The organism is Balneolaceae bacterium (assembly GCA_034521445.1).
Taxonomy (GTDB): Bacteria; Bacteroidota; Rhodothermia; order Balneolales; family Balneolaceae; genus JAXHMM01.
This window is the reverse complement of record JAXHMM010000001.1, coordinates 1-46,148: the sequence shown is the minus strand read 5'-3', so window position 1 is coordinate 46,148 and position 46,148 is coordinate 1. Positions and strand designations below refer to the sequence as shown.

Annotated in this window: 43 protein-coding genes, 2 tRNA genes and 1 other RNA gene; 27 read left to right on the top strand and 19 right to left on the bottom strand. The window is 60.3% G+C overall.

All coding sequences use genetic code 11. The features are described from left to right. Positions 1-32: 32 nt before the first annotated feature. Together U5K31_00230 and U5K31_00225 are read right to left on the bottom strand one after the other, a co-directional pair. Positions 33-1,682, bottom strand: coding sequence for a Ppx/GppA phosphatase family protein (locus U5K31_00230; GenBank protein ID MDZ7771169.1), 1,650 nt, complete (start codon positions 1,680-1,682; stop codon positions 33-35). Next, the gene (locus tag U5K31_00225) at positions 1,679-2,227 is read right to left on the bottom strand and encodes an acyl-CoA thioesterase (protein ID MDZ7771168.1); all 549 of its coding nucleotides are present in this window, start codon (positions 2,225-2,227) and stop codon (positions 1,679-1,681) included. Before U5K31_00225 ends, U5K31_00230 begins: the two co-directional genes overlap by 4 nt. Before the next feature lie 145 nt (positions 2,228-2,372). Here U5K31_00225 and U5K31_00220 point away from each other — a divergent pair, with 145 nt between their 5' ends. Continuing rightward, a complete protein-coding gene (locus tag U5K31_00220; GenBank protein ID MDZ7771167.1) occupies positions 2,373-3,323 on the top strand; it encodes an alpha/beta fold hydrolase in 951 nt (316 codons plus the stop codon). Positions 3,324-3,408: 85 nt separating this feature from the next. Continuing rightward, positions 3,409-4,365, top strand: coding sequence for a YpdA family putative bacillithiol disulfide reductase (locus U5K31_00215; protein MDZ7771166.1), 957 nt, complete (start codon positions 3,409-3,411; stop codon positions 4,363-4,365). A gap of 57 nt (positions 4,366-4,422) precedes the next feature. Here the strand turns inward: U5K31_00215 and ffs are convergent. Next, an RNA gene (gene ffs, locus U5K31_00210) (signal recognition particle sRNA small type) lies at positions 4,423-4,522 on the bottom strand. A gap of 235 nt (positions 4,523-4,757) precedes the next feature. Then, a tRNA-Ala gene (locus tag U5K31_00205) sits at positions 4,758-4,831 on the bottom strand. A gap of 271 nt (positions 4,832-5,102) precedes the next feature. On the opposite strand from U5K31_00205, the gene U5K31_00200 reads away from it, so the two are divergent. Beyond that, on the top strand, positions 5,103-5,915 hold the full coding sequence (locus U5K31_00200; GenBank protein MDZ7771165.1) for an OmpA family protein: 813 nt from the start codon (positions 5,103-5,105) through the stop codon (positions 5,913-5,915). A gap of 137 nt (positions 5,916-6,052) precedes the next feature. Here the strand turns inward: U5K31_00200 and U5K31_00195 are convergent, their stop codons facing one another. After that, entirely contained in the window at positions 6,053-8,509 is a 2,457-nt protein-coding gene (locus tag U5K31_00195) for a DUF5686 family protein (protein ID MDZ7771164.1), read from the bottom strand. A gap of 172 nt (positions 8,510-8,681) precedes the next feature. On the opposite strand from U5K31_00195, the gene U5K31_00190 reads away from it, so the two are divergent. After that, a tRNA-Arg gene (locus U5K31_00190) sits at positions 8,682-8,757 on the top strand. A gap of 79 nt (positions 8,758-8,836) precedes the next feature. On the opposite strand, the gene U5K31_00185 is transcribed toward U5K31_00190, so the two are convergent. After that, positions 8,837-9,301: an Rrf2 family transcriptional regulator gene (locus U5K31_00185; protein ID MDZ7771163.1), complete on the bottom strand. Its 465-nt coding sequence runs from the start codon at positions 9,299-9,301 to the stop codon at positions 8,837-8,839. A 51-nt stretch (positions 9,302-9,352) separates the two neighbouring features. Here U5K31_00185 and U5K31_00180 point away from each other — a divergent pair, with 51 nt between their 5' ends. The 5 genes from U5K31_00180 to U5K31_00160 all read left to right on the top strand — a co-directional run bounded on the left by U5K31_00180 (position 9,353) and on the right by U5K31_00160 (position 13,111). Next, positions 9,353-9,634 carry a hypothetical protein gene (locus U5K31_00180; protein ID MDZ7771162.1) on the top strand — a complete coding sequence of 94 codons (282 nt, stop codon included), beginning with the start codon at positions 9,353-9,355 and terminating at the stop codon, positions 9,632-9,634. Between the two features lie 36 nt (positions 9,635-9,670). Continuing rightward, entirely contained in the window at positions 9,671-10,486 is an 816-nt protein-coding gene (locus U5K31_00175; protein MDZ7771161.1) for an SDR family oxidoreductase, read from the top strand. Beyond that, positions 10,483-11,895, top strand: coding sequence for a coniferyl aldehyde dehydrogenase (locus tag U5K31_00170; protein MDZ7771160.1), 1,413 nt, complete (start codon positions 10,483-10,485; stop codon positions 11,893-11,895). Before U5K31_00175 ends, U5K31_00170 begins: the two co-directional genes overlap by 4 nt. A 111-nt stretch (positions 11,896-12,006) precedes the next feature. Continuing rightward, positions 12,007-12,519: a sigma-70 family RNA polymerase sigma factor gene (locus U5K31_00165; protein ID MDZ7771159.1), complete on the top strand. Its 513-nt coding sequence runs from the start codon at positions 12,007-12,009 to the stop codon at positions 12,517-12,519. Beyond that, a complete protein-coding gene (locus tag U5K31_00160; GenBank protein ID MDZ7771158.1) occupies positions 12,509-13,111 on the top strand; it encodes a hypothetical protein in 603 nt (200 codons plus the stop codon). Before U5K31_00165 ends, U5K31_00160 begins: the two co-directional genes overlap by 11 nt. A gap of 87 nt (positions 13,112-13,198) precedes the next feature. On the opposite strand, the gene U5K31_00155 is transcribed toward U5K31_00160, so the two are convergent. After that, positions 13,199-13,480, bottom strand: coding sequence for a hypothetical protein (locus U5K31_00155; GenBank protein ID MDZ7771157.1), 282 nt, complete (start codon positions 13,478-13,480; stop codon positions 13,199-13,201). Positions 13,481-13,608: 128 nt separating this feature from the next. Between U5K31_00155 and U5K31_00150 the strand changes: the two genes are divergently transcribed. From U5K31_00150 to U5K31_00130, 5 genes are all read left to right on the top strand, one after another. Next, positions 13,609-14,085: an SPOR domain-containing protein gene (locus tag U5K31_00150; GenBank protein MDZ7771156.1), complete on the top strand. Its 477-nt coding sequence runs from the start codon at positions 13,609-13,611 to the stop codon at positions 14,083-14,085. Between the two features lie 52 nt (positions 14,086-14,137). Then, positions 14,138-15,046, top strand: coding sequence for an alpha/beta hydrolase (locus tag U5K31_00145; protein ID MDZ7771155.1), 909 nt, complete (start codon positions 14,138-14,140; stop codon positions 15,044-15,046). Positions 15,047-15,438: 392 nt separating this feature from the next. Then, on the top strand, positions 15,439-15,795 hold the full coding sequence (locus U5K31_00140) for an STAS domain-containing protein (protein ID MDZ7771154.1): 357 nt from the start codon (positions 15,439-15,441) through the stop codon (positions 15,793-15,795). A 12-nt stretch (positions 15,796-15,807) separates the two neighbouring features. Then, entirely contained in the window at positions 15,808-16,230 is a 423-nt protein-coding gene (locus U5K31_00135; GenBank protein ID MDZ7771153.1) for an ATP-binding protein, read from the top strand. Between the two features lie 4 nt (positions 16,231-16,234). Then, positions 16,235-17,968, top strand: coding sequence for a PP2C family protein-serine/threonine phosphatase (locus U5K31_00130; GenBank protein MDZ7771152.1), 1,734 nt, complete (start codon positions 16,235-16,237; stop codon positions 17,966-17,968). Here U5K31_00130 and U5K31_00125 read toward each other — a convergent pair. The 6 genes from U5K31_00125 to U5K31_00100 all read right to left on the bottom strand — a co-directional run bounded on the left by U5K31_00125 (position 17,955) and on the right by U5K31_00100 (position 27,274). Further along, positions 17,955-19,481 carry a transporter substrate-binding domain-containing protein gene (locus U5K31_00125; GenBank protein ID MDZ7771151.1) on the bottom strand — a complete coding sequence of 509 codons (1,527 nt, stop codon included), beginning with the start codon at positions 19,479-19,481 and terminating at the stop codon, positions 17,955-17,957. The genes U5K31_00130 and U5K31_00125 overlap by 14 nt on opposite strands. 268 nt (positions 19,482-19,749) lie before the next feature. Further along, complete coding sequence (locus U5K31_00120) at positions 19,750-20,667, bottom strand: DMT family transporter (GenBank protein ID MDZ7771150.1); 918 nt, start codon at positions 20,665-20,667, stop codon at positions 19,750-19,752. Then, the gene (locus U5K31_00115; protein MDZ7771149.1) at positions 20,667-21,074 is read right to left on the bottom strand and encodes a DUF4293 family protein; all 408 of its coding nucleotides are present in this window, start codon (positions 21,072-21,074) and stop codon (positions 20,667-20,669) included. Before U5K31_00115 ends, U5K31_00120 begins: the two co-directional genes overlap by 1 nt. Positions 21,075-21,161: 87 nt before the next feature. After that, a complete protein-coding gene (locus U5K31_00110) occupies positions 21,162-24,680 on the bottom strand; it encodes an efflux RND transporter permease subunit (protein ID MDZ7771148.1) in 3,519 nt (1,172 codons plus the stop codon). Between the two features lie 20 nt (positions 24,681-24,700). Then, entirely contained in the window at positions 24,701-25,786 is a 1,086-nt protein-coding gene (locus tag U5K31_00105; GenBank protein MDZ7771147.1) for an efflux RND transporter periplasmic adaptor subunit, read from the bottom strand. 21 nt (positions 25,787-25,807) lie between these two features. Then, positions 25,808-27,274, bottom strand: coding sequence for a TolC family protein (locus U5K31_00100; GenBank protein ID MDZ7771146.1), 1,467 nt, complete (start codon positions 27,272-27,274; stop codon positions 25,808-25,810). A gap of 379 nt (positions 27,275-27,653) precedes the next feature. Here U5K31_00100 and U5K31_00095 point away from each other — a divergent pair, with 379 nt between their 5' ends. Further along, positions 27,654-28,580 (top strand): DMT family transporter, encoded by a 927-nt coding sequence (locus tag U5K31_00095; protein MDZ7771145.1) that lies wholly within the window; start codon positions 27,654-27,656, stop codon positions 28,578-28,580. On the opposite strand, the gene U5K31_00090 is transcribed toward U5K31_00095, so the two are convergent. Then, entirely contained in the window at positions 28,577-29,536 is a 960-nt protein-coding gene (locus U5K31_00090; protein ID MDZ7771144.1) for an aspartate carbamoyltransferase catalytic subunit, read from the bottom strand. The two genes, U5K31_00095 and U5K31_00090, sit on opposite strands and share 4 nt — an antisense overlap. Then, positions 29,529-30,083 (bottom strand): bifunctional pyr operon transcriptional regulator/uracil phosphoribosyltransferase PyrR, encoded by a 555-nt coding sequence (gene pyrR, locus U5K31_00085; protein MDZ7771143.1) that lies wholly within the window; start codon positions 30,081-30,083, stop codon positions 29,529-29,531. Before pyrR ends, U5K31_00090 begins: the two co-directional genes overlap by 8 nt. Before the next feature lie 133 nt (positions 30,084-30,216). Here pyrR and U5K31_00080 point away from each other — a divergent pair, with 133 nt between their 5' ends. After that, a complete protein-coding gene (locus tag U5K31_00080) occupies positions 30,217-30,672 on the top strand; it encodes a hypothetical protein (protein ID MDZ7771142.1) in 456 nt (151 codons plus the stop codon). A gap of 7 nt (positions 30,673-30,679) precedes the next feature. Here the strand turns inward: U5K31_00080 and U5K31_00075 are convergent, their stop codons facing one another. Further along, positions 30,680-31,834, bottom strand: a complete 1,155-nt coding sequence (locus U5K31_00075) for a HAMP domain-containing sensor histidine kinase (GenBank protein MDZ7771141.1) — start codon at positions 31,832-31,834, stop codon at positions 30,680-30,682. Positions 31,835-32,370: 536 nt separating this feature from the next. Between U5K31_00075 and U5K31_00070 the strand changes: the two genes are divergently transcribed. The 11 genes from U5K31_00070 (at position 32,371) to U5K31_00020 (ending at position 42,514) form a co-directional block, all read left to right on the top strand. Then, entirely contained in the window at positions 32,371-33,243 is an 873-nt protein-coding gene (locus U5K31_00070) for a flagellin (GenBank protein MDZ7771140.1), read from the top strand. 36 nt (positions 33,244-33,279) lie between these two features. Beyond that, positions 33,280-34,149 carry a flagellin gene (locus U5K31_00065; GenBank protein ID MDZ7771139.1) on the top strand — a complete coding sequence of 290 codons (870 nt, stop codon included), beginning with the start codon at positions 33,280-33,282 and terminating at the stop codon, positions 34,147-34,149. 30 nt (positions 34,150-34,179) lie between these two features. Continuing rightward, complete coding sequence (locus U5K31_00060) at positions 34,180-35,154, top strand: flagellin (GenBank protein ID MDZ7771138.1); 975 nt, start codon at positions 34,180-34,182, stop codon at positions 35,152-35,154. Positions 35,155-35,190: 36 nt separating this feature from the next. Continuing rightward, a complete protein-coding gene (locus U5K31_00055) occupies positions 35,191-36,117 on the top strand; it encodes a flagellin (GenBank protein ID MDZ7771137.1) in 927 nt (308 codons plus the stop codon). Between the two features lie 29 nt (positions 36,118-36,146). Then, positions 36,147-37,070, top strand: coding sequence for a flagellin (locus U5K31_00050; protein ID MDZ7771136.1), 924 nt, complete (start codon positions 36,147-36,149; stop codon positions 37,068-37,070). Positions 37,071-37,336: 266 nt separating this feature from the next. Then, positions 37,337-38,203 (top strand): flagellin, encoded by an 867-nt coding sequence (locus U5K31_00045; protein MDZ7771135.1) that lies wholly within the window; start codon positions 37,337-37,339, stop codon positions 38,201-38,203. A 105-nt stretch (positions 38,204-38,308) separates the two neighbouring features. Further along, on the top strand, positions 38,309-38,650 hold the full coding sequence (locus U5K31_00040) for a flagellar export chaperone FliS (protein ID MDZ7771134.1): 342 nt from the start codon (positions 38,309-38,311) through the stop codon (positions 38,648-38,650). Further along, positions 38,647-40,032 (top strand): flagellar filament capping protein FliD, encoded by a 1,386-nt coding sequence (fliD, locus tag U5K31_00035; protein MDZ7771133.1) that lies wholly within the window; start codon positions 38,647-38,649, stop codon positions 40,030-40,032. Before U5K31_00040 ends, fliD begins: the two co-directional genes overlap by 4 nt. Before the next feature lie 39 nt (positions 40,033-40,071). Continuing rightward, positions 40,072-40,455 carry a hypothetical protein gene (locus U5K31_00030; protein MDZ7771132.1) on the top strand — a complete coding sequence of 128 codons (384 nt, stop codon included), beginning with the start codon at positions 40,072-40,074 and terminating at the stop codon, positions 40,453-40,455. Positions 40,456-40,457: 2 nt separating this feature from the next. Further along, positions 40,458-40,925: a hypothetical protein gene (locus U5K31_00025; protein ID MDZ7771131.1), complete on the top strand. Its 468-nt coding sequence runs from the start codon at positions 40,458-40,460 to the stop codon at positions 40,923-40,925. Positions 40,926-41,095: 170 nt separating this feature from the next. After that, positions 41,096-42,514, top strand: coding sequence for a sigma-54 dependent transcriptional regulator (locus U5K31_00020; GenBank protein ID MDZ7771130.1), 1,419 nt, complete (start codon positions 41,096-41,098; stop codon positions 42,512-42,514). 22 nt (positions 42,515-42,536) lie between these two features. Here U5K31_00020 and U5K31_00015 read toward each other — a convergent pair whose 3' ends face one another. The 3 genes from U5K31_00015 to flgK are packed head-to-tail and all read right to left on the bottom strand — an operon-like array spanning position 42,537 to position 46,136. Beyond that, a complete protein-coding gene (locus U5K31_00015) occupies positions 42,537-43,871 on the bottom strand; it encodes a hypothetical protein (protein MDZ7771129.1) in 1,335 nt (444 codons plus the stop codon). An 18-nt stretch (positions 43,872-43,889) separates the two neighbouring features. Next, positions 43,890-44,783: a flagellin gene (locus U5K31_00010; GenBank protein MDZ7771128.1), complete on the bottom strand. Its 894-nt coding sequence runs from the start codon at positions 44,781-44,783 to the stop codon at positions 43,890-43,892. Positions 44,784-44,798: 15 nt separating this feature from the next. Then, positions 44,799-46,136, bottom strand: coding sequence for a flagellar hook-associated protein FlgK (gene flgK / locus U5K31_00005; protein MDZ7771127.1), 1,338 nt, complete (start codon positions 46,134-46,136; stop codon positions 44,799-44,801). Positions 46,137-46,148 lie beyond the last annotated feature (12 nt).

Here is a 46,148-nt window from a genome sequence, read left to right as displayed (position 1 = left end):
GAACGGGAAATGCCGCCATCGGCCGGAGACATCTAGGACTTGTACTCGGGGAAAGGGTCGGGCTGCTCGGTTTCAACCACCTCGCCCCCGCGCAGCCGGTGAATCTCCAGGCGGCAACCGGTGACCTCCTCAAAGAGGTGGCGCTTGCGCATGGCGCCCCAGATTTCCAGCTCCGGGTCGCCTTCGGTGGTGATGAGCAGACGAAGACGCTCCTCGTCCCTTTCAATTTCCAGCCTACGCACGTTCTGATAGTGGCTGCGGTCCAGCCCGTCGGCCACCCGCAGCAGGGCCGAGAGCCTGCGCACTCTTGATTTTAGCGGCTTGTCCAGCTTCCGGAAACGCTTGTGCCGCTTTTTGGGCGTGGAGCGGCGGTGGTAGCGGGCCACGTTGGCCATGAGATTGATCTCGTCTTCGCGGAAGCCCTTCAGGTCGGCGTTACGGATCAGGTAGAGGGCGTGTTTGTGGTGCTTGCGGTGGGAAATGTAATAGCCGATGTCGTGCATGAGGGAAGCGTATTCCAGCAGCTCGCGGTCGCCTTCCGGCAGCTTCAGCTCCTGCTGCAGGGCGTCGAAGAGCTGCAGCGCAAGGTCGGTCACGTGCCGTGAGTGGCTTTCGTGCCAGTCGCATTTGCGCAGCAGCTCGTGCACGCTGCGCCGGCGCGGATCGGGGCCGATCTCCCTGCTGATCTTCAGTTCCATGTCGAGCTGTTCCTTCTGCTTGTCGATGTAGTGGAGAATCATCCCCTCACGCAGGGCAAACTCGGAAATCTTGATCCTGTCGATGCCGAACGAACGGATCAGGTGGTCCAGCAACACCACGCCGGGCGCGATGATGTCCACCCTCTTCTCCTCCAGTCCCTTCTGCGTGAGACGCTCCCTGCGGTCCATGTTAATAAACTCGCGATAGAAGTCGCGGTAATCCTTTTGTCTGAACTCCAGTTCGTTGAGGGTGAGGGAGGCGTTGAGGTCTTTTCGTGCAGCGATCATCAGGGCGATGTTTTCCATGGTGCCCGAGGTACCAATAAGCGTGCGGACGGGGTGCTTCTCCATTACCTCGGCCATGGGCTCCAGCTCCCTTCGGTAGCGCGCCCGCAGCTTTTTGATCTCCCCCTTGGAAAGGGGGTCTGACGCCACATATTCCGCCGCCATGCGCGCCACCCCGATCTTGAGGCTGCAGGCATGATGGAAGCGGTCGCGTCCGGCCACCGTCAGCTCCACGCTGCCTCCCCCGATATCGGCCATCAGCACGGGCTCCTCATCCAGGGTGACCGCGTGCATCACCGCCCTTGCGATCAGGCGCGCCTCCATCATGCCGGAGATGGCGTGGGCCTTGATACCGATCTCGTCGATCATCCGCTGGATGAACTCCCCGCCGTCCTCCGCCTCCCGGATGGCGCTGGTGGCGTAGGCCAGAATGTCTTCAACGCCCAGGCTGTCGCAGAGCATCCTGATCTTGCGCAGGGCCGAAAGGCCCCGCTCCATGGCCTCCGCGCCCAGGCGGCGCTGCATGCCCTTCCCGGCCAGGTTTACCATCTCCTTGAGCTTGTCCACCGTCCGGAAACTCCGGTCGGGATAGATATCTACGATGACCGTGTGGAAGGAGTTGGTGCCCAGGTCGATGGCCGCGATACGCTTGGCGGGCACCCCATTGCTGGGGGAGGCCTTTGGGGGCACAGAACTCATGATTCGCGGTTTTTATTCCTGCGGTGGGCCTCGAGATTCTGCCGGGAGATCTTCAGTCGCATCTCGCGGCGTTCGGCGGCCTGCTCATGCCGCTCCTTTTCGAAGTCGCTTTCGGGGATGATACCGGGTACGGGCACCGGCTTGCCGTCGGCGTCCACCGATACAAAGGTATAAAACGAAGTGGTGCAGAGTTCCCTGTCGCCGGTTCGCAGGTTCTCCGACCAGACCTGCATGGCCACCTCCATGGAGGTGGTGAAGGCGCGGGTCACCTCGGCCTCGATCACCACCACCTCGCCCAGTTTGATGGCGTTCTTGAACTCCACGTTGTCCACCGACACCGTCACCACGTTGCGGTTGCAGTGGCGCTGGGCGGATATGGCCGAACAGATGTCCATCCACTGCAGCAGACGTCCCCCCATCAGGTTGCCCAGGGGATTGGTGTCGTTGGGCATGACCAGTTCATTCATGCGTACGCGCGAAGCCGATACGGTTTTCTTGTTGGAATCGGTCTGTACGGGCTCGGTGTCGTCGAATCGGTGGGTCATCGTCAGGTCTGCAGCTCTTCTCTGTTGGGATTTCGTCCAAAGATACAGACTTATGTCCAGATAGTTTATTTTTTACCGCATTCGTAACAGCAATTTAATCTGGCGCCCCGGCGTCGCACGACCGTCCACAGCCTCAACCTGACGCATGCAGAGCTCCCTCCGAGACCCCGTCCCCTTCCGTCCTGCGGCATGGTGCCGCGGGGGACACGCCCAGACCATCGCCTCCTCCCTGCTGGGCGACACCAGCAAGCCTCCCCATCGGCGTGTGGAGATCCCCACGCCCGACGACGATTTTCTGGAACTGGACCTGGCGGGGGAGGAGAACGAGGGGCCCTGCGTGGTGCTCTTCCACGGGCTGGAGGGCTCCTCCGACCGCTACTACATGGCCTCCATGATGCGGGCGCTCGCGACGGAAGGGTTTGCGGCGTGTGCGGTAAACTTCCGGAGCTGCGGCAGCCGGATGAACCGCCGCCCGCGCTTTTACCACTCCGGGGAGACCGACGACTACCGCACCGTTTTCGAATGGGCGGATCGGCACTTCCCGGGGCGCCGCCTGACCGCCGTGGGCTTTTCCCTGGGCGCCAACGCCCTGCTGAAATACCTGGGAGAGGAAGGCGGGGAGACGCCCCTTTACGCCGCCGCGGCGGTCTCAGCTCCCTACGACCTGAAGCTGGGGTCACTGGCCCTCTCGCGCGGATTCAACCGCCTCTACGAACAACTCTTCCTCCGCACGCTCCGTCAGAAACTGGCGCGCAAGCGGGAACATCATCCCGAGCTGCCCTCCTTTGAGGGCACCACTCTCTACGGCTTCGACCACAAGGTCACCGCCCCCGTGCACGGTTTTAACGGGGCCGAGGATTACTACTATACCTGCTCGGCGCGCCGTTTTTTGGAGGACATCCGCACGCCCAGCCTGCTGGTACACTCCCGCGAGGACCCCATCTGTCCCGTAGAGGCCCTGCCCATGCAGAAGATCCTGGCCAACCCCGATCTGGATTACCTGCTGACGGACAGCGGGGGCCACGTGGGCTTTCGCGGGAAGTACGGGAACTGGCTCAGCCATACGCTCCTGCGCTTCCTGGCCGGGCGGCTGTAACGGGTCTCCCCGCACAGGCTGCCGACTTGCCGGCCTTTTTGTATCTTTGCCCTCCCGTAACATTCTCACCTCAATCTGAGCCTCCATGGTCATCATCATCGGCGCCGGTCCCATAGGCCTGGCCACCGGCATCGCCCTCAAACAGCGGGGCATCCCCCTGCGTATCATCGAACGCGGCTGCCTGGTCAACAGCATCTTCAACTACCCCAAAGACATGACCTTTTTCTCCACCTCCGACCGGCTGGAGATCGGCGGGGTGCCCTTCATCTCCCACGGCCCGAAGCCCACGCGCCGCGAGGCCCTGGAATACTACCGCCGGGCGGCCGAACACCACGAACTGCCGGTCAACCTCTACGAGGAAGTTCAATCCATTGAGGGCACGGACGGCGCCTTTACGGTGCAGACCGACAAGGACCGCTACAAAGCCGACAAGGTGGTGGCCGCCACCGGTTTCTACGACGTGCCGCGCATGATGGGCGTGCCGGGCGAGGAGCTGCCCAAAGTTAAGCACTACTACGACGAAGCCCACGCCTACGCCTGGCAGAAGGTGCTGGTCATCGGCGGAGGGAATTCCGCGGTGGACGCCGCCCTGGAAACCTGGCACGCCAACGCCCAGGTAAGCATGGCCGTACGAAGCGATGCCCTCAAGGAGTCGGTCAAGTACTGGGTGAAGCCGGCCATCGAAAACCGCATTGCCGAGGGAGAAATCACCGGCTATTTCAATACGGAAGTGCGCGAAATTCGTCCCGGCGAGGTGGTACTGGAAACACCGGACGGCGAAAAAGTCATACCCAACGACTTCGTACTGGCCATGACGGGCTACAAACCCAACTACGAGCTCATGCACCGCTTGGGTATCGAGTTGACGGAGGACCAAAAGCGCATGCCGCGATTCGATGACGCCAGCCTGGAGACCACGCGCCACGGCGTCTATGTGGCGGGGGTGGTCTGCGGCGGCATGGACACCAGCAGCCTGTTTATCGAAAACTCGCGGGTGCACGCCGAACACATTGCAGAGGATATAGCCTCGAAGATCAGCTGAGCGTATATAACGGCTAAAAATGGAGACAGGCCGTGTGGGGGAATACCTAAAAAAAAGAGAGGGTAAGCTACCTACATCACGCCGCTGCGACCTCTTACCGCTGCTACCTTCCGGTCCTGACGGAGTTCAGAGGGAGCTGGCTGCGTAGGGCTTACCCTCAAAGACTGTAAATATACATTCGGCGGACGGAACATCGCAAACCTGATAGGCCGCAATATGCCGGTTTCATCCCGGCCCGGCCGCCCCTATTATGCCCTGTTCGGCCCGCCGATTGATTTATCACCAATTAAATGGTAAATAGTAGGGTCTAACAAGATCAACAGGGATCAACGGCTGCAACGGGATGCCAGGGATCATTCCCGGCTTGTCAACGGCCGCAACTCAGGCGGGTGTGGAGCTACGGGGATTCGAACCCCGGACCTCTTGCATGCCATGCAAGCGCTCTAGCCAGCTGAGCTATAGCCCCTTTTGGAAGGCTCCCAATATAGGGTGAATTTCATCTTTATGCTAACTCTCGAGCAGATTTTTTGTTTGAGATGGCAAGGTTCATTATTTTGGGCTTTCCTTTTTAACACTGCGGGCGGAAAGGATCTCAACCAACATCAGTCCCAATATTTCAATCAAACCAACAGAGGAGTAACACCACGATGAAAAGAGCTCTCAACCTACTACTCGTTTTATTCCTGATGGGCGGCGTCGTTGCGGTCCAATACGGTTGTAAGTCTCAAGAGGATACCATGCAGCAGACCGAGCCCGTTGACACCGACGGGGACGGCCTGACCGATGCCGAAGAGATGGACCTGGGAACCGATCCCAACAACCCGGACACCGACGGCGACGGATTGACCGACGGAGACGAAGTCAACCAGTACAACACCGACCCCCTCAACGAAGACACCGACGGGGACGGCCTGACCGACGGGGCTGAAGTGAACTCCCACAACACCGACCCGAACAACCCCGACAGCGACGGGGACGGCCTCAACGACGGGGATGAGATCAACCAGTATCGCACCGATCCCAACAACCCGGACAGCGACGGGGACGGCCTCAACGACTACGACGAGGTTATGACCCACAACACCGATCCCAACAACAGCGACAGCGACGGCGACGGATTCTCCGACGCCCAGGAGATCGAGATGGGCACCAACCCCACCGACGCCTCCGACCCAGCCTGGCTGGAAGAGGGTGACCTGGCCACCGTCAACTTTGACTTCGACATGTCAAACATCGATGCCGAAGCCGCGCGCCTGCTGAAGGAAAACATCCAGCAGCTGATGAACGCACCCAGCTTCAACATCCGCATCGACGCCTACACCGACCACGTGGGCGGCGACCAGTACAACCAGCGCCTCAGCCAGCGCCGCGCCGCCTCGGTGACCGACTTCTACATCGAGAACGGCATCTCCGCCGACCGCATCAATTCGCGCGGTCTTGGCAAAGCCCCCGTGCCCTGCATGGACCAGGATCCGGGTCAGGGTTGCCGTAAAAACCGCCGGGCCGAGTCGCATCCCATCAGCACCCTTCAGTTCTCTCCCAACAACTAGGGCAAGAACAGGGCGCACAAGCTCTTGACCATCAAAAGCGGGTTCCGAGACGATCGGGACCCGTTTTTTTTGGACGAAACATGCCGCCAGCCGCTATGCCGATGCGGAGGGAATGGGCCGGCACCGGCCGTGCCCGTTCAGAAGTAGCGGGAGACGCTCAGGCTCACCATGAAGGAGGGATCATCAAGACGCTGGGCGAAATCAACGCGGAAAATGCCGAGTATGCCGTTGAGGGAAACCCCTGCCTCGTAGTGAACCGGCGAAGTGGCGGCCGGCATGAACCCGAATTCGTTTTCCAGGGCGGCAAACCGGCTGTCGGAAATCCACGTGCGGGCGATGCCCCCAAAAACGATCAGGCTCCAGTGGCGCTGGACCAGCGGACGGAGCCCGAGCAGTTCAAAGGGCACGGTGCGGAAGTTGTGTTCGGCGGTGAGTGCCAGCCAGTGCTCGCCCTCGTAGGGACGATTCCGCAGGGTCTTCAGGCTGCCGAAAGGCGAGAATAAGCCGAGGGACCCGTCCACCGTACCCATGCGCTGCATGGGCAGCTCGCCGGCGCTTGTTCCTCCTGTCAGCGACAGGTCGAGGGTGTTGGGGAAAAGGCGGCGATTCAAAAAGGTGGGAAAATTCCAGTCGATGCGGGCATGGAGGCGGGTGAAACTGAAGTCGCCGCCCAGGTCGGGGTGGGCATATTCCAGGCCCGCCTCGATGCGGTTCATGCCCGTAATACCGAAGTTGTAGCCCGTGTCCCGGTTGTAGCCCGCCTCCACGAACACCGAGGCCAGCCTGCCCTCGTCCACCGGCGGATTAAACCGGGGCGTGTTGCTCCTTCCCAGCAGGTCCCACGCGCTGTTGGCCTCCAGGGAACGGTGCTCCCCGCTCCGCCACCCGGCCTGCAGGGAAAAATCGTGACGGTTGATGAAAAGGGTGGAGGAGAGCTCCACTCCCTCGCTTCGGTAATAGTCGTAGTAATTCCGATAGCCCAGCAGGTTGGGCAGCAGGGTCATATAGGGATGGTAAATAAAGGAGTCGAAACGGGTGGCTGTACCGGCGCGCCCGGAGAGGGAGAGACGCTGGGAGATGCCGCCGCCCCAGGAAAAGGCGTAATCCAGTCCCCCGCCGTAACTCCACTCGCCGTATCCGGTGCTGTAGCCGCCACCCAGATCCAGGTCCAGTCCGTCCAGAAGTTCCATCTCATAGCGCGCCCCCGCATAGAGCTCGTCCACCCGGTTGAAACGCGGGTCGGGCGTCAGGCTTCCGGGCAAGTTGAATCCATCGCCGGAGCTCCCGCCGTTTCCGCCCGAACCGGAATCGCCCCCACCTCCCCCGCCGGAACCCTCGCCGGCATCGACTGAGAGGTCCAGGTCAAGCAAGGTAACCAGGAATCCCTTGGGCTGGAAAGCCTTCTCGAGGGTGGCCGTGGAGTCCAGGTTTGCGTAGGCTTCCTGCTCGCTTTGGGAGAGGGGAATGGGCTCAAGGCGTCGGACAGTTATGGAGTCGCTGCGCACGGAATCGGCATCCGCCGAAATGGTGCCCTCCTGCTCGTAGAGAGAGTCCGGTACGCCCTCATTCACACGATAATCGGTGATGCGGGCCACCTGCCGGAAGGCGATGCGCGGGAACTCCAACCCGATCATGGAGATTTTCACACTCCCCTCGATACGCATGTCCACCGGCAGCCAGAAATCACCGCCGTAATTGTCGAACTGCTGCTCGAAGTAGGTGTCGAACTCGCGTACGGGCGGGGGGAAATTGACCACGTCGGTGGGACGCAGGCGCACCTCCAGCAGGGCATACTCCTCGTCCAGCACCCAGATGGTGCCCTCGAATAGGGGCTGCAACTTGCGTTTGGGGCTGACTTTCATCTCGTAGACCGTCTTCCCGTCAAGGGTGGTGCGGTCGGCGATCTCGAAGTGGTAGTAGTCCAGGGCGTCCGGGTGGGTGACCCCCATCACGTCGTAACTGGACACATCGATGTTGTCGTCGTAGAAATTCGGTACATAGCTCACCCCCGTAAAATTCTCGCTCTCCTGGATGTTGGCCGTCTGCCGCCTCGAGTGGACCACCTCCCGGTGCCCCCGATCCTGGTCCCAGTACGCCGTAGAGGCGGTCTCGCTGATCATGACAATGGAGGTGTCGTTGGAAAGCACCTGGCGGGTATAGGCCTCCGACTGGTAGGTCTCCAGCTCAGCGCGCCAGATCTGCTTGCGCCGGATGACCTCCCGCATGATGCGGATGGCGGGGTCCTCTCCTGAAACCACAAGCTGGCCCAGCTCATGGATAGAGCGTGGGAGCCGGAAATCCTGCAGGGTGTCCGATTCGGCGGTGATGGTACGGTGCTGGGTCTTGTAGCCGATAAAGCGCACGCGCAGCCGGGCCGGCAGCAGGGAGTCGGCGATGGTCAGCGTATAGCGGCCGTCTTTGTTGGTGATGGTGCCGCGATAGGTGCCCTCGATGGAGATATTGGTGGAGGGGAGGGTTTCGCCCGTTTCGGCGTCGGTGACCGTACCCCGTATGGTAACCTGGCCGCGGGCGTCGGGGGAGGCTGCCGCCAGGACGGCCAGCAGCATGGAAAGGATCAGGAGATATGATTTCATGGTCCGGGTCAGGTGAAAGGATAAACAGGGTTTCCTTGTACTGCAATTCGGCCGCGATGTTACAGATCCTGGACTGCCGGCCTACCGCCGCCTCGCCGCTTGCGTTTTAAAGTGCGAAATGCTTATCGTTGGGACCCGGTCGCCGCGCCCGGCTGGCCGCCGGACATAACCTGCCCCCATAGTTCAATCGGAGAGAACGGAGGTTTCCTAAACCTCAGATCCAGGTTCGATTCCTGGTGGGGGTACCAACGCCTACCGCCGGAACGAGGGATATATCGGGGGTACGGGAACAGGCGGTCTTTCCGGAGGACGACCGTGACTTAAAAACTAACCGGCGTCTGATGCCCAGTCGAATTTCCCGTCTTCCGTGATGCGTAGGTTGAGGCTCTTGCCTTTCCCTGCCAGTCCGGCCAGGGTGTTCTCCTCCAGCATAACGCGAAGCTCGCTGCGGACCTCGGCCCACTCCTCGTGCACCGGACAGGGTTTGCGGTCGCCGCACCCGGGGAGGCCGAGTATGCAATCGGTGACGAGCCCCAGGCCATCCACGGCCTCCACCACGTCGATGAGCCGAATCTCCCCCGCGGACATTTTCAGGCGAACTCCACCGCGGGGACCCTTGAGAGATTCCAGCAGGCCCGATTTGGTCAGGTCCTGCAGGATCTTGGTAAGAAAGTAGGCGGAGATCTCCAGCTTCTCGCTGATGGTACCGATGGAGACATAGCCGCCGTCGTCCCTGGAGGCCAGGTAGATGGCGGCACGCATTCCGTAAACGCAGGCTTGAGACAAAAGCATGATCTAAAATTAAGACTCCTTTGTCTTAAAGCAAAAGGGATTCCGCTCATCGTGCAGGGACTGGATCTGGGTCTGCTGCTGCCGCTCGCTTTCGTATCGGGTTTGCTCCTGCTGAGGGAGCGACCTCTCGGCTACCTTCTGGCACCGGTCTTCCTGGTGCTTATGATGGTTGCCCTCACGGCCAAAATTATCGCCATGGGCATGCTCGGACAGGAGATTATGCCCGCCGTCATCATCATCCCTGCCTTCGGGCTCGCCGCTCTCATTTTTGCCGCCCGAACCTTAAGCTGCCTGAAGGAACTTTCACGTCCTGGTGGAAAAACCGCCTTATAGACCGTATCGTGTGCAAAAGGAAATTCCTGCATGCCTATGAATTACCTGTCCCGCTACCAGACCGCTCTCGTTACCGGCTGCGCCTCCGGCATCGGTTTCCTGATGGCCCGGGAGATGTTGGAGCGCGGGGTGCCCCGGCTGGTGGCCTGGGACAACCGCCCGGAGGCCCTGGAGGAGGCCGCACAGAAGCTGCGTGAAACCGGTGGAGCTGTCACAACACAGACGGTGGACGTCACCGACCGGGAGTCCGTCGACCGGGCGCTGGGCGAAGTGCGGGAATCCGGCATATCTATCGACGTGCTGATCAACAACGCAGGGATCGTGACCGGCGGACCCTTTGCCTTGCAGTCCCCGGAGGCCATTCGCGCCACCATGGAGGTAAACAGCTTGGCGCCCATGCTGCTGGCCCGCGAGCTGCTGCCAGGCATGATCGAACGGGACCGTGGCCACATCGTCAACATATCCTCGGCCGCCGGCATGCTGGGAAATCCCGACATGGCTACCTACAGTGCCAGCAAGTGGGCCCTCACCGGCTGGTCCGATTCGCTGCACCTGGAGATGGAGCGCGCAGAGAGCGGCGTGAAGGTGCTTACCGTGGCCCCCTACTACATCGACACCGGCATGTTCGAGGGGGTGCGCTCCCCCCTGCTGCCCATCCTCGACCCCGGCAGGACAGCAGCCCGCATCGTCCGGGCCATAGACCGCGGCAGCCGCCACCTGCGTATGCCATGGATCGTCAACCTGCTGCCCATGCTGAGGGGTCTGCTGCCCTCCCGCCTCTTCGACAAGGTGGTGGGCGACTGGTTTGGCATCTACGACTCCATGAAAACCTTCAAGGGACGCGACCGATGAGTAATACCGATCTCACGGGACTACTTGAGCGGCAAAAGCGGGCCTTTGCCCGCGGCGCGCCCGGCTACCGGCGGCGCATGGACGCCCTCCGGCGGCTGGGCATCGCCCTGGAGGAGCATGGGGAGCGACTGGCAAGCGCGCTGGACGCCGATTTCGGGGGACGATCCCGCGACGAAACCCGCCTGCTGGAACTCTTTCCGCTGCACGATCAAATCCGCCACGCCAGGTTGCACCTCCGGAGCTGGATGAAGGGCGAACGCGTTCCGGGAACCTGGTTTCTTCTGCCGGCCTCGGCACGTTATGAGTACCAGCCCCTGGGCGTGGCCGGCATCCTGGGCGCCTGGAACTACCAGGTGCAACTCACGCTGGCGCCTCTGGTGGACGCCCTGGCCGCCGGTAACCATGTGATGCTGAAGCCCTCGGAGATCGCCCCCCGCTCGGCCGCGGAAATTGCCGAAATGGTGGAACGCACCTTCGAGTCCGATTACGTATGCTGCGTGACCGGTGGACCCGATCTGGCGGCCGATTTCTCTTCCCTGTCGTTCGACCATCTCTTTTTCACCGGCTCCTCGCACATCGGGCGTAAGGTGATGCGTGCGGCCTCTGAAAACCTCACACCCGTCACCCTGGAGATGGGCGGCAAATCCCCCGCCATCGTGCACCGGAGCTATCCCCCGGATATAGCAGCGCGCCGCATCATGGCCGGTAAACTCTACAATGGGGGTCAAACCTGTGTGGCACCGGACTACCTGCTGCTGCCGCGCGGACAGGAAGAGGCCTTTGAACGGGAGGCGCGCCGGGCAGTGTCCCGTTTCTATCCCCGGCTGGTGGACAACGACGATTATACCCGCATCCTGGGACGGGAGCACTACGACTGGCTCCGGGAGGGTGTGGAAAAAGCCCGTGCCGGCGGTGCCCGGGTGGTCACACTCAATCCAGGAAAGGAGACGTGTACTCCCGAAAACGGGGTCTTCCCGCCCACCTTACTCTTCGGGTCCGACCCGGCCACGGTCCTTATGCAGGAGGAAATTTTTGGGCCCGTTCTGCCCGTGCTGAGCTACGAAAGCCTCGATGAGGCTCTCGCCTTCATTAACGGCCGACCCCATCCGCTGGCCCTCTACTACTTCGACCGAAACCGGGGCAGGCGCCAGCGGGTGCTGCAGGAGACCCGCTCCGGCGGGGTCACTTTCAACGACTGCATATTCCACCTGGTACAGCACCATCTGCCCTTCGGTGGGGTGGGTCCCAGCGGCATGGGCAACTACCACGGTTTCGACGGCTTCCGCACCTTCTCGCACAAACGCGCCGTCATGCACCAGGGCCGGTTTTCGCCCGGGGCCCTGCTTCGTCCCCCCTACACCCGCCTCAAGCGCCGGCTGACCGACTTTCTGCTGCGCATCGCCCGATGATCGGCCCGGCATTCCGAACGGAATATCCTGTAAGATTCAGGCACCGGCGGACGACCAACCCATGCAAGGCCGGGAAGAACGTGCCGGCAAACCCAATGTAACCGCAACACCATGTCCGAAGAACAGTTTCTTGAGCTGGTCGAGGAGAACGAAGAGCGCTTCCACCACCTGTGCCGCATCTATACCGACCGCAGCGCGGAGGAGAAAGACCTCTACCAGGAGATGTTGATCCAGGTATGGCGTGCGTTTCCCTCTTTCGAAGACCGGGCTTCCATCCACACCTGGGCCTACCGCATCGCCCTCAATACCGCCATCTCCTTCGTACGCAAGAAGCGGACCCGGCGCGACTATCACGACCGCTACCGCCGGGAAGAGGTCTCCAGGCGCGGACGCAGGCAGACCCGCCCAGGCGACGGGGAGTCCCCGGAACACGTCACGACCCTCTACGACGCCATATCCCATCTCAATCCATCGGAAAAGGCCATCCTGTCGATGTACCTGGAGGATTTCAGCTACGCCGAAATCGCCTACGTAACCGATATCACCGAGAACCATGTAGGGGTAAAACTGCACCGCATCAAAAAGAAACTCTCTAAAATCATCGAGGAAGAAAATGGAGCTTGACGAACTGAAGGATATCTGGAAACAACAGAAAGCTGCAGCTGGAGCCAACTACAGCCGCTCCGAGCTGCTCATGCTCATCAATAACCGGATGATCTCCTTCGAGGAGCGCATTCGCTCACGCGACCGCCTGGAGGTACTTGCCTGCATTGCGGTCATCATCTTCTTCGGCGCCTATTTCTTTGTAACCGAGTCGCTGCTGCAGCAGGTGGGCAGCGTGGTGCTGGTGAGCGGGGCCCTGCTGGTCTGGTACCGCCTCAAGACCACCGACGTTCACAAGACGGAGGATCGGCCGATGGTGGACCTGCCTATGGCCGTACACCTGGAGCGGGAACTGCGGCGCGTGCGCGAACAGAAGAAGCTGCTGGGAAGCATCGCCTGGTGGTATATCCTGCCGCTGACGGTGGGGCTGCTGATCTTCGCCCTGGGATTCCAGTCCGGCTGGGCCTTCAAGGCAGGCTACATTACACTGGTGCTGGCCATGGGGGGCTGGGTATGGAAGCGCAACCGCGACACGGTGCGCCGGAAATTCGCACCCCTGGAAAAGGAGCTAGAGGAAGCCATGGAGTTTATTCGTGACGGGGAGGAATCCTGATCACTTCGGGGCGGCTATGTCCAGGCGCTCTCCGTGGGATACACTTTCTAGGCTCAGACCGGGCAGGCTGACTCCGTCGGGGTTGACTCAGCGTCGGGACCGGCCGCGTGTCAGCATGCCTACAACCACCGTGAAGAGGGCAGCGCCCAGAATGGACCATAAGACGGGAAAGACCTCTCCTTCGATGGTGACCGGAAAAATCATGGCCAGCCCGAGTTCGGCGGCGATCCACTTGCCGATGAGGGCGCCAATGAAGCCCACCACGATGGAGACCAGGCATCCGCCGAGCGAGTAGCCGGCGATGCTCTGGCCGATTCCGCCGCAGATGGAGGCGATAAGCAGCAACAGTAGTAATCCTAGCAGGGACATGGGTAAGAAAGGGTCAATGTTGACGGTTTCGTTTCCCAACTGCCCATTTTTTTGTAAACTTGTCTGCAGGGCAGTTGAAAAACCGTGATATTCAATTTCATCATATGAAACAAGCAAGCATATTCCTAATGACCGCAGCCGTACTTATCGGCCTCATGAATGCCTGCGGACCCAGCGAAGAGGAAATCAGGCAACGCGAACAGGCGCGCCAGGATTCCCTGGAGCAAGTCCGCCAGGATTCCCTGGAGCAGGTACGCCAGGATAGTATCGAGCAGGCGCGCCAGGATTCCCTGGCCGAGGCCCGCGAAGCGGAACGCCGGCGAAACATGGTTCAATTCAGCGAGGACGGGCGCTGGTCCGTCCAGGTCGAGGCCTGGCGCTCGGAAGACAAGGCCCAAGCCCAGATTTCCACCTGGAGAGAACGTGGCTACGAAAATGCTTATGTAATTCGTCATGGCAACGAGGCCACCGGTGACATCTGGTTCCGCGTGCGTCTCGGACGGCTGCCCGAACTGGAGATGGCCCGGAATCTGCAGGACCGTCTGATGGAGGAGTACGGTGCGGAGTCGTGGATTACGGACCTGCAATCCGGCGCGGAGTCCTGAGCCGGAGCAGCATCCCTTGCACGGGCATCGCGCGCATCAAGGCGCACCTCCCATGATCACGGATCATATCCCCAGTGACCCCGCAGCCGTTGAAAGCTGGCTGCAGCGGAGGGAGAACCGCGTGTCAGGGCTGCGGCAGGAAGCCCGGAGCCGCATTGTCTGGGGCCCGGCCGGCCCGAAGCGCTCCTCCTGCTGCCTGGTCTACCTGCACGGCTTCAAGGCTGGTCCACTGGAAGGCGACCCGGTGCATTTCCGGGTGGCCCGCCGTCTGGGCTGCAATCTGCTGCTGGGTCGGCTCAGTGGACATGGACTGGTCCACGACCGCCCCCTCGAAAACCTCCGGGCCGAAGATCTGACCGCCTCCGCGCGCACCGCGCTGGAAACCGGCCTTCGGCTGGGACGGCAGGTGGTGCTGATGGGTACCTCCACGGGCGCCACCCTGGCCCTGGATTTGGCCGGGCGGGAGGAGTACAGAGACCGTATCCGTGCCCTGGTGCTCTACGCTCCACTCGTCGACTTTCACGGAATCCCGTCGCGCCTGCTAAAAAACCGCCATCTACGCCGACTGGCTGCCCGCGTTCCGGGCCGGCGTTTCCTGCTGCGGTCCAGCCCGGCCTCCCTCCGCGAGAGCAAGATCTGGTATTCGCAATACGCCCTGCAGGGCCTGCTGGCGCTGGGCGCGCTGGTGGAGCGCACCATGACCCCGGCCGGCTGGTCGCGTGTCAACCAGCCCCTTTTCACCGGCTGGTGGCCGGGCGACCGGGTGGTCTCGGTTCCCGCCATTGCCCGGATGGCCCGTGGGCTGGGCACCCCGGAGGAACAGCTCCGCCTGGCGGCCTACCCGGAAGCTGGAGATCACGTCATCTGCAACGGACAGCTTTCGGGTGCGGTAGACCGACTCACCGGCGACACCGTCGATTTTCTGGGTCCCCTGCTCGAAAGAAAGGGGCAGAATTCGTAGAACCCGTACCGGGTAATAGCCCTTCCCAGGTGCACTGCCTGTGATTCCCGCCTCTCCAATTGTTAAATAACATTAATTTTCCTTTTAACTTGTTTTATACCTAGGTATTTATGTACTTTTCAGTGCGCTCAAGTAGCGTCTCTCTTGATGAATAGTCAGGACCTCACACCTGATACGTGTGAGGTCCTCTTTTTTTTGAATCTTCCGCCCCTCCCCAATCGTAGGCAACACGTTCCCCCATCGCGGACCTTCTTCCGCACGGCTGACGGGATACCCTCAACGGCTTATACGAGGCGAATACGACGTCTTTTTTGCGTGCCTTGTTCGCAATTTTTGTTATGTTTACGACTTGTTTACAGCAAGGAACCGCATACATCATCAAATCCGCAGCAATGAAGAACTTCAAAATCAATCACAGGAAGGTCGCGTCTTTCGACGTTCTGGAGATCAGCGGGGAACTTGACGCGCATACCGCCTCCCAACTCGAAAACTCCCTCAAATCACTGATCGACGATGAGAAGCACCAGATCATCGTCAACTGCAAGCACCTCGACTACATCGCCAGCGCGGGCCTGGGGGTGTTTATGGCCTACATCGAAGACGTGCGCAGCCTGGGGGGTGATATCAAGCTCACCAACATGAACGAAAACGTGTACAACGTCTTTGACCTGCTCGGCTTTCCCACCCTCTACGACATCATGGAGGACGAGGAGGAGGCCATTGAAAAGTTCGAAAAGGATGTAAACTAAGCGTGCCCGACCTTGTCTGACGGTATAACCACACATAGCATCACGGTAAAGGCTTCGACGGAACACCTGGCACGGGTGCGCGACTTTGTGGCCGGGCATGCCTCCGATTTCGGTTTCAAACAACAGGATGTTGCGGACATCCGACTTGCTGTAGACGAAGCCTATACCAACATCATCAAACACGCTTACCAGAACGACAACCGGAAGTCGGTCGATATCGAGCTGGGGTACAACACCCACGAATTCTGGATCTCCCTGAAAGACACCGGCAACGCCTTCGACCCCCGTAACTACTCCAAACCTGACGTGCGCAGAAAGATCAAGGAAAAAAAGCGCGGCGGCGTGGGCGTCTACCTCATCCGAAAGCTGATGGACGACGTGGAGTACAACCAGCAGTCGGGTTTCAACGAAATCCGCATGATCAAAAAACGCTGAACGGGTGAGCCCCTCCTCCACACAGAACGACGACCGCCATTCCCGCTTCGAGCTGCGGACCCTCCTGGAGACCTCCCGCCTGCTCATCGAGTCGCACGACATGGATTTCGTGCTGAACAACCTGCTGCTCATCACTATGGGCAAACTGCTGGTGACCCGCGGCGTGGTGATGATCTACCAGCCCGGGGCCGACACCTACGTGGTCCACAAGTCCAAGGGACGCGGCACCCCGGCCGAACAGGCGACGCTGGATCTTGGGTGGGACGAGGAGGCGAAGGCGCGGCCGGTCATCCGTCCCCACGAAGACGGCTTTCCGGTGCCCAAAATGATCGATGGAGAATCCAACTGCACCTTTTTCAACCTGCGCACCAGCAACAACCACCTGGGCTACCTCTGCCTGGGCTCCAAGGGAAGCGGGGAGGCGCTCAACCAGCGTGAGACCGACTTCGTGGAGAGCCTTAGCATCATCTCTTCGGTGGCCATCGCCAATTCGCGCATGTTCACCGAGCTGCGCCGCATCAACCGCATGCTCGACCGCAAGGTCTACGAGCTGAACACCCTGTTCGACCTGAGCAAGGATTTCAACATGATGGTCGACCGGGAGGAGATCATCCGGGTGTTCAAGTTCGCCATGCTGGGACAGATGCTGATCCGTAAGTTCTTCTTTGTGCTTGAGTACGAGGGACGCCGGCAGGTGGTGACCAGCACGGGAACACGGGGCAGCCTTTCCCAAAAGGAGATCGACCTGCTCTACGGCCTGGATGAAGAGCTCACGGAAGTGGACGAGGAGCTGGAGGAGAAGGTGCCCTTCCTGGCCAAGAACGAGATACGAGCCGTCATAGGACTTCAGTTCCAGAGCGAACGCGTGGCCCTGGTGGGTGTGGGGGCGCGCGCCAACGAGGAGGCCTACAGCGCCTCCGACTACAACTTCCTGCGCTCCCTGGGCAACCTGGCCCTCCTCTCCATCCAGAAGACCTACCTGCTGGAGGAACGCATCGAAAAGGAGCGCCTCGAAGAGGAGCTGGGCATCGCCAAAAGCATCCAGCAGGGCCTGCTGCCCGACCCCATCCCCTCCTGCGAAAGCCTGGACATCGCCGCCGCCAACATCTCCTCCCACCAGGTGGGCGGGGACTACTACGACATTCTGGAGACGCCCGGCGATGAGCTGCTCTTTGCCATCGGCGACGTCACCGGCAAGGGCATTCCTGCCGCCCTGCTGATGGCCAACCTGCAGGCCATGTTGCATGTGCTGCTTCCGGTGGACATCACCCTCAGCGAGGCGAGCGGCCGGGTCAACGACATCATTTTTAGCAACACGCCCAGCGACAAGTTCATCACCTTCTTCTGGGGTGCCATCGATCCGGAAAGCAGACGTCTGCGCTACGTAAACGCAGGCCACAATCCGCCGGTTTGGCTGCGCAGCGGGGCCGGGGAGGTGGAGGAGCTGTCGGAAGGGGGACTGATCCTGGGCGCCATGCCCACCATGCAGCCCTACGAGGAGGGGCGTGTGCAGCTGTCGTCCGGCGACCTGCTGGTCTTCTACACCGACGGGGTCACCGAAGCGATGAATCCTGCACTGGACGAGGAGTACGGGGAGGAGCGTCTCTACGATTGCATCAAGACCAACCGCGACAAGGAGGCGAATGCGCTGCTGCAGGCCATTGTGGACGACATCAACCGCTTTTCGGAAGACATCCAGTACGACGACGTGACCCTGATCGTGGTCAGGGTTCTCTGAACATGCTGAACACCCCTCCCATGCCCGCCTCGGTTACCTGCCGGTTATGGTCGGCCATGGCGAGAATGCTCTCGTAGGTGCGGTAGCGGTTCATCACTTCCTTCACGTAGCGCACCGTCTCGATGCCCCTGCAAAATCCGTAGCGTGCATCCTTGTAGTACTGCCGCTGCATGAGCTTCAGGAAGGCGTCCTCAACGTTCGCCCACTGGTTGGGATCCCTGTTCAGGTCGACAGCCAGACGGCGGGCGTCAGCCACATGTCCCATGCCCGCATTGTAGGTGGCCAGGGCAAAAGCCCACTGGTTGGTGCTGTCCATATAGGCGTAGTGCTCCAGGTGTTCGGAGATGATGCGCACGCCCTCGCGCACGTTAACCTCCTCGTTGTAGAGCATTTCTCGGTCTTCCACCTGCGAAAAGCGCGGCATCACCTGCATGAGTCCCACCGCCCCGGCCCAGCTTTCCGAGTCGGGATTGAATTTGGTTTCCTGGGCGATGATGGAGGCGATCCAGAGCCAGTCGATGCCAGCCGAGTCGGCTACCTCCCGGATGAGTCCGTCGTAGGGCGAGATGATGCCCGATCCCGAGACGGCCGATTCGGGGCTGTGGTATTCGGCGATGCGGCTGCTGTTTTCAAAATAGCGCTTGCGCAGAATGTTAAGAAAAGCCGACCGCTTGGGAGGCTCATCGGGTCCCCCGAGGCGGAAGTGCTTGTAGAGATAGCGGTTGAGCTGCGTCTCCAGGTCCGGGGCATTCTTGCGTATGGCCCAGGCCACGGAGTCATCGCGCGCGATGGTGGGTCCCCTGACCAGCCCCGGCATGTACCGGTTTGTCGCCTGGAAGATGTTGTTGTCGGCCACGGTGGCCAGGTAGTCGCCCTGGGAGACGTCAAAAAGCAGGGATTCGGTATCCTTTTCGCCGGGCACCATCTGAAGGGTGACTTCCCGGCCGTCGTTGCGCAGCTCCTGCAGGCGCGAAAAGTAGGAACTGTTGCGCTTGATGGTTATCGGGACCTCCGAGGAGGCCAGCTCCTCCACGGAGGAGGGCTGCGGGGTGAGACGGTCGGAATAGACCAGGAGCTGGTTTACAAGGTTGTAGGGACGGGTAAAGGTCACGTACCTGCGGCGCTCCGGGGTCACCGTATAGTGCCCGGCGATCAGGTCGCCCTCCCCGCTGTTGAGCAGGTCGTAGGGATTTTCGCCCGGGCCCACAATGACCACGTCCAGGGCCAGGTCGTGCTCACGTACGAATTCGTTGACCAGCTCGTACTCAAAACCCCATTCCAGTCCCTGGTGCAGGAAGTAGGTGTTGGAGCTGTAGCGGGTGATCATGCGCAGGACTCCGCTCTCCTTGATATCAGCCCAGTCGCGGTCGACCTGCGGCTCGGGGACCTTCACATTCAGGCCGTCGTCCCCGGGAGGTCCCGGGCCTTCGCCGGCGCAGCCCGTAACAATCAGGGCCGACGACAGCAGGAGGTAAAGAAAACCTGATGACAACCGGTTGGCAAGCGTATGCATGCAGCAGGAGTTGGTTCGAAAGAAGAATCTACCCGGCGGCTTGTGTACCGGGCGTCTCGTACCTTCTACGGGCACGGCATGTCTCGGTTCTCACGATCAAGATATTCAAAAAATCGCCCTTTTCTCGGTATTTAAGAACGATTTAATGTTCGTTAATAGCGTGTCAAACCCTTGATTTCCTTCCAGTAACGAAGGAAAAGAGCATATCGTTTGCATCTTTACACCCAATCGGCTGCACAGAGTTCCATAGCAGGCAATTATTACCATTTCAGGCCTCCTGCTCACGTACCTGGGTCTGTTTTCGAGCTTTTTTGCGCCAGGAGAGCGCGACGCCGGCCAGGATAACCAGCATGGCCGCGATGGAAGCCGTCGGGGGCATTTCGGCGAAGAAAAGGAAGGCGAGCAGGGAGGCGAAAAGAGGCTCGGCCAGCACAAGCGTGGAGAGCAGGGTGGGTGAGACGTACTTCACGGCGTAGTTCATCGACCCGTGACCGATAATCTGCGGTCCGATGGCCAGCCCGGCCCCGGCCCAAATACCGGCCGTGCTTATGCGCGTAAGGTCGTCTCCCGCCCCCAGGGCGATGACGGCGCAGGTGAGGGCGGCGAAGAAATAGACCGGAAATACGTAATCGACCCACGCCCGGCGCTGTCGGATTTCACGCCCGATGAGCAGGTAGACGACAAAGATCAGGGCTGCGGCGAAGGCCAGGGCGTTTCCAAAGAGTGGATCGGCGAAATCCTGCTCCACCTGGCTGTCGGCAATGCCCAGCATCACCGAGCCCCCGAAGGCCAGAAAAACCCCAGCCCAGGTAGCCAGCGGGAAACGCCGGCCCTTCCAGAAGCGCTCCACCACAATCATAATAATGGGATGGATGGTCACGAGCACAGAGGCCGACGCCACAGAGGTGTAGTAGAGAGAGGAGAGCCAGAAGGTGAAATGCAAGCCGAGGCAGAGTCCGGAAAGCGCCATCAGGCGGCGCTCACGCGCCTTTTCGGGGTGATCTGACGAATCGCGATAGGCCAGCCAGAAAGGGGCCAGCAGCAGTACGGCGATGACCGTGCGCCAGGTTACCAGTACCAGGGGCGAGGTGTCGGGGGCCGTACGGACCAGAATGGGTGCAAAGCCGAAGGAGATGAGACCCACCGCCAGTGCCGCAATGACCTTGGGCGTGGGGGAGTCGGGCATCAGCGGATCCGGTCCATGGAGCGCACCAGTTCCTCGTCGTCACGCACCTTTTTGCGTGCGTAGAGCTGCGCCGCCAGGGCCAGCGCCACGATCAGCACGCCCACGGCCTCATCCCACAGGAAGGGGCCGAAGCCCCCGAGGGAGACCAGGATGCCGAGGGCGTAGCCCAGGGTGGTCACCTGCACCACTAGGCTCCGGCCTATCCAGCGGACCTGGCCGGGGCGGTCGCGGTACAGGAAGATACAGCCCAGGGCGCCCAGGGTGGACAGACCCAGCATCAGTGCGAAGCCCCAGCCCACCCACGCCTGGGGGTCGTTGGTGGCGTGCTGAAAAAGGGCATTGAAGTAGACGCTCACGTTCAGGACGGCTGCGAGCAGCAGGAGTACCGATTGAATGCGTTGTATCACCGTGTCAGATGGCGGTTAAGAATTGGGGGTGCGGTGTGCGAGTCCTGAAGATAGGGTTTTTTCTTCAGGAGCTCATCCCGGCTCCTTCTACGAGGTCGGGACCGTGTCCTCCTCCCCCTCCGACGAAACCATCGCAGCACCGTTGCCGTTGATGCGGCTCTCCTTGATAATACCCGGATTTACCGTGTCGTAGAAGAAGAGGTTTACCCCGCGGCGGCCTTTTTCAAAGAGATAATAGAGCACGGGCACCAGGATCAGCGTCAGGAAGGTGGCGAAAATCAGGCCGTTGATGACCGCCACGGCCATGGAACCCCACCAGGCGGCCTGCTCTCCCCCCCAGTAGAGGTAGGCCCCGATGTCGGAGAAAAAGAGGACCGGATCGTTGACCAAGGTGATAAAATCGAGGTTGAATCCGACGGCCAGGGGCACCAGTCCCATGGTGGTCGTCAGCGCGGTAAGGATAACGGGACGGAAACGCACCTTCCCGCCCTGCACCAGCGCCTCGTAGAGGTCCATGCCGTCGCGGCGCCGCAGGATGTCGATATAGTCGATCATCACGATGGCGTTGTTCACCACCACCCCGGCCAGGGAAATCACACCGATTCCGGTCATGATGATCACGAAGGGCATCTGGAAGATGACCAACCCGAAGAAAACACCGGCGGTGGACATCAGCACGGAGGTCATCACGATAAAGGGTTTGCTGAGGGAGTTGAACTGTGAAATGAGAATAAAGGCGATCAGAAAGAGCGCGATCAGAAAGGCTCCGGACAGAAACTCCATGGCCTCCTGCTGGTCCTCCTGCTGGCCGGTCCAGCTGGTGCGGTAGCCGCCGGGGATCTCGCTGCCCAGGTAGTCGTCCACCACGGCCTGCACCTCGCCCAGCACGGCGTTGGCGTTGTAGCCCGAGCGCACCTGGGCGGAGACGGTGATCACCCGCTCCTGCTCCACATGATTGATGCCGCCCAGGCCCTCGGTGATCTCCCAGGTAGCCACGCTGGAGAGGGGGATCTGACGTCCCTCCTCCACCACAGTGAGGTCCTGCAGGGTACTCAGGTCTTGGCGGTACTGCTCGGCCAGACGCACCGTGATGTCGTACTCGTCCTTGCCGTCGCGGTACTGGGAGGCCTCCACGCCGTTGATGGCCTGGCGCACGGTGTTGCCGATGATCTGGGTGGAAAGGCCGTACATGGCCGCCTTCTCGCGGTCTACGTCCACCCGGACCTCGGGACGCGCCTCCGGCATGTCGGTCTCCAGGGCATCCAGCTTGCTGTAGACCGGATCGTTCTCGATGATGGTCAGGATCTCCCCGGAGAGGCGCTCCAGCACGGCGATGTCGCTGCCCGAGATCTCCAGGTTGATGGGCGGCCCGGAGGGGGGACCCCCCTGCTCTTCCTGCACGGTCACGTTGGCTCCAGCGAGGCCCCGGCTGAAGTTGCTGCGAACGTACTCCATGGTTTCAAAGCTCGAGCCCTCCCGCTGCTGGTAATCCACAAAATTGAGTACGATGGTGCCCAGGTGGGAGGAGTTGCCCCCGTCGCCCATGGGATTAGAGGAGATGGCCGATCCCGAGGTGCTCAGGAACGTCTCGATGTCGCTGTTGTTGGGAATATCGGGAATCTTGTTCTCCAGCCGGTCGACCACCGACTTGGTGAAGTCGACGTTGGTGCCCACGGGCGCCTCCACCTGCACGTAGACCCGCGCCGGGGGGATATCCTCCGGAAAGTACTCCACTCCGGGATTGAACATGCCGAAGACCACGAAGCTGGAGAGCAGCACCAGCACGGAGATGCCCACGATGCTCTTGCCGTGGTCCAGCGACCAGCGCAGCACCCGCTCGTAGCGGTCCAGCATACGCGACAGCCCCTTCCGCTGCCACCAGGTGCCGATGGGATTCAGCACGTAGCGGTAGGCCAGCCAGAGCAGGCCCGACGCCACAATGAGCATGCTCCAGGTCAGGAAACTGCTCAGCAGCATGGCGGCCAGGAAGAGGCCCATCACCGCGGCAACGAGGATGCGACCCCTTCGCGTCATGGAGGGTTTGGCGCTTCCCTCGGTGTATTCCACGGTCATGAAGAGGGCGCAGAGCACCGGGTTGATCACCAGGGCTACAAAGAGGGAGCTGCTGAGGGTGATGATGAGGGTCAGCGGCAGGAAGCCCATAAACTCCCCGACCACCCCCGGCCAGAAGAGCAGCGGGGTAAAGGCAGCCAGAGTGGTCAGTGTGCCGGTGATGATGGGCACGGCCACCTCGGCGGTACCCTTCTTGGCAGCCTCAAAGTTGTCGAAGCCCTCCTCCAGGTAACGAAAGATGTTTTCCACCACCACGATGGCGTTGTCCACGAGCATGCCCAGGGCGAGGATAAGCGAAAAGAGGACGATCATGTTCATGGTCTGTCCCAGCACGCTCAGCACGATAAAGGATAGAAACATCGACAGGGGAATGGCCACGCCCACGAAGGAGGCGTTGCGTATGCCCAGGAAGAATAGCAGGATGCCGATCACCAGCAACAGTCCGCTGATGATGTTGTTCTCCAGGCTGCTTACCATAGAGTTGATGTCCTTGCTCTGGTCGGAGGTGATCTCAAAGTTGGTGGTGGGCGGCAGGGCCGGCAGGGCCTCGTCGAGGATCTGCTTGACCGCACGGGAGGTCTCCAGGATGTTTTCCCCGCTGCGCTTTACCACCGAGAGGGTAATGACGGGATCATTTTCAAGCTCGGCATAGGTGGCGCGCTCCTTGAAGCCGAAGGTCACCTCCGCCAGGTCGCGTACGTAGATGGGACGGTCGCCCGGGGCGTCTACCACGATGTCCTCGATGGGCCGCACCGTATCGTATTCGCCCGGCACACGCAGCAGGAACTTCTTGTTGCCCACGTCGATGGATCCGCCGGGTATGGTCACATTTTCGGACTGAATGGCGGCGATCACGTCGCCGAATGCAAGTCCGTAGTACTTGAGGCGCGGCAGGTTCACGTCCACCTTCACCTCGCGCTCGAGTCCCCCGGCCAGGTTCACCTCCAGCACGGAGGGGATGGCCTCAATACGGTCCTGCAGATCCTCGGCGATCTCCTTGAGGCGCACCAGGTCGTACTGGCCGGAGACGTTGACCTGCATGATGGGAAATTCCGAGAGGTTGATCTCCTGTATGACGGGATCCTCGGCCTCCGAAGGCAGTTCCGGCTTGGCCAGGTCCACCTTCTCGCGCACCTTCTGCAGCGCTTCGTCGATGTCGATGTCCGATTCGAACTCCAGGGTGACGTTGGAGTAGCCCTCCAGGGAGGTAGAAGTCATCTCCTTGATGTCGGAGATGCCGGCCAGCTCGTCCTCGAGGGGACGCGTGACCAAGCTCTCCATATCCTCAGGTGAAACGCCCGGGTAGGTGGTGATCACCAGGATGTTGGGCACGGTGATATCCGGGGAGGACTCCTTCGGCAGGTTGACGTAGGAGTTTATGCCGAAGACCGCCACCAGCATAAGGATGACCAGCACGCTGATACGGTTGTCGATGGAAAAGGAGGTCAGGCCGAACTCTTTCTGGCTGGCGGCTCCGCCCGTCTGCCGCCCTTCGCGGGGTCCCCCGTTGGAATGCTCTGTGGATTGACTCATGGTAAGGTGTGTTGAAAATCCTAATTCCGGCTGGCCATCGAGGTCTGGGCCCGCTCAACCACGGTTACGCGCATGCCCTCCTGAAGGAAGGAGGAGCCCACGGTAATCAGCTCCTCGCCGGCCTCGACGCCGCTCTCAAGGATGACGCTGTTTTCGTAGGAAGAGCCCAGCTGCACGGAACGCCTGCGCGCCACCGTTTCGCCCTCGTCGTTGGTGTCCAGTACAAAAACCACGTAACCTCCCTGCTGCTGGTAAACAAACTCCTCGCCCACCGCCAGTACGCTGTCACGCAACAGCGTGCGCAGCCTCATGTTGGCCACCATGTCCACTTTCCACGAGGGGCCGCCGGCCGGCAGGTTTACCTCGATGTTGAAGGTTCGCGCGTCGGGGTCGATGCTCTGTCCAACGAAGCTGATGGGGAGCTCCAGGGTATCGGAGCTCTGGAAATCGAACCAGACCTCTACCCGGTCTTCCCGCTGCACCACGTCGGCAAAGCGGGCGGGCACACCGGCCACGACCTTCAGCCCATCGGAGCCGATCAGACGCACCAGGGGGGCGCCGGGAGTGGCCATCTCCCCCTGCTCCAGGAAGATATTCTCCACGGTGGCGCCGAAGGGTGCGCGCACGTCGGTTTTCTCAAGACTCACCTCCACCGACTCCAGGGCCGCCTGGTTCTGCTCGTAGGTGTAGCGGGCGTTCAGATAGTCCATTTCCGATCCCACGCTGTCCTGCCGGAACAGCCGCTGAAGTCGCTGGTAATTTTCACGCGACTGAGACGTAACCGCCTCCAGGCGCTGCTTTTCACGAAGGAGTTGGCTGTCGTCAATTTTGGCGATGCGCTGGCCGGCGGCGACCCGGTCGCCGCGGTCCACGGCGACCTCCTCGATGCGGCCGCTCACCTCGGCTGACACCCGCACATCGTTACGCGACGCCACGGTGCCCACCAGGCGCAGATGGCGCTCGAAAGAGGCGGGCTGGAGAGTTTGGGTTTCAACGTTTACGGTTTTCACGCCCTCCTGCGGTGCGGTCTCCTCGGGCTGAGAGCAGCCCGAAAGGAGTCCAGCGGAAAGTACAAGTGTTAAGGTAACTGTAAATGCCTGCTTCATGTCGTTGGGATGTATAGGAGATTAATCTCGTTCGCTGGACGGCCCGTCCACGTAGGGGACCATGCCGGTGGCCAGGTCAAAGCGCGCCTTGGCGGCGAGGTAGCTGTAGACCATGGAGGCGTAGTTAACCTCGGCCTGGCGAAGCTGGAACTCCGCCTCGGTCAGGTCGAGCTGGGAACCCAGCCCATTCTCCAGGCGTGCCTTCGCGCGCCGGTATCCCTCCCGGGCCTGATCCACAACCCTGCGGCGTGCGGATTCGGTTTCGAGGGCCTGCTGCAGAGCCTCACGTGCCGTGGCAATCTCGCTGGAGGCCTGGCGCAGAGTCTGCAGGCGCTGGAGTTCCAGGTCCCGCTTTTCAATTCGTGCGATGTTGAGGCTGGCCACACGGGCGAAACCGTCAAAAAGAGGCACGCTCAAATTCAGCATGAGGCTCTGGGTGCGGACCCGGTTATCGCCGCTGCCGAAAAAGGTAGGGACTCCCGGCTCCTCGGCCCGCCAGCCCAGATTGTAGCTGGTGGTCAGGGTAGGGAGAAAACGACTTTTGATGGCGCGGATCTCTTTTGCCTTCAGCTCGTTGCGGCGATCCAGCACGCGGAGGTCGCCCCTCATGCCGGCGACCACTTCGTCGTCATCCTCCGCCTGCCAGGTGAAGGGCGTGAGGCCGTCCACCTCCCGAAGATGTTGGTTTTCCGGGGTCATCTCTTCCCCGCCTACCAGGGCGTAGGCGCCCAGGTCACCCCGGACTGCAAGATTGAGTTCAAGGGGCAGTCCCAGCACCAGTTTAAGACGCCGATAGGCCTGTCGTACCGCATAGCTTGCCTGGGTCAGCTGGGGTTCCTGGTTGCCCAGCTGAACCTCCACCTGCAGTACCTGGTAGGCGTCCACGAGTCCCGCTTCATGGCGCGCGCGGTTCTCCCGCAGATTTTCCCGGAGCCGGCTCACCGTCTCCTGCTGCAGGCGTAGTTCCTCCTCGGCAATGAGCACATCGTAGTAGGCGATGCGGGTATCGGTAACAATCTGCTGGGTGGTGGCCCTCAGGCCCTCGGCCTGCGCGGCACGAAAAAGTTCGGAGGTTCCGATGCCCACAAAGGCCTCGCCCCGAAAAAGAGTCTGCTCGACGGTAAGGCCGGCATTCCAGTTGTTGTCCTCACCTGCCTGGATGGCGCGAAGGGGGGAATCGGGATCGGAGGGATTCTGGGGAAAGAAAAAGACCGGAAGCTCAATATTGCGCGAGAAAGAGGCTGAACCCGAAACCTCGGGTAACACTTCGCTCCAGGCCGTGCGCACCTGCTCATCGGCGTTCTCCAGTGAGAGCAGGGAGCGTTTGATCTGATTGTTGTTCGCCAGGGCCACCCGTATGGCCTGGGGCAGGGTGAGCGTGGAGTCTATAGAGGATTGCGCGCGAGCCGCCTGCGGCGCCGCGCTCCAGCCCGTCAGCGCCAACAGCCATGCCGCCGACAGTGCAGCGATGCGTACGTTTATTTTCATGGGTTGTATCCTGTTTGGCCTTGATCCCTGTGCGTATGCCTGCCAGCCTGTCGGCGCCGCCGAATTCCCGTTGTATAAATGGGACGGTTATACGTGCCGATGGGGGCCGTGTTGCGATATATATTGACCGCCCGTCAACAGCTCCTGCACAAAGCGATGGTAGAGGGTACCCTTGCTCAGTTCGGCCTGACCGGCGATATCCTCCATGGCCGATGGCCGTGTATTTGTACGCATTTTAACGCACGGTCATAAAGTGACCAACGTTAATTTAACGCCGTGCGGAATGCAACAACCTGTTGTTACGCGCTTTTGTTCCCGCATCTCCCAAGTTGTACCTTGGGGGCCGCAACCCCCAGGCACACACAACCCGAAGTTTCCCTTGCTGAACAAACGCACGCTGGTCGAAACCGCCCTGCTACTGGTAGCCTTTATCTGGGCCCTCAACTTCTCCGTCATCAAGGCGAGCCTGGTCTGGATGGAGCCCTTTCCTTTTAACGGCCTTCGCTTCCTCTTTGCCACGGCCGCGGTCTGGGGCGCCCTGTGGTGGAAAGGCCAAAAGATTCGGGTGCCGCGAAAAGACTGGCTGCCCCTGCTGGGTATGGGACTCATGGGCAACCTGCTCTACCAGGGACTCTTTATTATAGGCATCGACTACACCCTCTCGGCCAACGCGGCGGTCATGCTGGGCACCATCCCCGTTTGGGTGGCCCTCTTCTCCCACCTGGCGGGCACCGAACGCATGAATCTGGTCAAGGGACTGGGCGTGCTTTTCGCCTTCGGAGGCATCCTGTTTATACTGTCTGGAGGGGAAAACGAGCTCAGCCTGGGATCGGACACCTTCACCGGCGATCTGATCATCATCCTGGCGGCCATGGTCTGGGGGGCTTTTACCATGATGTCCAAACCCTTCCTGGAGCGCTACACCCCCATCCAGTTTTCGGTCATCGTAACCTCGGTGGGCTGCGTGGCCCTGATGGGCGCCGGACTTCCCGGCCTGCTGCGTATCGAATGGAGCGCGGTGCCGGCCGCAGCCTGGGGCGGGGTGATCTACAGCGGACTCCTTTCCATCGGGGTGGCCTACGTGATCTGGAACTACGGCATTCAGACCGTGGGCGCCGTACACACCTCCACCTACCAGAACCTGGTACCGGTCATGGGACTTCTTTTCGGCGTGCTGCTGCTGGGCGAACATCTCAGCCTGATGCAGTACGGGGGCTCGGGACTGGTGGTCTGCGGTATCGTGCTCGCCCGGTGGAAGAAGAACCGGGGCGGCCGCGGGAGGAAGCCTGCGGAGCGAAGTACCTAGATCCGCGTTCCTCCGCTGAGAAGATATAGCACCGCCATGCGCACCGCCACGCCATTGGTGACCTGGCTGAGGATGATGGAGCGGTCGCTGTCGGCCACCTCGCTTTCCAGCTCCACGCCGCGGTTGACAGGCCCGGGGTGCATCACCGTAAAATCGGGGAAGCGCTCCAGGTGGCTGCGCTTGATGCCGAAGAGCTCGTGGTATTCGCGAATGCTGGGGAAAAGCCCCGTCTGTCCCTCCTGGCGCTCCAGCTGAATGCGGAGGGCCATGGCAATATCACATCGTGAAAGAGTATCCTCCAGGTTGTGGGAGACGTTGACGCCCAGATCCTTCACGTAGACGGGCATGAAGGTGGGGGGACCGCATACGGTCACCTCGGCCCCCAGCTTGCGGAGGCCTATGATATTGGAGCGTACCACCCGGCTATGGGCGATATCGCCGATGATGGCGACGTGCCGGTTTTCCAGGTCGGGATGCACCTGGCGCATGGTGAACATATCCAGCAGCGCCTGTGTGGGATGCTCGTGGGCGCCGTCGCCGGCATTGATGATGGTGGCGTCGACCACCCTCGTCAGAAAATGGGGGACGCCCGGACTCTGGTGGCGAACCACCACCATATCGATCTTCATGGATGAAATATTGCGGATGGTGTCCTTGAGCGACTCTCCCTTCTTGACGCTGGACCCTCCCGTGGCAAAATTCACCACGTCGGCCCCCATGCGTTTCTGAGCCAGCTCGAAGGAAAGCCGCGTGCGCGTGCTTTCTTCGTAGAAGAGATTTACGATGGTCTTGTCGCGAAGGGTGGGCACCTTGGGGACGGGCCGGTCCAGGATTTCACGAAAGTATCTGGCCTGGTCCAGCACATAGAGAATGTCCTCACGGCTGTAGTCCGCCAGACCCAGCAGGTGGGGCTGCTCGAAAGGGTAGTCCTGCGAAGGTACGGTGTCCTCAGCCATGGCCATCCTCCTGCCTGTTTTCCACCACATAGACGGCGTCCTCTCCATCCAGCTCGCGCACCTTCACGCGCACCTCCTCGTTGGTATGGGTAGGAACGCGGATGCCCACGTAGTCGGCCGAGATGGGCAGCTGGCGGTGACCCCGGTCCACCATGCAGCAGAAGCGGATGCTGTTGGGGCGTCCGTAATCCATCACCGCGTCCATGGCTGAACGTACCGTTCGGCCCGTATATAGGACATCGTCCACCAGCACAATATCGCGGTCGTAGAGGTCAAAGGGAATTTCGGTCACCTTAACGCCCGGCATCTTCAGTTTGGTGCGGAAGTCGTCCCGGTAGAAGGTCACATCGAGGATGCCGAAGTCGGGGCTCACACCGAAAGCTTCCTGCAGGTGGGAGAGTATGCGCTTGGCGATGGGCACTCCGCGGGTCTGCATGCCGATAATGGCCAGCCTCGAGGGGTCGTCGTGCGGCTCCAGGAACTGGTGGGCGAATCGCAGATAGGTGCGATTCAGCTCATCGGCCGACATGATTTTGGCTTTTTTCACCGACAGTACCTCGGGGATCTTTTTGATGTTTGAATGTAGGGAATCCTGCCCTTGAACTCAACGCGCCTGCCCCATTTAAGCTTTTTACACCCCGGTTCGATAAGAGTAGCGGACCCCAAGACCATTCGCAGCCATGAGCCTGACCGGAAGTTCAAATATGACCCGTCCCTCCCTCGCGGGCACCCGTGCCGCACCCGGCACCGGATCGGCTGCATCGGCTGAGGACGGCGCCATGAACCCGGTCTTCGATCGCACAGAATATAACAACAACGGCCAAGCCTCCACGGGAAGCGGGCAGCGGAAGAATGGCGGGGAGGAAGAAAGCCGTGAGGAGCATCCCCCGCTTTTCGAGCTGGCCGATACGGGACTGGACAGGGAGATGGTGATCCTGTACCGCGGGGAGGGTGAACGCGAGATCCGCTTCCTGGTCCGCCGTTTCCGCCGGCACCGCGGGGTAACCACCCTGCTGCCTGTGGGACGAAAAAGCGCCTCTTCGACACGCGACAACAGCGCCTTCATGAAACGCTACCGTGAGGGACGTGAACTGGCGGCCGTCAGCAAGGGTGATACGTTTCAAAACAGCATGTAGGCGTCCTTCATGCGGGCACAGACTGCTGAAAGCCCTCCGCTCGCGGCAAGGTGACGAAGAAGGTACTGCCCTCGCCCTTCTCGCTCTCCACGCTGATATCGCCGTGCATCTGGCGGGTAAAGTACGATGAGATAAACAGCCCCAGTCCGCTGGAGGTCAGCCCGTCCTTGCCGCTGGAGTTAAGCTTCACAAAAGGCTCGAAGATGGCCTGTCTCTTCTCCTCGGAGATGCCGATGCCGTTGTCTTCGACCACCACCCGTGCACGCTCGTCCTCGTCCTCCACCCGCACCACGACCCGCCCCCCCTCGTCGGTGTACTTGATGCCGTTGGAAATGAGGTTGTAGATTACCCGCTTGAACTTCACGAAGTCGACTTCGGCGTAGACAGGTCGCCCGGGCGCCTTGAAATGCAGGTGCCGGTTTTCTTTCTGGGCGAGGGGACGCAGCAGGTCGCAGGTCTCCTCGATCAGCCAGCAGAGGTCCACCTTTGTAAAATGAAGGGAGACGAGCCCTTTTTCGATCTTGGCGATTTCGTTGAGCTGGTTGAGCATATCGGAAATGTCGTTGATGCCCGACTGGATCATCCGGTGGTAGTCCAGGATGCGGCTCAGGTCGCCGTCCTCTTCCAGGGCGTCATTCATCAGGTCCAGGTAGCCCGAGACGGCATTTAGCGGGGAAGAGAGATCGTGGGTGGTAATGCTGAGCAGGTTGCTGTTGTATTGCTGGGTCTTCTCCAGCTCCTCTCTCTTCTCCAGGAGACGGTTTGAGAATCGCTCCAGGATGGATTTGTTCTGGACCAGCTCCAGTTCCTGGGCGACAATAATGGCATAGGCCTGGATCAGCTCGCGCCTGCCCTCCGTACATAGGGAACTGTCCATGTGCAGGCAGATGTAGCCGATGACCTGGGCGTCCAGGGGAATGGGATGGATATAGCGGTTTTCGCCCAGGATGGGATTGCCCGAGAAGAGCACCATATCATCAAAGGCCTTGAGAGGCTCTGATTCGGGTATCTCCCCGCAGGAGGTAACGCGTACATCCTTTTCCGTGCTCAGGTAGATGCAGCCGCCGCCGGCCTCGATGCGTGCGACCAGTTTTTCAAGCTGATCCCTGAGCGATTCCAGTGAGACCTGCACGGAAGACTCGATTTTTTTGGCCTTGCGCATGCGGCTCTTGGAGAATCGGGGGCTCCCATTCTGGAGATAGGTCCTTCCCTCTTCTCTCCGCCTACGGGAGAGAAATTGTAATAGCCGTGATGATTTCATTCCTGCCTTCTATAGTTACCCAGAACTCGGATTGTACCTGTAGATCCCTACGTATTTTCATTGAGCCAGGGAACATTAATATAGCATTAGCTTAGTCTAATGTTTGAAAATATTTGTAAATATATGGGGTATTTAGGCCCCTGTCGAGCCAGGGAATGCAATTCCTGTTCGAGCCGAATGAATGACAGTATGTCTTGGAGCCTACGTATAACTACTTATACCCGTGTGGCGCCATCCCTCCCTCGGACCACTGATATATTCGGAATCCTACAGATGATTGAGGAAGGGAAGCCCAGGGTATGCGCCGGGCCAGGCCGCCATCGACCGGAAGGGGTGCCGGCCATAAATAAAATTTAAGGTGGGCTGTCGGCGCCACGATAAGTGTACCAGAAGCATGAAAGCCAAGCCATCAAAAACGCAACCAAAATCCCACTGTTATGTCTTTTGGTGATATCAACAGGGTGAATACCAACCTGCAGGCCATGTCCTCGCAGTATTCGCTCAATAAAATCAACAGCCGGCTGGCCGACAACCAGCTCAAGCTGTCCACCGGCCTGAGGATCAACAAGGCCGAGGACGACGCCGCCGGATTCTCTATCGCATCCAAGCTTTCGGGCCGCATCGCCGGCCTGGAGCAGGCGCAGCGCAACGTAGGAGACGCCAAATCGATGCTGGACATCGCGGAATCGGGTTTCGATTCCCTGATGGACATCATGGTCGAGATGAAGTCCAAGGCCACCCAGGCCGCCAACGACTCCCTCGGCACCACCGAGCGGGGCTACCTGAAAACCCAGATCGAGGCGCTCAGCGAAGAGATCAACAAGATCGCCGACCAGACCACTTTCCAGGGTACGGCCCTGATGGACGGCGCCAGCCTCACCTTCCAGGTGGGCGAAGGCTCCGGCGACACGAAGTCGGTGAGCATCTCGTCCTCGCGGGCTGACGACCTGTTTTCGACTGCCAGCGGCGCGATCAGCGCGGTGGACACTGACGACGGCATCACGCTGACCGACGCCACCCGGGGAACCTTCAACACCCTGCTGGGCAACGTAGACACCGCCATCGACACCCTGGCGAGCACCGTCAACCAAATAGGAATTGACCAGAATTCCCTGTCCATCCGACAGGAAAACCTTTCGCAAGCCGTCACGTCCAACTCTGCGGCACGAAGCCGCATCCAGGACGCCGACTTCGCGAAGATCCAGAGCGAGTCCGTGAAGATGCAGATCATGCAGCAGACCGCGACCAGCGCTCTGGCCCAAGCTAACACCAGCCCCCAGGCCGTTCTCGGATTCCTGGGCGGTGGATAACTCAACACCTAATCCAAAAGCGCAGAGGTAACCATCATGTCCTTTGGAGATATCAATAGGGTGAATACCAACCTGCAGGCTCTCTCCTCGCAGTATTCACTCAACAAAATCAACAGCCGGCTGGTCGACAACCAGCTCAAGCTGTCCACCGGCCTGAGAATCAACAAGGCCGAGGACGACGCCGCCGGCTTCAGTATAGCGTCCAAACTCTCGGGCCGCATCGCCGGCCTGGAGCAGGCGCAACGCAACGTGGGCGACGCCAAGTCGATGCTGGACATCGCGGAATCGGGTTTCGATTCCCTGATGGACATCATGGTCGAGATGAAGTCCAAGGCCACCCAGGCCGCCAACGATTCCCTCGGCACCACCGAGCGAGGCTACCTGAAAACCCAGATCGAGGCGCTCAGCCAGGAGATCAACGAAATCGCCGACCAGACCACCTTCCAGGGCACGGCCCTGATGGACGGCGCCAGTCTCACCTTCCAGGTGGGCGAAGGCTCCGGCGACACGAAGGCCGTCAGCATCGCGTCCTCGCGTGCCGATGACTTCTTCGGGACCGGAAGCACGGCAATCAGTGCCTCCAGCGACACCACCGGCATCACGCTGACCGACGCCACCCGGGGAACTTTCAACACCTTCCTCGACAACGTGGACTCGGCCATCGACACCCTTGCCGGCACCGTCAACCAGCTGGGCATCGACCAGAACTCCCTGTCCATCCGGCAGGAGAATCTGTCGCAGCAAGTCACGTCCAACTCCGCGGCCCGAAGCCGCATCCAGGACGCCGACTTCGCCAAGATCCAGAGCGAATCCGTGAAACTGCAGATCATGCAGCAGACCGCGACCAGCGCACTGGCCCAGGCCAACACCAGCCCGCAGGCCGTTCTCGGCTTCCTGGGCGGTTAATCCCAACCCTAATCTCTAAGGAGGAACCATATGTCTTTCGGAGATATCAACAGAGTGAATACCAACCTGCAGGCCCTGTCCTCGCAGTATTCGCTCAACAAAATCAACAGCCGGCTGGCCGACAACCAGCTCAAGCTGTCCACCGGCCTCCGGATTAACCGGGCCGAGGACGACGCCGCCGGCTTCAGTATCGCATCCAAGCTCTCGGGCCGCATCGCCGGCCTCGAGCAGGCAGAGCGCAACGTGGGCGACGCCAAGTCGATGCTCGACGTGGCCGAAACCGGCGTCAATTCGATCATGGACATCCTGGTCGAGATGAAGTCGAAAGCCACCCAGGCCGGTACCGATTCCATCGGTTCCGACGAGCGCGGCTACATTGCCGACCAGCTCGAGGCCCTGGCCACCGAGATCAACAGCATTGTCGACTCCACCAGCTTTCAGGGCACCAAGATGCTCGAAGGTAACGGAACAGACACCGACGGCGACGCCGACGGTACCGGAACCCAGTCCTTCACCTTCCAGGTGGGCGAGGGCTCCGGCGACACCAAACAGGTAGACATCGACGCGCTGGCCGTCAACACCCTCTTCTCGGGACTCATCGACACCGATCCCGACGTGGGTACCAACGACGAGAACATCGGCGTGTTCGACCACGACACCACCAACGACACCAGCACCGAAGCACGCGGCGAACTCAAGATCGCTGACGACGCGGCCGCCTCGGAGTTCCGCGACTTCATCGGGAACATCGACACAGCCATCGGAACGGTAGCCGGCGTCATCAACCAGATGGGTATCGACCAAAACTCCCTGTCCATCCGGCAGGAGAATCTTTCGCAGGCCATCACGTCCAACTCCGCGGCCCGAAGCCGCATCCAGGACGCCGACTTCGCCAAGATCCAGAGCGAGTCCGTGAAGCTGCAGATCATGCAGCAGACCGCGACCAGCGCCCTGGCGCAGGCCAACACCAGCCCGCAGGCCGTTCTCGGCTTCCTGGGCGGTTAATCCGAACCCTAATTTCAATCTCTAAGGAGGAACCTTATGTCTTTTGGAGATATCAACAGAGTGAATACCAACCTGCAGGCCTTGTCCTCGCAGTATTCACTCAACAAAATCAACAGCCGGCTGGCTGACAACCAGCTCAAGCTGTCCACGGGGCTCCGGATCAACAAGGCCGAAGACGACGCCGCCGGCTTCAGTATCGCATCCAAGCTCTCGGGCCGCATCGCCGGCCTGGAGCAGGCCTCACGCAACGTGGGCGACGCCAAGTCGATGCTCGACGTGGCCGAAAGCGGCATCAACTCGATCATGGACATCATGGTCGAGATGAAGTCCAAGGCCACCCAGGGCGCCAACGGCACCCTCGGGGCCACCGAACGCGGTTACATTAAAGATCAGATCGAATCGCTGGGAGCGGAAATCGACAGCATTGTCGACTCCACCACCTTCCAGGGCACCGACCTGCTCAAAGGCACCACCGACGTCTCGGGCACCTTCGGCACCAACGACAACAACGTCGGAACCCAGGTAGGCGACGGATTGGCCCATGAGGGTATTTCACTCACCTTCCAGGTGGGCGAAGGCTCCGCCGACACCAAGACAGTGGAGCTGATGGACATGTCCGTGGACAACCTCTTCGAGTCGTCCGGCGGCGGAACGCTCACCCTGGCCGGTTCGGCCGCGAGCGATTTCAACAGCTTCCTGGACGAAATCGACAACGCCATCAACCGCGTCGCCACCAACACCAACCAGATGGGTATCGACCAGAACTCCCTGTCCATCCGGCAGGAGAATCTGTCGCAGCAAGTCACGTCCAACTCCGCGGCCCGAAGCCGCATCCAGGACGCCGACTTCGCCAAGATCCAGAGCGAGTCCGTGAAGCTGCAGATCATGCAGCAGACCGCGACCAGCGCCCTGGCGCAGGCCAACACCAGCCCGCAGGCCGTTCTCGGCTTCCTGGGCGGTTAATCCCAACCCTAATCTAAGGAGGACCCCTTATGTCTTTCGGAGATATCAACAGGGTGAATACCAACCTGCAGGCCTTGTCCTCGCAGTATTCACTCAACAAAATCAACAGCCGGCTGGCCGACAACCAGCTCAAGCTGTCCACCGGCCTCCGGATTAACCGGGCCGAGGACGACGCCGCCGGCTTCAGTATCGCATCCAAGCTCTCGGGCCGCATCGCCGGCCTGGAGCAGGCCTCACGCAACGTGGGCGACGCCAAGTCGATGCTCGACGTGGCCGAAAGCGGCATCAACTCGATCATGGACATCATGGTCGAGATGAAGTCCAAGGCCACCCAGGGCGCCAACGGCACCCTCGGGGCCACCGAACGCGGTTACATTAAAGATCAGATCGAATCGCTGGGAGCGGAAATCGACAGCATTGTCGACTCCACCACCTTCCAGGGCACCGACCTGCTCAAAGGCACCACCGACGTCTCGGCCACCTTCGGGGACAACACCAGCGGCGTGGGCGAACAAGTAGCCAACAACGATCCCAACGAAGGGATCCAACTCACCTTCCAGGTGGGCGAAGGCAGCGGCGACACCTACACCGCCAGCATGCTCGACATGTCGGTCGACAACCTGTTCGAGTCCCTTAACGGGACCGACCTGGAGCTGACCAACAGCGACGCGTCGACCTTCAACAGCTTCCTGAATGAAATCGACGACGCCATCAACCGCGTGGCCAACAATACCAACCAGATTGGTATACAGCAGAACTCCCTGTCCATCCGGCAGGAGAACCTGTCGCAGGCGGTCACGTCCAACTCCGCGGCCCGAAGCCGCATCCAGGACGCCGACTTCGCCAAGGTTCAGAGCGAATCGGTCAAACTGCAAATTATGCAACAGACGGCTACCTCTGCGCTGGCCCAAGCCAACACGAGTCCCCAAGCGGTACTCGGGTTCCTAGGCTAGGGTTCAGGGCTCTATCAGGGTACCTGATAAGGGAGCGGGTGACCCCCGCTCCCTTTTTTTATGGGCTTGAATATCCGGTTGCAGGGACTACGAAACCGGCGCCGTTTAAGCTTTGGGCAAACAGGACGATAAAGGAGATATGATTCAGCAGAAGTCCTGACGGCACATCCGCTCCGGCGCAAGAGGTAGTATTACAAGGCAACCGCCCCCCGGTCCCATAGGGTTACGGGTGGGGGTTGTATTACCCTTAACGAACGACGGACACCATGTCATTTGGTAATTTCAACCGTGTGAATACCAACCTGCAGGCTCTCTCCTCACAGTATTCCCTCAACAAGATCAACAGCCGGCTGGCCCGCTACCAGTATATGCTCTCCACCGGCCTCCGGATCAACCGGGCTGAGGACGACGCAGCAGGGTTCTCCATCGCGGCCAAGCTTTCCAGCCGTATCTCAGGCCTGGAGCAGGCGCAGCGCAACACTGGCGACGCCAAGTCCATGCTGGACATAGCCGAATCAGGTTTCAACTCCATCTCGGACATCATGGTGGAGATGAAGTCCCTGTCCGTCCAGGCCGCCAACGATTCCCTGGGCGCCACCGAGCGGGGTCATATCAAGGACCAGATAGAGGCGCTCAGCCAGGAGATTAACGAAATTGCCGACCAGACCTCTTTCCAGGGCACGGCCCTGATGGACGGCGCCAGCTTTACCTTCCAGGTGGGCGAGGGAACCTCCAGCACGAAAGCGGTAAGCATCGCATCTTCGCGCGCCGACGATTTCTTTTCGGACACCAGCGCAGCGATCAGCGCGGCCAGCGACACCACCGGCATCACGCTGACCGACGCCACGCAGGGCACCTTCGGCACCTTCCTGGACGACGTGGATACGGCCATGAACACCCTCGCCGGCACCATCAACCAGCTGGGCATCGACCAGCGGTCCCTCTCCATCCGCCAGGAAAACCTGACCCAGGCCATCGCAGCCAACTCCGCGGCCCGCAGCCGCATCCAGGACGCCGACTTCGCTAGGATCCAGAGCGAGTCCGTGAAGCTGCAGATCCTGCAGAAGACGGCCACCTCCGCCCTGGCCCAGGCCAATACCAGTCCCCAGTACGTACTCGATTTCCTCGGCTAGCCCGCATTACGGTAACGGACCGGAATTATTCCTTAAGATGGGGGCGCGCGGCGACGATAAGGGATACAGAACCCTGATAGAAACCCTGAGAAAACGCGCAGAACCATGACAGATCCCCAGTTGCAATACCAGCGCCAGGCCGTCAAGAACGCCTCTCCCGCAGAACTGGTGACGAAATTATACGATTTCGCCATCCAGGCCTGCTACAAGGAGGACGAAGAGCGGCTCCACCAGGTGCTTGCCGCCCTGATCAAATCGCTGAATTTCGACTACGAGATCTCCGGCAACCTCTACGGTCTCTACGAATACTGCCAGCGGATGTCCCGCGAACAGAAGTTCGAGGAAATCCGCGAGCTCCTGGAGCCGGTACGCGAAGCCTGGGTTGAAGGCGTCGTGAAGAACAGGGAACAGGTGAACACCCCCAACGGAAACGGTTTCCTGGTATGATTAGCACAAGCGCACTGACCTCCCAGACCAACCCCTACGAGAGCACCATCCGCCAGCTCCTGCAGCTGGAGGGGCAGAAAAAACTACAGCTCCAGCAGGACAAGTCCGCTGTTACCAAAAAGCAGACGGCGCTGTCGGACATCGATTCCAAACTCTCCTCGCTGAACTCCCTGATGGAGTCTTTCGCAGACCCCACCGGCGACACCTTTTCCCCGCTGACGGGCAGCAGCTCCAACGACAACGCCGTCAGCGTGGTATCGGCCGGTGGCATCGACAACCCCGGAAGCTATAACATCGAGATAAGCCAGCTCGCCAAGCAGGACCTGGTCACCTCCGATGCGTTCAGCGACGGCGGAAGCGAACTCGCAGGCAGCGGCAGCGGCTCCTTCGAGCTGACCGTAGGCACCGGCGGCCCCATCACCATAAACGTCGATACAACCGGGCTTACCAACGATGAAGTGCTCCAGGCGGTGGCTGACGAGGTGGAGGCCCAGGCGGGCGAGCAGGTAGACGCTTCCGTCTACGCCATAGGCGACGGTACCTCCCGCCTCTCCTTCAAGAGCCTTGAGACGGGCGAGGCCAGCCGCCTCTCCATCGCCAACGCCTCCGGCGACCTCACCGGCATCAACCTGGCCAACGAGTATACCACCGACGAACTCAACGCCAAGTTTACGGTGGACAACATCGATTTCGAACGCTCCTCCAACCTGGTCAACGATGTGGTGAACGGACTCACCTTCGAACTGAACCAGACCACCACCGCCATAGAAGAGATCAACGTCAGCCGCGACACCGAGGCAGCCGTCAAGAAGGTGGAGGAGTTCGTCACCAAGTTCAACGAGGTCAACAGCATCATCCGCAACAAGACCTTCCTGAACGGGGAGACGGGCGACCGCGGCGTACTGCAGGACGAACGCGCCATCCGCAACCTGAGCCTCTCCCTCCGCCAGGAGGCCCTGCTGCCTGTTGACAGCCTGAACGGCAGCGACATCAGCAGCCTGAGCGACATCGGCATCGACTTCCAGCAGGACGGCACCATGGAAATCGCCGACATGGAGAAGCTCAAGGACACCCTGGCCACCAAACCCTCCCAGGTGGGCGATCTTTTCTCGGCCGACACCGACGGAATCGCCACCGTGCTCAACCAGACCATCGAGGCCTATATCACGGGCACCGACAGCATCTTCTCGGGCATCGAGGAAAGTTTCGACCGGAAGATCGACCGGTTCGACGACCGCATCGCCGCTGAGGACGACTACCTCATCCGCAAGGAGGAACAACTGCGCGACGAGTTCGCACGCCTTAACCAGGCCATCACCAGGGGCCAGTACCAGTACAACCAGGTACTCAACTTCCAGAGCAAGCTGGGACTCGGCGGCTAATTCCAATCGCCCGGACACCCGGGTTCAACTTTCCGTGCTATGAGCACCCTCTACTCCCATCTCGACTCCGTCTATAAAAAGGGCCTGGACCTGCTGAATGAGCTGCGCAGCGAGCAGCCTGACCTGGATCTGGTCGAACGGCTCTACCGCGAGCGGGCCGAGGAAATTGCCGTACTGGAGCAGTCGTTTAAGTTTCCCCCCGATCTTGACGATAAGGAGACGTACGAGGTCACTTCCCTCTTCGAGCAGCTTGAAACGCTCGAAAAGCATCTCAATAAAAAATTACATATGTTGCGGCAAAGCCGTATGGATGCTTTGAAAGAGGCGGGTCGCCACGGCAAGGCCAGGGATCGCTATCTTGCCAACCGTGACGCCGTGTCCGCCGACCGGAGCAGGATCATCGATCTTAAAACGCATGGCTAGTTATGGACATCAACAAAGTTAACAAGGGCAGCTATCCCGACAAGGGCATCCGCAAGACCCAGGACAAGCAGCCCATCTCCAAAAGCGGAAGCGATTCCGCCCGGCCCTCCTCAAAGACCGGCGGTTCCTCCGACACCTTCACCGCCTCGGGCCCGGAGTTCAAGGGCGAGGTGGAATTCGCGCACAACGTGCTCTCCAAATTGGAGGCCGACTCCCTCTCCTCCCTGAAGAAGATCAAGCGCAATATCCAGCAGGGCGCCTATAACCGCGAGGAGGTCCACCAGGAGGTTAGCAGCCTCATGCAAAAAGACCTGGACTCCCTGGAAAGCGTGCTCTCCTCCATGCCCGGCATCGACGAATCTTCCGGCGAGCGCACCCTCAGCCCCGAGTATCGCGAGTACCTGGTTAAAAATCCTTCCGTGGTACGCGACGTAGCCGACAAAATAAGCCGCGAGATACGCGACCTCTAGATACGCGTTTATACGTATATTTGTAACATTCTCCCCTCCTTTTTCTCCTGTATAAACACTGGGGCGCTTGCAATAAATGCGTATAGTCCGTATTAGTGCGTTAAGTTTCGCCCGCTGCGGGCGAACAGCTGCACCGGCGCCTCATCAACGTAACAGGAAGCATGGCAGGGATGAAGAAGGAGAAAATTTTCGTCATTGACGACGACCCGCATATCTTGAACTACATGCAGGAGCACCTGGCGCTCAATGACTACCAGGTGGAGGCCTACCAGAATCCAGCCCAGGCCATCGAGGAGCTCAAGGAGCACAAGCCCTCCCTGATCATCACCGACGTAAAGATGGACGAGATGACCGGAGACGACGTGCTCAACCACGTGCTGCGCAACTACCCCGAAACAGGTGTCATCCTCATCACAGGCTTTGGCAATATCAGCCATTCCGTACGCTCCATCCGCAAGGGGGCCTTCGACTACATCACCAAACCCTTCAGCGGGCGGGAATTCATCTCACGGGTAAACCAGTATTTCAAGAGCCGAAACGGCAACGGCGCCCACGCGCGCACTCTACCGCCCGAAGGGGATGAAATTTCCGGGAAAGGCACGCCCGATGATAGCCGCGGACCAGGCAAACCAAAGCCGGGCGCACGGTTCGTGGGCGAAGATCCCGCCATCCAGAAACTGCTGGACATTCTCCCGCAGATCGCCCCCACCAACGCCCCGGTCATGATTCAGGGGGAGAGCGGTTCAGGCAAGGAGGTCTACGCCTCCCTCATCCAGGAGGAGAGCAACCGGTCCGACAAACCCTTTATCAAGATTAATTGCGCCAACCTGCCGAGCGAACTTGTGGAGAGCACCCTGTTCGGACACGTGAAGGGAGCCTTCACCGGGGCCATTGAGGACCGCGAGGGAGCTTTTGCGAAAGCCGACGGAGGGACGCTTCTGCTGGACGAGGTGACCGAGATCGACATCTCCCTGCAGGCAAAGCTGCTACGCGTGCTCCAGGAAAAGGAGTTTCAGCGGGTGGGCAGCCAGAAACCCCGCAAGGTGGACGTGCGCATCATCTCCACCACCAATCGCGACATCGGGACATCCATCAGCGAAGGGGACTTCCGCAAGGACCTTTACTTCCGGCTCAACGTCTTCCCCATCGAGATACCCTCCCTGCGCGAGCGGCCGGGCGATATCCCCCTGCTGGTGCGTCATTTCATAGCCAAGTACAGCCGGGAGAACGACATGGAGGAGAAGGAGGTGGCCGACGACCTGATGGACCACCTGAAGAAAAAGGACTGGCCGGGCAATGTGCGGGAACTGGAAAACTACATCCAGCGCGGAGTAATCATGGCGCAGGGCTCCGACCTGATCACCAGGGAACATATAGAGAATCCCCTTTTCAAAAATGTGGACGATTCTCTTACCCAGGAGGTTATCAACGACATTCCCGTTCTGCCCATCGAGGAGATGGAGCTGCAGATGATCAAGAAAGCCCTGGAGCGGACGGGCGGCAACCAGAAGGAGGCGGCCAAGCTGCTGCAGATATCCGACCGCACCATCCGCAACAAACTCAAGAAGACCAATTTCCCGGACGACTGAGCGCCCGGCAAAGCCGGCCGGGTTATCCCGCCTTTTTCTTGCTTTTGCCCGACTTGATGAGCGACTGCGCCTTTTCTATGTCCTTGTTCTTGATCAGGGTGGTGATCCAGCCATGGAGCAGCTCGTTGTCCCCGGGATTGTGGGTGACCAGCTCCTCGTAGACCTCGCTGACGAAGTCGTACCACTCGTTGTCCATGAACAGGGAGAGAGACTCCAGCAGGCGGGCTGACATGTCGTCGTCCAGCTTGTCCGGGATGTGCTCCCCGAAGATGTCGTTGAAGTAGCGGATGGAGAGATCCCTGTTTTGTAGCTCGATGGAGTAGATAAAGAGCTTTTCCAGGACCGGCTGCTCCACCTGCCCGTCTTCCAGGCGATAGTGGGTGCCGTAGTGGTGAAAGGCCCCTTCGTAATTTCCCTCCCGCAGCTTCTGCTCGCCCACCAGATAGTGCACCTCGCTGGCGCCCAGGTAGGTGTCGAGGTTGGCGACGGTGTCCTCCTCGAGATGTTCCAGGTAGGCCTCCATGGCCAGTATGGATTCCTCGCGGTTGCCGGCCATCAGCTGGGCCCGTTGCAGGATGAGATAGGGCGCCCGCTGGGAGGCGTTCCACTGGATGGACTGGGCCGCAACGCGGATGGCCTCCTGCAGCTTGTGCTGCTCCACCAGAGCGTGGGCCAGGTTATTCATGGCCGCAAGCAGGTCGAATTCGAGCAGGGAAGGACCGTTCCTGGCCTTCCTGAAATACTCCTCCGCACGGGCGTAGCCGCGCTGTTCGGCGGCCGCCAGACCTTTCCAGAAGCTGCACAGGCGGGTGTGGCCGCAGTGCTCGGCCTCGCGGGTCACCTGCGCAATGGAATAGGCGGCGCTGCTCTTGCGAAATTCAGGTACTTCGCCCCGGAGTTTCCAACCCCGCACAAAAAAGGCGCGGGTGAGGTCCGGGATGGCGAAGCCTTCGAATATTCGATCGCCGGTGGCAGGGAAGAGACGAACCTGGTAGTTATGGCGAGACTCGCCTTCCGCCTGCTGGATCAGCTTAACCTTCAGGCACTCCGTGTTGGAAAGGTCGCCCGGGAGATCGGCCAGCCGGGGCGTCTCGTCGGCGAAGAGCAGCAGTATATGCCCCTCCGTCACCTCGGCTGTGACCCGGTTCAGGCAGGGAATAAGACCCTCCTCTTCGGTCCAGCGCACCATTTCCAGGGTGTCATATGACTCGGCCCAGGAGAGTTCCGTCGCAGGACCAGCCAGCAGGTGAATGTCCGCCACCTCGTCGGCGGCATCGTCCAGCCAGGACGGCGCCTCGGCCGGCGTGTCTGCCTCGGGGCAGACCAGTAAAAGGGTGATGTTGTTTTCAGCGTTCATGGGTAGCGGGATCTGGGATTAGAGGTAATTAAGCAGTGTGTTACGTGTCATCCGCGAATGCGCGGAGAGCGCTGCCTGGTAGGAAGTTTCGAATTTCTGAAAGTTGGAGATCGCCTCGGCATAGTCGGCGTCGGTCAGCCGGCTCACTTCGCCCTCCTTCTCAATGATGCCCGATTCGTACTTGTCGTGCACAAATTCGAGACGGTTGATGTTGCTTCCAATGCGGGAAGCCAGCTTGGTGACGTGGTCCAGGGCCGACTCCACGTTGTCGAGTTCTGCATTCAACGCGGTACGGTCGTTGGCGCGGAGGGCATCCTCCACATTCTCCACCATGGCGAAGAGGTCGCCCGAACCGGTGGCGCGGAGCTCGGTGCCGGTAACGCTGGTCTTCACCTCGTTGTGCTCGGAAATGCGGGTAACCAGGGCATCGCTGTTGGCCACGTCCTCCACGCCGCCGGCGGCCGCGCCGTTCAGGGAAAAAACAGGATTCTCGGTATTGGTGCCCCCGAACAGGTGCACGCCGTTGAACTGCACGTTGCCCAGGTCCATCAGCCGCTCGCGTACATTGACTACCTGCTCGGCCAGCTTCTCGCGCTCGGGCGCGTCGATGGAGTCATTGGAGCCCTGCACGGCAGTAGACTTCAGGTCGATGAGGGTGTCCACCATGCCGTCCAGCGATTCCTGGACGGTACGCGCCTGGCGCAGACCCGCATTAATATTGCTCTGGTACTGCCCGTCCTTGCGGATCTGCTCCTGTATGATGCGGCTGGTACTGAACTCCACGGCGCCGTCGGAGGCGCGTATGACCGCCTTGCCGCTGGCCAGCTGCTGCTGGTACTTGGCCAGCTCCTCGCGGTTGCGGCTCAGCATGCCCTGCAGTCGGTTGTATATGAGATTCTGGGTTATGCGCATGGCGTTTGGAAGCAGTTAGAGTATGGAGAGCAGGGTATCGTACATTTTTTGGCCCTCGTTGAGCACGCGTGCGGAGGCCTGGTAAGCGTTCTGGTATTTGATCAGATCACTCAGCTCCTCGTCGATGTTGACGCCCGACTGGCTCTCCTGCTGGTTGATCAGCAGCTGGCGGGCCGATTCGCGCGAGGTGATGCGGTTTTCAAGTTCGGTGATACGCATGCCGGGATCGGTCATCATCTGCACGGCGTTGCTGGCCAGGGATTCCCCGTCCAGCAGCGAGAGGTTCTGCAGGTTGGCGATCTGCAGGGCGTTGTCGTTGTTGCCCGCCTCGCCAGCCACCGAAGAGGTGGCGATATGTTCGGGGTTGTCAACGATGGTTTGATTCAGGGCAATGGACTCGGCCGTGTCGCCTGCGGGATCAAAGAAATTGCGCTGCCCGTTGTCGGCGACGCCGTAACCGTTGATGTGGAGGGCGTTCACCTGCTCGACCACCGAATTGGCGATCTTGTCAAGGGTGTTACGCACCCCGGGGACCACCTCCTCGAACATGTGCGCGTCGGCCCCCAGCTCACCCCGCCCGATGTCCAGCAGTTTGCCGTTGTCGAGACGGACGCGGAAAACGCGGTTCTCGGTGTCTACTTCCGGCCGCAGGGTGGCGGTCTCGGTGCCTGAAAGCACGGTCACCCCGCCCACGCGCGCCTCCAGTGTGCCGTCGTTCTGGTAACGGGCCTCCACGGTGATCTGGGAGGAGAGGGTCTTCAGCAGCTCCAGCTGCCGGTCCTTGCTGTTCAGGTCGGGCTGTCCCGTAGCCTCGGCCCGGGCGATATCGGCGTTGATGTCGGCGAGCTGTCCCAGCAGGGTGTTCACCTTGTCCACCCGGTTGCGGGCGGCAGCCAGGGTCTGCTCGTCGATGTCCTTCATGTCGGACCCCATGTCCTTGAACTTGCTGATGAGGGTACGGGCGTTGGAAAGGACGTTGTGGCGCAGATTGATGTCCTGCGGGTTGTTGGAGAGTTCGGAAAAAGAGTTGAAGAAATCGGTGATGCCCACATCAAGTCCGTCGCCGGTGGTGGTCACCATGGCGCCCTCGATCTGCTGGTAGATGCGGTTGCGTTCGTTCAGGTCGCCCAGCTCGTGCTCCTTCATCATGATTTGCTCATCGATGAGGTTGTTGCGCAGGCGTTTGACTTGCGCAATGGTAACACCCCGGCCCAGCGTGAAACCACCTTGGCGGTGGATCTGCTCTGACAACTCAGCACGCTGTCGGGTATAGCCGGGGGTGTTAGCATTGGCAATATTGTGAGAAACGACGCCTGAAGCTTTCTGTGAGCTCAGGAGGCCGTTTTTCGCAATTTCTAAAATATC

What these genes read in the sequence shown, in the direction of transcription:
- U5K31_00230 (MDZ7771169.1), bottom strand. Translation starts at nt 1,682, where the DNA reads ATGAGTTCTGTGCCCCCAAAGGCCTCCCCCAGCAATGGGGTGCCCGCC.
- U5K31_00225 (MDZ7771168.1), bottom strand. Translation starts at nt 2,227, where the DNA reads ATGACCCACCGATTCGACGACACCGAGCCCGTACAGACCGATTCCAAC.
- U5K31_00220 (MDZ7771167.1), top strand. Translation starts at nt 2,373, where the DNA reads ATGCAGAGCTCCCTCCGAGACCCCGTCCCCTTCCGTCCTGCGGCATGG.
- U5K31_00215 (MDZ7771166.1), top strand. Translation starts at nt 3,409, where the DNA reads ATGGTCATCATCATCGGCGCCGGTCCCATAGGCCTGGCCACCGGCATC.
- U5K31_00200 (MDZ7771165.1), top strand. Translation starts at nt 5,103, where the DNA reads ATGCAGCAGACCGAGCCCGTTGACACCGACGGGGACGGCCTGACCGAT.
- U5K31_00195 (MDZ7771164.1), bottom strand. Translation starts at nt 8,509, where the DNA reads ATGAAATCATATCTCCTGATCCTTTCCATGCTGCTGGCCGTCCTGGCG.
- U5K31_00185 (MDZ7771163.1), bottom strand. Translation starts at nt 9,301, where the DNA reads ATGCTTTTGTCTCAAGCCTGCGTTTACGGAATGCGTGCCGCCATCTAC.
- U5K31_00175 (MDZ7771161.1), top strand. Translation starts at nt 9,671, where the DNA reads ATGAATTACCTGTCCCGCTACCAGACCGCTCTCGTTACCGGCTGCGCC.
- U5K31_00170 (MDZ7771160.1), top strand. Translation starts at nt 10,483, where the DNA reads ATGAGTAATACCGATCTCACGGGACTACTTGAGCGGCAAAAGCGGGCC.
- U5K31_00165 (MDZ7771159.1), top strand. Translation starts at nt 12,007, where the DNA reads ATGTCCGAAGAACAGTTTCTTGAGCTGGTCGAGGAGAACGAAGAGCGC.
- U5K31_00160 (MDZ7771158.1), top strand. Translation starts at nt 12,509, where the DNA reads ATGGAGCTTGACGAACTGAAGGATATCTGGAAACAACAGAAAGCTGCA.
- U5K31_00155 (MDZ7771157.1), bottom strand. Translation starts at nt 13,480, where the DNA reads ATGTCCCTGCTAGGATTACTACTGTTGCTGCTTATCGCCTCCATCTGC.
- U5K31_00150 (MDZ7771156.1), top strand. Translation starts at nt 13,609, where the DNA reads ATGACCGCAGCCGTACTTATCGGCCTCATGAATGCCTGCGGACCCAGC.
- U5K31_00145 (MDZ7771155.1), top strand. Translation starts at nt 14,138, where the DNA reads ATGATCACGGATCATATCCCCAGTGACCCCGCAGCCGTTGAAAGCTGG.
- U5K31_00140 (MDZ7771154.1), top strand. Translation starts at nt 15,439, where the DNA reads ATGAAGAACTTCAAAATCAATCACAGGAAGGTCGCGTCTTTCGACGTT.
- U5K31_00125 (MDZ7771151.1), bottom strand. Translation starts at nt 19,481, where the DNA reads ATGCATACGCTTGCCAACCGGTTGTCATCAGGTTTTCTTTACCTCCTG.
- U5K31_00120 (MDZ7771150.1), bottom strand. Translation starts at nt 20,667, where the DNA reads ATGCCCGACTCCCCCACGCCCAAGGTCATTGCGGCACTGGCGGTGGGT.
- U5K31_00110 (MDZ7771148.1), bottom strand. Translation starts at nt 24,680, where the DNA reads ATGAGTCAATCCACAGAGCATTCCAACGGGGGACCCCGCGAAGGGCGG.
- U5K31_00105 (MDZ7771147.1), bottom strand. Translation starts at nt 25,786, where the DNA reads ATGAAGCAGGCATTTACAGTTACCTTAACACTTGTACTTTCCGCTGGA.
- U5K31_00100 (MDZ7771146.1), bottom strand. Translation starts at nt 27,274, where the DNA reads ATGAAAATAAACGTACGCATCGCTGCACTGTCGGCGGCATGGCTGTTG.
- U5K31_00090 (MDZ7771144.1), bottom strand. Translation starts at nt 29,536, where the DNA reads ATGGCTGAGGACACCGTACCTTCGCAGGACTACCCTTTCGAGCAGCCC.
- U5K31_00080 (MDZ7771142.1), top strand. Translation starts at nt 30,217, where the DNA reads ATGAGCCTGACCGGAAGTTCAAATATGACCCGTCCCTCCCTCGCGGGC.
- U5K31_00075 (MDZ7771141.1), bottom strand. Translation starts at nt 31,834, where the DNA reads ATGCGCAAGGCCAAAAAAATCGAGTCTTCCGTGCAGGTCTCACTGGAA.
- U5K31_00070 (MDZ7771140.1), top strand. Translation starts at nt 32,371, where the DNA reads ATGTCTTTTGGTGATATCAACAGGGTGAATACCAACCTGCAGGCCATG.
- U5K31_00065 (MDZ7771139.1), top strand. Translation starts at nt 33,280, where the DNA reads ATGTCCTTTGGAGATATCAATAGGGTGAATACCAACCTGCAGGCTCTC.
- U5K31_00060 (MDZ7771138.1), top strand. Translation starts at nt 34,180, where the DNA reads ATGTCTTTCGGAGATATCAACAGAGTGAATACCAACCTGCAGGCCCTG.
- U5K31_00055 (MDZ7771137.1), top strand. Translation starts at nt 35,191, where the DNA reads ATGTCTTTTGGAGATATCAACAGAGTGAATACCAACCTGCAGGCCTTG.
- U5K31_00050 (MDZ7771136.1), top strand. Translation starts at nt 36,147, where the DNA reads ATGTCTTTCGGAGATATCAACAGGGTGAATACCAACCTGCAGGCCTTG.
- U5K31_00045 (MDZ7771135.1), top strand. Translation starts at nt 37,337, where the DNA reads ATGTCATTTGGTAATTTCAACCGTGTGAATACCAACCTGCAGGCTCTC.
- U5K31_00040 (MDZ7771134.1), top strand. Translation starts at nt 38,309, where the DNA reads ATGACAGATCCCCAGTTGCAATACCAGCGCCAGGCCGTCAAGAACGCC.
- fliD (MDZ7771133.1), top strand. Translation starts at nt 38,647, where the DNA reads ATGATTAGCACAAGCGCACTGACCTCCCAGACCAACCCCTACGAGAGC.
- U5K31_00030 (MDZ7771132.1), top strand. Translation starts at nt 40,072, where the DNA reads ATGAGCACCCTCTACTCCCATCTCGACTCCGTCTATAAAAAGGGCCTG.
- U5K31_00025 (MDZ7771131.1), top strand. Translation starts at nt 40,458, where the DNA reads ATGGACATCAACAAAGTTAACAAGGGCAGCTATCCCGACAAGGGCATC.
- U5K31_00020 (MDZ7771130.1), top strand. Translation starts at nt 41,096, where the DNA reads ATGAAGAAGGAGAAAATTTTCGTCATTGACGACGACCCGCATATCTTG.
- U5K31_00015 (MDZ7771129.1), bottom strand. Translation starts at nt 43,871, where the DNA reads ATGAACGCTGAAAACAACATCACCCTTTTACTGGTCTGCCCCGAGGCA.
- U5K31_00010 (MDZ7771128.1), bottom strand. Translation starts at nt 44,783, where the DNA reads ATGCGCATAACCCAGAATCTCATATACAACCGACTGCAGGGCATGCTG.